The organism is Streptosporangium sp. NPDC051023, from assembly GCF_040689595.1.
Lineage (GTDB): Bacteria > Actinomycetota > Actinomycetes > Streptosporangiales > Streptosporangiaceae > Streptosporangium.
On the sequence record NZ_JBFBCE010000012.1, the window covers coordinates 57,672 to 115,342 of the forward strand.

Sequence of the window (57,671 nt, forward strand, 5' to 3'; positions counted from 1 at the left end):
CGCTTTCCTTGACGGGGCGTTCCCCGAGGGGCACCCCCTGCAGAAGGTCGTCGCCATCCCCAGGTCGCCCGAGTCGGGACGCCCGCCGATCTGGCTTCTCGGCTCCAGCGGCTTCAGCGCCCAGCTCGCCGGCATCCTCGGCCTGCCGTTCGCCTTCGCCCATCACTTCAGCGCGGCCAACACCCTTCCCGCCCTGGAGCTGTACCGGTCGTCCTTCCAGCCCTCCTCCGTGCTCGACCGGCCGTACGCGCTGATCGGGGTCTCCGCCGTCGCTGCGGACACCTCCGCGCGGGCCCTGCGCCTGGCCCGCCCCGGCGCGCTGTCCATGCTCAGGCTGCGCCGCGGTGCTCCCCAGCCGATCCCGACCCCCGAGGAGGCGGAGGCCTACCCGTACAGCGGGCTCGAGGAGGGCTTCGTCCAGGAGTACCTGTCCAACGTGGTCCTGGGAGACCCCGCCGAGGTCAGGGAAGGCCTCGACGCGCTGCGCAAGCGCACAGAGGCCGACGAGCTGATGATCACCACGCTGGTCCACGACCCCGCGGACAGGATCCGTTCCTACGAGCTGGTCGCCCAGGCGTACGGCCTTATCCCGAGCTCCTGACGGAACCCCGAGAACTCGGCGAACTCCGTTCGCTCCCTGGCCCTGAAGCGAATTTACCCAGGTCAGCCACACGAAGGATTCAGCGATCCGGCTCCCCCGGCTAGCGTCTGTGCCATGAGGCCCTTACGGCAACGGCACACGGGGGGAGCCGCGTGAACGACCTGCCGATCTGCCTGACCTGCGGCGTCCAGTACGCAGGCCCCCGCCAGGACTGCCCGATCTGTGAGGACGAGCGGCAGTACGTCGGCTGGCAGGGGCAGCGGTGGACGTCACTGGAGGAGCTGCGCGCGACGGGGCACAGACCGGTGGTCGCCGAGGAGGGACCAGGGGTCGTCGGTCTCGGCACCGACCCGGCGACGGCCATCGGCCAGCGCGCGCTGCTGGTCCGCGCCGCCGGAGGGAACGTGCTGTGGGACATGGTCACCCACTTCGACGACGACGTCGTCGAACGGATCCGGGCGCTCGGCGGGGTCAGGGCCATCGCGATCAGCCATCCGCACTTCTACGGGACGATGGTCGAGTGGGCGCACGCCTTCGACGCGCCGGTCTACATTCACGCGAAGGACCGCGAGTGGGTCGCGCGCCCCGACGACTCGATCGTGTTCTGGGAAGGCGAGACCCGTGAGATCGGGGACGGCCTGACCCTGATCAACGCGGGCGTGCACTTCGCCGGCGGACAGGTGCTGCACTGGCGCGACGGCTCCGAGGGCGAGGGCGCGTTGTTCTCCGGCGACATCCTGCAGGTGGTGCCCGACAGACGCTGGGTCGGCTTCATGTACAGCTACCCCAATCTGATCCCCGAGCGCCCCAGGACGATCCGCCGCGCCTTGTCGCTGCTGGCGCCGTACGGCTTCGACCGCGTCTACGGCGCCTGGTGGAAGCGGGTCGTGCACACCGACGGGGCCGCCGCCGTACGGCGCTCCGCGGAACGTCACCTCAGGTTCGCCCTGGACGAGGGCGACGATGCCGGGGAGAACTACCCGCCCGGCCCGGTGCCGGATCCGGTCGCGGGGCCGGGTCCGGGATCCCGCTCCGGCTCCTCGTAGTCGTAGTCGTAGTCGTAGTCGTCCACGTCGAGCGGCGCATGCTCCTCCGGCCAGTCGGCGGGTTCGATGAACTGGCGCACGGCGGTGCTGTCGAAGATCGAGGCGAAGGCACCGATCACCCCCTCTCCCAGCGGACGGAAGGCTTCGACCACGGCCTGGGTGTGCACGCCGACCTCCTGCAGCAGCTCCTCGACGAGGTGCGGCAGGGGCGGCGTCGGTAGCGCGAGCCGTGGCTTCGGCGGAGGTTGCTCCGGTGGTGCCCAGCGCATGGAGTCTTCACTGATGGCGAGCCACTCGTCGACGACTCCATCGATGGCGTCGAGCACGTGATCGGGATCGCTCGGCATGGCGTCTCCCCCCGTGTCCGGGATTCGATACCTCGACGGTACCGCGCCGAACCCGTGCGGGACAGGGCTTATGCCCCTACCGGAGCCACTCTCACCAGCGGATATGTCACCTCAGGACGGGATGAACCCCTGGAATAAGCCCTATGGAAAAGGGTAAGAGCCTTCCGCTGGCATCGTGGCGGGCCAGGCCGGGTCGTCCGCCGCAGTCGTCGTGCGAAGGGAAACGCCATGGCCAGACTGCGGGCGGGATCCGGCGTTCTGCGCCGTAAACCCATCGAGCACATCGAGGAGCCGGAGGGCGGCAAGAGCGAGCAGCTCACCCGCGTGCTCGGACTGTGGCAGCTGACCGCGATCGGGGTCGGCGGCATCATCGGGGCGGGCATCTTCACCCTCGCGGGCGCCGTCGCCAACGGCGTCGCCGGTCCCGCCGTCGTGATCTCGTTCCTGATCGCCGGAATCGCGAGCGCCGCGGCGGCGTTCTCCTACGCCGAGTTCGCCGGGCTCATCCCCAAGGCCGGGTCGGCCTACACCTACGGCTACGCGGTCCTGGGCGAGTTCGCGGGCTGGTTCATCGGCTGGGACCTGCTGCTGGAGTACACCGCGATCGTCGCGGTCGTGGCCATCGGCATCTCGGGCTACTTCTCGTTCCTGCTCGGCGACCTGGGCGTCCAGGTGCCCGCGTGGATGCTGGGGGCGCCGGGGACGGGCGAGGGGCACCGGGTCGACCTGTTCGCCGCCCTGCTGTGCCTGCTGATCGCCTACCTGCTGAACCTCGGCATGAAGAACGCGGCCAGGTTCGAGATGACGGTCGTCGGGCTGAAGGTCGCCGTGGTGCTGCTGGTCATCGTCGTCGGCTTCTTCCACATCAACACCGACAACTACACCCCCTTCTTCCCCTACGGCATCAGCGGCGCGTTCACCGGCGCGGCCACGGTGTTCTTCGCCGTCTTCGGCTACGACGCCATGAGCACGGCCGCCGAGGAGTCCAAGGACGCCCAGCGCCACATGCCGAAGGCGATCATCTACTCGCTCGGCATCTCGATGGTGCTGTACGTGCTGGCCTGCCTGGTGCTGACGGGCATGCAGAAGTACAGCGAGATCGACAAGGAGAGCGGGTTCTCCAGCGCGTTCAAGGCGGTCGGCCTGCAGGGCCTGGCGGACGTGATCGCGGTCGGGGCGATCGTCGGCATCCTCACCGTCATGTTCACGTTCATGCTCGGCGTGAGCCGCGTGTGGTTCTCGATGAGCCGTGACGGCCTGCTGCCCAAGTGGTTCGCCAAGACCCACCCCACCCGGCACGTGCCGACCCGGGTGACCTGGATCGTCGGCATCCTCTCCGCGTTCATCGCCGGGTTCCTGCCCATCGTGCAGGCGGCGGAGCTGACCAACATCGGCATCCTGCTCGCCTTCGTGGTCGTGTGCGCGGCGGTGATCGTGCTGCACTACCGGCGGCCCGACCTGCCGCGCACCTTCCGCTGCCCGGGGATGCCCGTGGTCCCGGCGGTCGGCATCGCCTTCTCGCTCTGGCTGATCACCTTCCTGCAGTGGGAGACGTGGGTACGTTTCGCGGTGTGGTTCGTGATCGGCCTGATCGTGTACTTCGGATACTCCTACCGGCACTCCGCCCTGGCCGGGAGCGAGCCCGCGGCGTACGGGGGCGGAGCGGCGGGCGACGGCTGAGAGCCACCCCCGCCGTCTCGACGAGCAGGCCGGGCGCCGCGTCCGCGAGTCCGCGGCTCACCCGAAGAAGAAGAGGGGCGTGGCCCGTGCCGGGCTCAGCGCACGAGCCTGTCGAGGCGGATCGGCAGGTCGCGGACCCGGACGCCGGTCGCGTGGTGCACCGCGTTCGCCACGGCGGCCGCGGTGCCGACGATGCCGATCTCCCCGATTCCCTTGGCCCCCATCGGATTGAGGTAAGGGTCGTCCTCCTCGACCCAGACCGCCTCGACGTCCCGCACGTCCGCGCAGGCCGCGACGTGATACTGGGCGAAGTCGTGGTTGAGGTAGTCGCCGAACTCATGGTCCATGACGCTCTCCTCGAGCAGCGCCATCGACAGGCCCATGGTCATGCCGCCGATGAACTGCGAGCGGGCGGTCTTCGGGTTGATGATCCGGCCCGCGGCGAACACGCCGAGCAGCCGCAGCACCCGGGTCTCCCCCGAGTCGGGGTCGACGCCGACCTCGGCGAACTGGGCGCCGAAGGCGTGCTGCGCGAAGCGCCGCTCAGCGCCGACCTCTCGCGTGGTGTCCGCGGCGGTTTCGAGGCCGCCCTGGGGCACCTCGCCGCCCCTCAGGTCCAGTTCCCCGACGAGTGCCTCGCAGGCCCTGACCACGGCCGTGCCCCACGAGGCCGTGCCCATCGAACCTCCGGCGAGCGAGGCGTCGGGCAGCGCGCTGTCGCCGATCTCCACGCGGACCCGCTCCGGCGAGGCGCGCAGCGTGTCGGCGGCGATCTGGGTCAGCACGGTCCTGGCGCCGGTGCCGATGTCGGCGGCGGCGATCCGTACGGTGAACGTGCCGTCGGGCTCGACGCGGGCGGTCGCCTGGGAGGGGCGGCGGTAGACCGGGTAGGTGGACGCCGCGACGCCGGTGCCGACCAGCAGGCCGTCCCTGAGCCTGATCCCCGGCGCCGGATCGCGTCCCGCCCAGCCGAACCTGCGCGCCCCCTCGCGCAGGCAGGCCACCAGGTTGCGCGAGCTGAACGGCAGGCCGCTCTCCGGGGCGGCGCCGGGCTCGTTGCGGATCCGCAGCTCGACCGGATCGATCCCGCAGGCGAAGGCCAGCTCGTCCAGCGCCGACTCCAGGGCGAACATGCCGGGGGCCTCCCCAGGCGCGCGCATCCAGGAGGGGGTCGGGACGTCGAGCCTGACCAGCCGGTGGGTGGTGCGCCGGTTGGGCGCGGCGTACATCATCCGGGTTGGCGTGGTGGTCTGCTCGGCGAACTCCCTGATCCTGGAGCTCTGCTCGAACGCGTCGTGGACGATCACGCTCAGCCGTCCCTCCACGTCCGCGCCGAGCCGTACCCGCTGGATCGTTGGGGTGCGGTAGCCGATCACCGCGAACATCTGCTGCCGGGTCACCGCGAGCTTGACGGGCCGCCCCGCGTGCTTGGCGGCGAGCGCGGCGAGCACGACCGGTGACAGGGGCGCCCCCTTCGACCCGAAGCCACCGCCCACGTGCGGGGAGATCACCCGGACGTTCGCGGGCGGCAGGCCGAACAGCGGCGCGATGATGTTGCGGACCGAGGGGGCGCCCTGGGTCGAGTCGTAGAGCGTCAGCCCGTCTCCGTCCCACACGGCGACCGTGGCGTGCGGCTCCATCGGATTGTTGTGCTCGGCGGGCGTGCTGTAGGTCTCGTCGACCACCACTTGGGCGTCGGCGAGCGCGGCGTCCGGATCGCCCTGTTCGGTGTCGGCGGGGTAGAACGGGTTGACCCGCTCCGGGCGGTACATCTCCGGGTGGTCGGCGCGCAACTCGACATCGTGCTCCTCGGCCTCGTACTCGACCCGCAGCAGCCTGGCCGCCTCCCTGGCGTTCTCCAGCGTCTCGGCGACCACGACCGCGATGTACTGGCCCCGGTAGGCGACCCTGCGTGACTGGAGCACCGACAGCTCGGCGTTCTCCGCGGGAGCCAGCCTGGGCGCGTTGCCGTGCCAGATGGCGGCGATCACGCCGGGAAGCTTGATCGCAGCATCGACGTCGACCGCGCGGATCTCGCCCCTGGCGACGGTTGCCTGCACCGGCACGGCGTACGCCAGATCGTCCGGGGAGTACTCGTAGGCGTACCTGGCCCGGCCCGTCACCTTCTCCAGGCCTTCGACCCGGTCCAACGCCGAGCCGACGTACGGCACGGCCGTGCTCGGCGCCGTGCTCGTCGCCGTGGTGGTCATGATGTCTCCACGAGGTCGATGAGAGTGCGTACCAGCACGTTGCGGGTCAGCGGGACCTTGAACGCGTTGTCCGCCAGCGGCCGCGCCGCGGCCAACTCGGCGTCCGCGGCCCTGGCGAACACTGCCTCCGTCGCGGCCGAGCCGCGCAGTGCCGCCTCGGCCGTCTCGGCCCGCCACGGCGCGTGGGCGACGCCGCCGAGCGCGATCCGGCAGTCGCGCACGACCCCGTCCGCCACGTCGAGGGCGGCGGCGACGGAGACGACGGCGAACGCGAACGACGCCCTGTCTCTGACCTTGCGGTAGCGCGACCTGGCCGCGAACGGCAGCGGCGGCACCTCGACCGCGGTGACCAGGTCCCCGGGGTCCAGCACGGTGTCACGGTCCGGCTCGTCGCCCGGCAGCCGGTGCAGCCCCGGCATGGGCACGGTGCGGGGGCCGTCGGCGCCCTCGACGTGGACGATCGCGCCGAGCGCGGTCAGGGCGACCGCCATGTCGGACGGGTGGGTGGCCACGCAGCTCTCCGAGTGGCCGATGATCGCCAGGTTGCGGTGGTCGCCCGCCCTGGCCGGGCATCCGGTGCCCGGCTGCCGCTTGTTACAGGGTTTCGTGACGTCCTGGAAGTAGGAGCAGCGGGTGCGCTGCAGCAGGTTGCCGCCGACGGTCGCCATGTTGCGGATCTGGCCGGAGGCTCCCGCGAGCACCGCCTGGGCGAGCATCGGGTGGCGGCGCCGTACGAGGGGGTCGGCGGCCAGGTCGCTGTTGCGCACGCCCGCGCCGATCAGCAGGGCGCCGTCCGCGCTCTCCTCGACCGCGCCGGAGGAGATCCTGCTGACGTCGACCAGGGTCTCAGGGACGGCTACGCCGAGGCGCATCAGGTCGACCAGGTTCGTGCCGCCCGCGAGGTACATGGTGTTGGGCCGCTCGGCGGACGCGGCGACCGCGGACGGCGCGTCCGCCGCCCGCAGGTAGGCGAAGGGTCTCACCGCGCCACCTCCCCGATGGCCGCGACGATGTTGACGTAGGCCCCGCAGCGGCACAGGTTGCCGCTCATGCGCTCGCGAATCTCGTCGTCGTCGAGCCTGATCCCGCCGCCGGGCGGAGCCCCGCGCCCTGTCCCTGCCCTGTCATCGCCCCTGTCACTGGCCCCGTCAGCGGCCCCGTCACCGGCCCTGCCGCCCGTGTCCCGGGTGACCGCGCTCGGCCATCCCGCCGCCGCCTCCGCCAGCATGCCGACCGCCGAGCAGAGCTGGCCGGGCGTGCAGTATCCGCACTGGAAGGCGTCGTGTTCGATGAACGCCGTCTGCAGCGGGTGCGGCCCGTCGTCGTCAGCCAGTCCCTCGACCGTGACGATCTCCCTGTCGTCCAGGGTCACCGTCAACGTCAGGCAGGACTTCACCCTCCGCCCGTCGACCAGCACCGTGCACGCCCCGCACTGCCCATGGTCGCAGCCCTTCTTCGCGCCGGTCAGGTCGAGCCGCTCCCGCAGCGTGTCCAGGAGCGTCTCACGGGTGTCCACGGTGAGCGGACAGCGATCCCCGTTGACCGAGACCCGGATGTCGACCGTGATCGGAGACGGCGCCGATGCCGTTGTCTCTGATCCTGTGATGTGCGCTTCAGGATTCACGGGCGCTCTCCTACCCACTCGTCCACCCCCTTATCTCCGGGTTGACCGACGAGCTTTTGACCATAGACCCAGCTAAATCCCCATATCCGCACGGATGTCTCCGGCCGCGCCGCCGTATGACGGCGCGGACCGCCACATGACGGCGCGGACCGCCACATGACGGCGCGGACCGCCACATGACGGCGCGGACCGCCACATGACGGCGCGGGCCGCCGGGGCGTGGGGGCGGGCGGGGACCGGGGCGGGCGGCGCGGATCCGGGGCTCAGCCCGCCGTCCACTCGGCCAGCGTCCGCTGCGCCACCGCGAAGGCGGCGTTGGCCGCGGGCACCCCGCAGTAGATCGCGGTCTGGAGCAGGACCTCCTTGATCTCATCGGGAGTGAGCCCGTTGCGCAGGGCCGCGCGGACGTGCATGGCCAGCTCGTCCAGGTGTCCGCCGGCGACGAGCGCGGTCAGCGTGACGCAGCTGCGGGCCCGGCGGTCGAGACCGGGCCGGTTCCAGATCTCATCCCAGGCGTAACGGGTGATGAGGTCCTGGAAGTCGCGGGTGAAGTCGGTGGTCGCGGCCACCGCGCGGTCGACGTGCGCGTCGCCGAGAACCTGCCGCCGGGTCCGCGTTCCCTCGGTCCCGCCGTCGTCGCGGAGGTGGCGGGTGATCGCGGCGGTGACCGTCCCGGGCCGCTCGACGTTCGCCAGGTGGGCCGCTCCCCGCACCACCGTGAGCAGCGCGCCCGGGATGCCCTCGGCCAGGGTGACGGCGTGGCTGACGGGTGTGGCGGGGTCGTCCGCGCCCGCGACGACGAGGGTCGGCGCGGTGATGGCCCCGAGCCCTCCGGTGAGGTCGTAGGCCGCGATGGCCTCACAGCAGGCGGCGTACGACTCGGGGTCGGTGCCGTACGGCATCCGCAGCACCCTGCTGATCGCCTCCGCCTCGCCCGCGTCGTGGCCCTCGGCGCCGGGGAGGTCCTTCGCCCGGTGAGAGGTGAACCAGCGGGCGGGCAGGACGTCGGCGAGCGGCTTCATGCCGTCCCGCCGTACAGCCTCGGCACGCTCGAGCCACGGCTCCGGCTCCCCGAAGCGGGCGGAGGTGCAGCACAGCACCAGATGGCTCACCCGCTCGGGAACCCGGGCGGCGACGGTGGCCGCGACCGCGCCGCCGAGGGAGATCCCGCCGATCGCGAACCTCTCCTCACCGGCCAGTTCCCCGATCAGACCGAGTACGGCGTCCGCGAGCAAGCCGACGGTCACCTCGGTCGCGGGCGCCGAGCCGCCATGGCCGGGCAGGTCGTAGCGGAGCACCCGCCACGAGGCGGCCAGCGCCTCGAGCTGCGGCTCCCAGACGTCCATCGTGGTGCCCAGGGAGGGCCCGAGCACGAGGAGCGGCGCCCAGGCGGGGCCGTCGAGACGGTGGCTGAGCTTCAAGACTGCTCCCGGTATGCGGTGAGGACGCGGTCGATGAGAGGCTGCGCCGCCCCCAGATAGTCGTTCGGGTCGAACATCTCCGCGGGGACCTCGCCCGCGAGCACCTCGTCGAGCGGCCCGTCCTGACCGGCCGCCCGGTCGAGCCTGTCCCTGCCGAGCAGGGCGGTGAGGCGTTCGGAGACGATCCGGCCGCCGGTGAGGTCCGTGTTGGCCCGCATCCGCTCGGGGAAGACCCGCAGCCCGCCGAGCAGTTCCGCGGCCGTCTCGGCCGCGCCCGCGGTCAGCCGCAGGCACTCGCGCACCGGGTGCCACTCGGCCTGCCACGCGCCCGCGGCCCGCTCGTGCTCCGCCAGCTGCGCTGAGGCCAGGAGCTGCGCGTACACCGGGACCTGGAGGGCGGCTGAGCGGACGAGCACCGCCAGCGCGGGGTTGCGCTTGTGCGGCATCGCGGAGGACCGCCCGCCCGAGGACTCGGCGACCTCGCCGACCTCGGTCTGCGCCAGCAGGATCACATCGAGGGCCACCTTGCCGAGGGCACCCGCGGTCTGGGCGAGGGCGGCTCCCAGCTCGGCGACGACCGACCGTTCCGCGTGCCAGGGCACCAGAGGCGCCCGCAGCCCCAGTTCTTCGGCGAACAGGCCGGCGAGCTCCGGGTCGCCGCCGAGCGCGGCCAGGGTTCCCGCGGCCCCGCCGAGCTGGGCGGGCAGGCGCAGGGCCCGAAGCCGGTCTCGCGCACCGAGCAGTCCGGCCAGCCACCCCGCGGCCTTCAGCCCGAAGGTCGTCGGCACGGCGTGCTGCCCAAGCGTCCTGGCCGCCATCAGGGTGTGGCGGTGGGTCTCCGCCAGCTCGGCGAGCGTGGCCATGGCCAGGCCGAGCCGGGAGACGGTGATCTCGACCGTCTCGCGGCAGACCAGCATGGCGGCGCTGTCGAGGATGTCCTGGCTGGTCGCTCCTCCGTGAACGTACCGCGCGGCCTCCGGCGCCACCTCGGCCACGGCCCGTCTCAGCTCGGCGACCAGCGGGACGACGGGGTTGGCCGCCTGCCTGGCCCGCAGGGCGAGGTCCGCGAGGTCGACGGTGACCGTACCGGCCACCTGCCCGATCACGCGGGCGGCGTCCTGCGGCACCGTTCCCGCCCGCGCCTGGGCGCGGGCCAGCGCCGCCTCCGCCTCCAGCATGGCGCGCAGCCACGCCTGGTCCGAGGTCGCCGCCTCGGCCGCTGTGCCGGCCCTGACGGGGGTGAGCAGCCCGGTGTCCTGGCCGCTTGTGAGGGGTCCCCGGCCGGGACCGCTGTCAGAATTCAAGGAAGACCGTCTCCTTCTCGCCCTGGAGCCTGATGTCGAACCGGTAGCCCTCGCCGTCGGGCTCGGCGATGAGGGTCGCCCTGCGCGCCGGGTCGAGGGCGTCGAGCAGCGGGTCGGGGCCGTCCTCCAGGTAGATGCGGGTGGCGACAGAGCGCAGCAGCCCCCTGGCGAAGACCAGCAGTGCGAAGTACGGCCCCGCGGGCCTGGCGGTGCGGAACCGGTAGGACCCGTCGGGCTCGGTGGGGCAGCGCCCGAATCCGGAGACGCCCTCGCCCGTGCGGTCCAGCGCGCCCCCGGTGCCGGTTTCGCCGAGCCACAGCTCGAGCAGGGCGTCCGGCACGGGCTCGCCCGCCCCGTCCAGCACGCGCCCCGTGATCGTGATCGCCCCCGGATGCCCCTCCCCGACCAGGTCGGGGCCGCCGGGATACGGCAGGGCGTAACCGAAGAACGGCCCGACGGTCTGGGACGGGGTCGGCCCGGCGGCCCGGGAGGGAACCGGGGCTGGGGCGGGGAAGAGGGTGGTCACGACTCCTCCGTCGGGGTATGGCCGAGCACGACGTCGAACCGGTAGCCAAGCGCCCATTCGGGCTCGGTGGTCTCCAGGTCGAAACGGGCGATGAGCCGCTCGCGGGCCGCGGGGTCGGGGATGGACTGGAAGATCGGGTCGTAGGGGAACAACGGGTCCCCCGGAAAGTACATCTGGGTGACGAGGCGCTGGGTGAACGCGGTGCCGAAGACGGAGAAGTGGATGTGCGCGGGACGCCAGGCGTTGTGGTGGTTACGCCAGGGGTAGGCGCCCGGCTTGATCGAGACGAACCGGTAGCGGCCCTGGTCGTCGGTCAGGCACCGTCCGGCGCCGGTGAAGTTCGGGTCGAGCGGCGCGGGGTGCTGGTCACGCTGGTGGGCGTAGCGCCCGGCCGCGTTCGCCTGCCAGATCTCCAGCAGGGTGCCGGGAACCGGGCGGCCGGCGGAGTCGAGGATCCTGCCGGTGACGATGATCCGCTCGCCGATCGGCTCGCCCACGTGGTGGCGGGTCAGGTCGGCGTCCAGCCCGCCGAGCTCGCCGTGCCCGAAGACCGGGCTGGTCAGCTCGACGGCGTCCGGGTCGGCGGTGAGCGCGACGGGTGGCCGGGACGGTGCCCGCAGGATGCTGCTGCGGTAGTCGGGGCTCAGGTAGGGAGGGTGGGTCATGATGTTCCTTCGAGGACGAGGGCCAGTCCCTGCCCGGCGCCGATGCCCGCGACCGCCTCGGCCGCGGTCCGCGCTGTTTTCGTCATTCGATCACCTCTCGCGCCTGTGGCGTCGTCTGGGCGGGGTCGGGGAGGTCACGCTCGTACGGCAGGCCGACGTAGTTCTCCGCCAGCGTGACCGCGGCGGCCTCTGAGGAGGTCACGTAGTCCAGGTGGGACATCTGCAGCCGCCGCGCGTACGCGTCGTCGGTCTCGAAGGTGTGCAGCAGCGTCGTCATCCACCAGGAGAAGTGCTGTGCCCGCCACACCCGTTTCAGGCAGGTCTCCGAGTAGGCGTCGAGCAGGTCGGCGGAGCCGGTGGCGTACCAGTGCGCCAGCGCCTCGGTCAGCACCCGGACGTCCGCGACCGCGAGGTTGAGCCCCTTGGCCCCGGTCGGGGGGACGATGTGCGCGGCGTCGCCCGCCAGGAACAGCCTGCCGTACCGCATGGGCTCGGCCACGAAGCTCCGCATGGGGGTCACCCCCTTTTCGACGATCTCCCCGGTGGCGAGGGTGAAGCCGGGCACCGTCTCGAGGCGGGCGCGCAGTTCCGCCCAGATCCGCTCGTCGGGCCAGTCCGCGATGTCCTCACCGGCGGGCACCTGCAGGTAGAAGCGGCTGATCTCCGGCGAGCGCATGCTGTGCAGGGCGAAGCCGCGCTCGGTCCAGGCGTAGATCAGCTCCTCGGCCGACGGCTCGACGCGGGCCAGAACGCCGAGCCACGCGAACGGGTACTCCCGCTCGTAGACGGTGAGGGCATCGCCGGGGATGGAGGCCCGGGACACACCGTGGAAGCCGTCGCAGCCCGCGATGACGTCGCAGTCCAGCCGCTCGCCACCGAAAGTGAGATGGGGCCGGTCGGTTCCGGCGTCGTTGACGGCCACGTCTCCGACCTCGAAACGGACGTCCCCGCCCGCGGCGAGGCGGGCGGCGATCAGGTCCTTGACCACCTCCTGCTGGCCGTAGACCGTGATGGCTCGGCCGGGGACCAGCCGCTCGAAGGCCACCCGGTGGCCCGCGCCGCCGTAGCGCAGCTCGATGCCCCGGTGGACGAGACCCTCCCGCGTGAGGCGGTCGCCGACCCCCGCGGCGACGAGGGTTTCGACCGTCCCCTGCTCCAGCACTCCCGCCCGCACCCGCCGCTCCACGTGGTCGCGGCTGCGACGTTCGAGGACCACCGAGTCGATGCCGCGCAGATGAAGCAGGTGGGAGAGCAGGAGCCCCGCGGGCCCGGCTCCGATGATCCCGACCTGAGTTCGCATGGGGAGAGCATGGTGGACCCGGCGGGGAAAACCGAGCCCCGCCTTCCACTGGACGGAAGACAGGGGGGAGGATTTTCCTTTGGGACTCGGTGGAGAGGGGTGGGCGATGGCCGGTGGCTCGCGGGAGCCAGGGCGCTCCGTGACGTCGAAGGCCCTGGCCATCCTGGGCGCCTTCGACGCCGACCATCCCCAGCTCAGCCTCACCGACATCGCCCGGCGTAGCGGAGTCGCCCTGACGACCGCGCATCGTCTGGTCGGGGAGCTGGAGTCCTGGCAGGCACTGAGCCGTACGGCCGACGGACGGCTGCGGATCGGCCTTCGGCTGTGGGAGCTCGGCCAGCTCGCACCGAGCAGGTTGCAGGACGTCGCCCATCCGTGGCTGCAGGAATTGTTCGCCGACACCGGAGAGAACGTCCACCTGGCCGTCCGGGACGGCCTCGAGGTGCTCTACGTCGACAAGGTGCACGGCAGGCGGGCCGTACAGCTCGTCTCCAGGACCGGCGGCCGCCTGCCCATGCATCCGACGGGGGTCGGCAAGGCCCTGCTGGCCCACGAGCCCGACTGGTTCCTGAGCTCCTACCTGGCGCGCAAGCTGGAGCGGCCGACCCCGCACACGATCATTGAGCCGGGGAGGCTCGCCCGCGAGCTGGCCTCGGTGCGCGCCCAGGGCTACGCGTTCACCTTCGAGGAGATGAGCCTGGGCGCCTGCTCGGCGGCGGCGCCGGTCGTCGTCGACGGCAGGGCGGTCGCCGCCGTCGGGGTCGTCCTGTCGTCCCGGCGGGCCAGGGAGCTTCAACGTCTGGTCGACCCGCTGCTGCGGGTCACCGCCCAGATCGCCCGTGCCTACGCCGAGTCACGAACGCTCTAGCGAAGGCGTCCGGCTGGACCACACGGCCATCGCGTCAGGCGCACGAGGTGGCGCCGGTCAGCTTGCCGAACTCCTCGCACATTCGTTTCTCGTCGAGATCTGTCTCCCCTCTCATGGCCCTGATCAGGTTGGAGCGCAGGTGCCGGCTGTATTCGGGATACCAGGTCTCCAGAGGGCGCGCCCTGGCCTTGTCGAGAGAGACCTTCGTCTGCTCGATGAAGAAATCCAGGTCCTTCTGAGAAAGCGGTCGGCCGCTGGAGTCACTCTCATCGGTACCGCAGCCCGGTCTCCTGCCGGTGTGCGCATAGGAGGGGTGCCACGGGGAGCCGTAGCCACCGCAGACGAACGTCTGCCCCACCCTTTCCGCGGAGGTCATCCAGACGACGAAGTCGGCCGCGGCGTCCCGCAGGGGGGAGCCGCCGGTGACGGCGAGATTCTGCCCGCCCAGCACTCCGGGCCACGGCAGGGCGACCACGCCGAGGTTGGTTCCCTCGTCACCCGGTCTCTTGAAGGCCGGCGCGTTGACGAGCTGGTGGTAGGCGTAGGACCAGTTGCGCAGGAAGACGGCTCCGCCCTCCCGGAAACGCTCCAGACTGCCCTTCTCGTTGTCTCCCTGGATATGGCCCGCTCTGTACTCCCCCACCAGGTGATTCAAGGCCGCGACGCAGTTGGCGTCCAACGTGATGTGATCGCCTCCCCCGGACCAGATGGCCTCGAGCGCGTTGACGCTGAGCCCCTCGTAGTCGTCGAACTGCCCGACGTAGGCCACGGCGCCGTCGTTCAGGGCGCCGCGCTTCTTCGGGGACGCCAGCACCTCCTGTCCCATCTTCACCGCCTCCTCGAACGTGCCAGGGGGGTTCTCGACGAGATCTTTCCGGTAGAACAACAGCGGGACGTTGGAGGCGAAGGGAAGCCCGTAACAGGTGGTGTGACCGCCGTCCGAGCGAACCGTGGTCTTCCACGCCTTCTCGTAGAGGTCCGCTTGGCGCACCTTCCGCAGTCCCGCCTCGGGGAACGGGGCGAGATAACCGTAGGAGATCAACGAGGCCATCCACGCGACATCGACGTTGACGACGTCGTACCTGTGGTCGCCCGTCTGGGCCGCCGCGGCGATCTCGCTGAACTGCTGGTCGGTGGTCCCCTCAAGCTCGACCAGCTGCACCGATATCCTCGCCGGCGGCGAACCGGGCAGGGCCAGGTTCGCCTGCCTGCTCCACGCTTCGGCGAAGTGGCGACGCTGGTCTCCCACGCTTATCTCCTCCCCCGTGAGTAGGAAGATCTCCTTGTGCGCCGGGAGGTCGCCGTAGCGTCTGCGGTCGTCCCATATCCGGGCTCCGCTCCCCAGCGCGGCCCCGCCCACCAGGATTCCCGCGGCGGCCAGCAACCGTCTTCGGGAGAGCGGGCCGTTCACGACGAGCTCCGGACACGCAGGGATCTCATCAGCTTGTCGATCACCGTGGCGTCGTCGTCCCGGGCTATCCCCTCTATGCACCGTTCTTTGAGCGGTCTCAGTTCGGGAGCGGTGCAGTCGTAGGGGCCGACGGGCAGGATGTACAGCTTCATGCCCATCTTCCGGAGCTCCGAGCGCAGATTCTCAGCCGTGAACGGGCCTCTGCTGTCGGCGTCTGTGATCAGAATGATGGTCTTCCCCTTCCTCTTCTCGTCATAGACGGCGTCGCGGGCGGCGCGAAAGATCTCCGAACTCCGCCCGTTCGCCTCAAGACGGTCGATCTCACCGGGGAACGTGTCACGGCCGACGGCGGCGGGTGGGTTTCCTCCGCCGTTTCTCGGAAACACCGACAATCCGAGGTGATCGTGGCCGCTGAGCCGGTCGTCGAGTTCGAGCGCCAGCCGTTTCGCCCGGTTCAGACTGGAGCCGCCCCGGCTGGTGTACTTGTTCATCGAACCGGAGACGTCGATCAGCACGACCGCGTCGACCGAGGTCCTGGCGCTGTAGTACTGGTCGACCTTCGCGTCGGGAGAGGGTTCCGGCGCCGCGGTCGTGGGAAACGCGCTCACCGGAAACTGGGAGGTCGACACCTTCGTGGCGTATTTCTCCCGCAGCCAGCCCAGGAACACGTCGATCGCGGCGTCGTGGTCGCGCCCGGCCCCTCCTGGCCATCGCACCCGAATGACGGGGATGTTCGTCTGCGAGACGTCCGGCAGTTCCACGGGAAAGAACGAGGGGGTCCGCGCGGTCATCCGGATGGCGGGACAGGGGCTGGATGAATTGTTCTCCGGGTTCCCGCTGATCGGTATCGCCTCGTTGTAGATGTTCACCGCGTACAGCGGTGCGATGACGGCCAGCTTGTTCACGGCGTCTTCGCCGACGCTCTTCGAATTGACCGAAACGCACATGGCCGCCAGCGACGATCTCAACGGGATCTTTCCCGAGGACGGGGTGACGGATTCCTCCGTCTTCTCGAGTTCTCTCGCGTTCTTTCCCTGATAAAGAGCGAAGGTGGCCAGCATGCCCGCGTGGGAGCTCTCCGGGAACGGCCGCACGACGGTCAGGCCCTTGCCCGTCACGCTCTCCACCAGTTGCCCGACCGGTTGCCTGCCGTTCCCTATCCCGTCGTTCTGAAGCTCCTCGACGGAATCCGCGGGAACGGCCAGCACCACGGGAGAGGTCCCGAGAGATCCCTCATCGGTCAGCAGCGCCCGCCCCGGCCGCTCGAGGATCCTCTTCACCTGGTCCGGGGAGTCGAGAACCAGCATGTCCGGCCGCGGGGAGGGGATGAGCCGGAAGCCGTGGGAGTTCTTCGCCGAGGAGGGATACCAACTGCTCGACAGATTCGCCTGGACCTTCTCCCAGCCGTCGAAGGAACTGACCACGACCGTGATCGCGCATGCTTTCGGGGATTCCTGCCCGAACTCCGCGGCGAGTGCCCGTATCAGGCCCTCCTCGTCAGGCATCGTGATCACGTTCAGGTCCTGGCGGCTCGCGCAGGCGTTCCCCGCGAGACGGACGCCGGTCGTCCACCATCCCGCGCCGAGGGCGACGGCGAGCAGCCCGAGGTAGGGCACCGCCCGGCGCAGCGGCCTCGCCACTACGGCCCATGCCGCCGAGACCAGCATGACGGCGACCGTGACCAGGAAGGCCAGCACGTATCCAACAATGATCACAATGAACAGGACGAACTGCAGTAAATCCGGAAGTTTCTCTATAGCAGCCACGAAAGCGCTGTGATATGTACGGGCCGCTTCGCCGATTTGATCTCTGAGACGATGGTGCGGACCAGTGGTATCTGGCATGCCGAAGGCCTTTAGGAGAAGACGGATCCCCGGTGAAGGTGATGTTTCCGTAGATACTATGTGGCACGGCAAGCCCCGTTAAAGGGAACTGCTGATTTCCGGATTACGGAGGACTGCATCCTCCTTGAAAGGGATCTCTCACCATAAAGCGACAAAAGCCCTCACAGAGGGCAGCCGTCAAAAAGGGGCTCGCTGAACCTTTCCCCGGAGACCGGCACGCCGCCCCATTTCTCAGTGCGGCGCAGGAGACGGCCCCCAGCGCCCGCCGACGATCCGCCTTGGCCCTGACCGCGCACCTGATCCGGACCGCCCGGGCGGGGAGCCGGGGAACGGAACCTCAGGGACGCGGGTCGTCCCCTGCGGCGAGGCGGAGCAGGAGCAGGGCGATGTCGTCGCTGCGGTGGCTGGTCTGCTGGGCGTGCCGGATCAGAGTGCTCGCCACCTCCTCGAGGGGGCCGTCGCCGGTGCGCGCCAGTTCGGCGCCGAGATCGGCCAGCGCGTCGTCGATGTCGACTCCGGGAGTCTCCACCAGGCCGTCGGTGTAGAGGGCCAGGACGGCGTCCGGCGGCAGCGGAAGTTCCGTGTGCGGGTACTCGACCGAGTGGTCGATGCCCAGCAGCAGGCCTCCGGGGACTTCGACCACGCGCACCTCGCCGTCCGGGTGGCGCAGCAGGGGCTGGGGATGGCCCGCGCGGGCCAGGCAGGCCAGGTTGCGGCGCAGGTCGAGGCGGAGGTAGACGCAGCTGGCGAACAGGCCCGGGTCCAGGTCGACCAGGAGATGGTTGGTCCTGGCCAGCACCTCGCCGGGGTCCGCGCCCGCGGTCGCGTACGCGCGGACCGCGGTGCGTACCTGTCCCATGAGGGCGGCGGCGGTGACATTGTGCCCCTGGACGTCGCCGACGACGGCGGCGACGGTGTCCTCGTCGAGCCTGATGACATCGTAGAAGTCGCCTCCGATGTCCATGCCCTCCGTGCCGGGCAGGTAGCGCGCGGCGGCGCTCAAGCCCGGCAGCCGGGGAAGGGCGTGCGGCAGCAGGCTCTCCTGCAGGGCGTGGGCGAGCTCCAGCTTGGCGTCGTACAGGCGCGCGCGTTCCAGCGCCTGAGCGATCAGGCCGCCGAGCGCGGTCAGCAGGGCGCGTTCCTCGACGGTGAAGCGGTGGCGCCTGGCGAAGGCGAGCACGCAGGTGCCGACGGACCTTCCCGAGGCGATCAGCGGCAGGAACGCCCACGAGGCCATCCCGTCGTCCTGGGCGATGTCCGCGCCGTAGACCTCGTCGAGTTCCTCCTGGGAGCTGAAGAAGCTGGGCACCCCGGTGACCATGGTCCGCACGCTCGGGGCCGGCGAGGTCAGCGACAGGCCGTCGTAGCGTTCCCTGAGGTAGGACGGGTAGCCGCGGTCGCCGACGACGCTCACCCTGTCGTCCTCCGCGACCATCAGGGCCATCCCGTCGCCGCCGAAGGCCGGCATGAGCCGGTTCGCGACCAGGTCGACCACGTCCTGCACGCTGGCGGCCTTGGTCAGCGTGCTGGCCAGGTGGAGGATGTGGTACAGGGCCCCGACCCTGGTGGGAAGCGTCAGGTCGGCGTCGGGGATGGAGGAGGGGTTCTCGGCCTCCGAGGCGGCGAGGGGCACGTCCTCCGCCTCGACCACGGCCGGGGTGACACGCATGGTGACACCGGTCGGCGCGGGGTACAGCTCGAAGGAGAGCCAGCGCTCAGGGGGGCGCAGCGCCACGAACGAGGTCGGCTGCTGGCTGATCATCGCCGCGCGGTAGCGGTCCTCGTAGACCGGGTCGTTGAGCCAGGGCACCAGGGTCCACAGGTAGGAGCCGGTCAGCCGCGCGGAGAGCACGCCGATCAGCTGGGCCGCCCTCGGGGTGACGAAGGTGACGCGGCCGCTGACGTCCAGGCCGCACACCCCTTCCGGCAGGCGCCCCGCCACCGCCGCGATCACCTCGGCGGGCTGCATGGTGGGGGCGGGCAGCACACGTGGCTCCAGGCCCGGGCGCAGCCTGCGCCCCTCCCGGTCCGCCTCCTCGAGCCCCTTGGCCATCTCCTCGGCGGCGGCCGTGAGGCGGTCACGCTCGATCGGGGACAGGTCGCACGCGTGTGAGCCCGCCCACAGGGCGAAGATCGCGCCGTACACGGTCTCGCCGCTGATCAGCGGCAGCGCGGCCAGCGCGAACTCGTAGGGCATGACGAGCGCCGCTCCCGGGTACGCGCGGGCCATCTCCTTCTCGTCGCCGACCCAGACCAGCCGTTCCTCCCGTATCGCGTCGGTCACCGGAATGGGCGTGGCCAGACTCATCTTTTCCCAGGGCTTGATGAAATCGCGGGGCGCGCCCTTCATCACCGCCAGTTCCAGGACCTGCGCGCCCGGTGCCAGCAGGTAGACCGCACCCAGGTGGGCGCCCACGTCCTCCAGGACCCTGGTGAGGTCTTCCGCCAGCATGTCGAGGCCGTTCCTGCGGGAACGGCCGTCGAGGAAAGCGGAGGATTCCGCCACCGTCAGCGCCTCGCCCCCGGCACGCGGCCGGGCTCCTCTACGCCCCCCATGGCCCCTGCCGCACCAGACGTCCCCGTCGTCGCGCGCCTGGGCGCCCGCCCCCGGTGGGCGGACCGGATGGGGGGCTGCGCCGTCCCTCGACACGCCTTACTGCACATATTTGGACGATACTCCCCTTGACCAGTGGGTTTGGGGGACACGCACCCCTGACTCTGTGTCCCGTTCGCGAAATTTGCGCTCTTATGGGGACGGTCTGATGAGGAGATGGGCACGCCGACGGCATGCCACGCCCCGTCCAGGGAGCCGGATGGCCCGCCGAACCCGGTCCCGTCCGCGGGACGCGCTTCTCCAGCCCCACAGGTATCGTCAGAAAGGAACCACGGCACGAAAATCGCAAGATCGCAATTCCTTGCCGGACGTGTCGTCCGGTGGGACGTTTGAGAGCAGCCTTGCCGTCGAGCCCAGGGGGTGCCTTCCGGCCATGGACGATCGCGTCAACGACCACACCGGCCACACAGGTCCCGATGACCTGCCGAAGCTCCCCTTCGACCGGGAAACCCCGCTCGACGTCCCGCAGATGTACCGGACGCTGCAGAACAGTGAGCCGGTGACCCGTGTCCGCACCCCGACGGGCGACGTCGCCTGGCTGGTCTCCGGCTACGAGGAGGCCAGGCAGGCCTTCGCCGACCGGCGGCTCGGCCGCTCGTCCCCCGATCCTGAGCGGGCGGCCAGGATCTCCAACTCGGCCCTGTTCGGCGGCCCGATGGGAAACGTCGAGACGGAGAAGGCCCAGCACGAGCGGATGCGCCGGTTGCTCACGCCCGCCTTCTCCGCCCGCAGGATGAGCGCCCTCGGGCCGCATGTCCAGGAGCTGGTCGACGGGCTGCTCGACCGGTTGGCCGGGCAGCCGCGCCCGGCGGACCTGAGGGAAGGGCTCTCCCTGCCGCTGCCCGTGCTGGTGATCTGCGAGTTGCTCGGCGTGCCGTACGGCGACCGCGAGCACTTCAGGAGACTGGCCGACGCGATGACGGACCTGGAGGACCGGGAGCGGGCCGGGGCCGCGATAGCCGAGCTGGGCAAGTACACCAAGGAGATCATTCTTTCCAAGCGGGCGCACCCGGCCGACGACGTGTTCTCCGACCTGGCGACCATGGACGCGCCCGACGCGGAGATCGCCGCGCTCGCCGCCGGGCTGCTGTTCGCGGGGCACGAGACGACCGTCAACCGGATCGACTACGGCGTGCTGTTGCTGCTGGCCAATCCGGAACAGCGCGACGCCCTGATCGCCGACCCGTCGCTGGCGGACACGGCGGTCGAGGAGATCCTGCGGATGGCGGCACCGGGCAACCACGGCATGCCCCGCTATGCCCACGAGGACGTGACCGTCGGCGGTGTGACGATCAAACGCGGCGAGGCGGTGGTCATCAGCACGACGGCGGCCAACCGCGACGAGCGGGCCTTCGCCGACCCCGACCGCTTCGACATCGCCCGGGAGCTCGACGACCCGCACCTCTCCTTCGGCTACGCGGCCCGTTACTGCATCGGGGCGAGCCTGGCCAGGATCGAGCTGCGCTCGGTGTTCGGCACGCTGTTCCAGCGTTTCCCCACACTGGCCCTCGCCGTTCCCGTCGAGGAGCTGATCGAGCGCGAGAACTCACTCACCGGAGGTTTCGAGTGCATCCCGATCACCTGGTAGCCGGGGAACGTCCGGCCCCACGGCCCTCAGGGGTCCTCAGGGCCCTTCGCGGGACACCTGCGGTGAACCTCGTCCAGCCGCTCGGTCAGCCCGCTGCGGTCGAGGTGCTCAAGCAGCGGCACCGCGACCCTGCGGCTGGTGCCCAGGGCCTGCCTGGCCTGGCTGACCGTGAAGGGCTGGGGCAGCCCGGCCAGCAGCCGCGCGGCCCTGAGGTCCGTACCGGGAAGCAGCACGATCCCGTCAGCGACCCGCAGCAGCATCCCCGACCGTACGGCCGCCGCCAGCTCCCTCGGCCCCAGTCCCAGCTCCGCCAGGCGCCCCGCCTCCGGGGCCAGGAACGGGCGGGCCGACAGCTCGGCGTGCAGCCGCTGAAGCGCGCGGGCGACCGCCGCGGGCAGGCCTGTCTGCGGCCCGCTCACGACGCGCCCGCCCGCCACGGCCAGCGGCGGCCGTACGAGCGCGGTGACCAGCCGCCGTTCCGGCAGGTTCAGCTCGTGACGGGCCGCCTCGACCGGCATGCCGGGTTCCAGCGGATGCGCGACCGCGTACCGCGCGACCACCTCGGCCAGCCGCTCCCCGAGCCGTGACCAGTGCGCGGGATCGGCGTGCCAGTCCCCGCACACGGGCCCGGTTTCGGGGAGGCATCCCATGGCCAGCAGGTCGGCCTCGCGCAGCAACCGGTGCGTGCCCAGCAGCGAGGCCGCGTCGGGCACGGCCTGCGCCAGCTCCGCCGCCCGCTCGCGCGCCGCTCCCCTGCGGCGCAGCGGGGGCGGCCGTAGGTCGAGCACGATCGCTCCGGCGAGCACCCGCACCTCGCCTCTCTCCCTGCCGGGGTCGCGCAGCAGCAGCACGTCGCCCACGTGCAGCGGCAGCGGCCTGGCCAGGCGGAGCCGTACGAGACGGGGGCCGAGCGGCCTGACCGCGCACACCACGGCCGCGGAGCCGATGTGGGCGGTCACCGTGCCCGGCAGGGCGGTCTCGGGCTCGTCCTCCCCTGCCCGGCCCGGGAGGCCGCCCCCGGCATGGCCGTGCGCCCCCACGGGCGAAAGGCGCACGTCGACGAGGTCGACCGGCGTCCACGCGCCGGGGGTGACGAGCGCCTGGCCCCGCTCGGGGACGTCTCCCGCGCGGAGGTTGACCGCCACCCTGGCCACGCCGGTCACCGAGGTCACAGGCTCCTTCAGGCACTCCAGCGCCCGCACCCGCACAGACCCGCCGCCGAGCGCCAGCTCGTCCCCGACGGCGATCCGGCCCGCGGGAAGTGTCCCGGTCACGACCGTGCCGCTGCCGCGCACGCTGAACGCCCTGTCGATCCAGAGCCGCACCGGCGCCCCGGGGGCGGGCGCGGGCAGCCCGGAGACCAGCCGGTCCAGCGCCCGCCGCAACTCACCGACGCCCTGCCCCGTGTGCCCGCTCACCGCCAGCGCCTCAGCCCCGGCCAGGCTTCCCGTGGCCAGGCGGGCCAGGGCCTGCTCGGTCACCTCCCCGGGGTCGGCGAGGTCGGCGCGGGTCACCACGAGCAGGCCGTGCCGTACTCCGAGGGCCTCGAGTGCGACCAGGTGTTCCTCCGACTGCGGCATCCAGCCCTCGTCCGCCGCCACGACGAACATGACAGCGGGCACCGGACCGGCCCCGGCCAGCATCGTGCCCAGGAACCGCTCGTGCCCGGGAACGTCGACGAAGGCCAGCCGCTCACCGGAGGGAAGCGTCGTCCAGGCGTAGCCCAGCTCGATCGTCAGCCCCCTGCGCCGCTCCTCGGCCAACTGGTCGGGCTCCATCCCGGTGAGCGCGCGCACCAGTGTTGACTTGCCGTGGTCGACGTGGCCCGCCGTGGCGACGACGTGCATCAGCCACCCGCCCCGAGGACAGCGCGTGTCACGTCGGCGTCCCTCTCCCGGGGGACGGCCCGCAGGTCGAGCAGGAGCCGGCCGCCCTCGATCCGGCCTGCGACGGGCGGCTCGCCGGTCCGCAGCGGTACGGCGAGCCGTTCCGGCAGGCTCACCGCCGCGCTCGGCAGCGGCACGCCCGGGGCTCCGCCTCCGCCGACGGCGGCCTCGCTCGGCACCGCGACGGCGTCGATCCCCGCCGAAGAAAGCTCCGCGGCGATCGCCTCCGCGCGGTCGAGCAGCGCCACGGGATCAGCGCGCAGCGCCTGGCGGACCGGGGGCTCGGGACCGCGCAGCGTCGCCTCGAGCGCGGCCAGCGTCAGCTTGCCGACCCGCAACGCGCGGGCCAGCGGATGCCGTCCGCACCGCTCGACCAGGTCACGGCGGCCGAGCAGCAGGCCTGCCTGTGGCCCGCCGAGCAGCTTGTCCGCGCTGGCGGTGACCAGGTCAGCTCCTGCCGTCAATGTGCTCGCCGCGTCCGGCTCTTCAGGCAGCAACGGCTCCCGTTCGAGCAGCCCCGAACCGATGTCGGCGACGACGGGCACACCGAGCCCGGTAAGCGCGGCGACGTCGACGGAGCCGGTGAACCCCTCGACCCGGAAGTTCGACGGGTGCACTTTGAGCACGAAACCCGTCCGCTCCCCCACGGCCCGCGCGTAGTCCGCGTAGGTGGTGCGGTTGGTCGTGCCCACCTCACGGAGCCTCGCGCCGGTCGAGACAAGCAGGTCGGGGATACGGAAGCCGTCCCCGATCTCCACCATTTCGCCCCTGCTGATCACGATCTCCCGGTCAGCGGCCAGCGCGGTCGCGGCCAGCACGAGTGCGGCGGCATTGTTGTTGACCACGTGCGCGTCCTCCGCGGCGGGCACGGCCCGCGCGAGCGCGTCGAGGACGCCGCGGCCCCTGCGGGCCCTGACCCCGGCGGCCAGGTCGAACTCGACGTCGGTGTAGCCGGAGGCTGCGACCGCCGCCTCCGTCGCCGCCGCGGACAGGGGCGCCCTGCCGAGGTTGGTGTGGACGAGCACGCCGGTCATGTTGATCACGGGGCGCAGGCTCGCCGCGTACGGCGGAAGCACGGCGAGAGCCTCGTCCGCGACCTCCTCAGGGTCGATCCCGCCCTGCCGCGCCCGCAGCTGGGCCTGCGCCACCGCGTCCTTGACGAGCGACCGCCCCAGCCTCAGGGCCGCTGCCACCAGCCGTGGGTCGGCGAGCACCACGTCGGTGCGGGGCACGCGTCTGCGTGAGTCCATTCCTCGAAAATAGAGCGGAGGGGACGAGAATCCGAACCCGCCGGGCCGACGACCTCGACCTCGGCCTCGTCATCGTCAGAGGTCGATGACGCTCCACCTCGCAGCCAGAGGAACGCAGGAGGCGGCGGACACCGTCATGCGGGGCGAGCAGGCAGACCATGCAGCCGAAGTATAGGGAAATGCGAGGTCCTCATCTTCGACAATTGATGGTCATCTTGGGGTGATCACTCCAGAGCTTCCGACGGACGACCAAGGAGTTCACCCGCAATGAAAATCCGCAGATTCCACGCCGCGGCCATACTCGCGACGGCACTGGGCACCGCCATCCTGACCGGCGCCGCGCCCGCGGTCGCCGCACCCCAGACCGGCGCGCACGTCTCCGATGAGGTCTGGGTGGTCAGGTACGGCCCCTACCCCACCCTGGAACAGTGCCAGGCGCAGCGGGATCTCATCGCGCAGAACGGCGATCCGACCACCCCCTGCACAGGCTCCCCCTCGGTGGGCTACGGCTTCCGGGTGTACATCCGCTGAGAGGCCGGGCAGTCCCGAGAGCGAGCCGCCTCTTTACTCCTTGGCGGTTTTCTGCGGCGCCATCCACGCCGCGTCATGAGGATCGGCGATGCAGATTTTGGATCTCTTGTCTGACAGGTGCGTGAGGAGACAGCTTTCCGCCCCTCACACACCTGTCGAATCAGCTTCGAACGAAGCCGTTCACGACCATCGGCAGCGACGCGTCCACACCCGCCATGTTCAGCACACCGGGGTCTGCCGGATCACCGATCGAGTGGCCTGCGGCGGTCATCGCAGCGACCACGACACGGGCGCCTGGGTTGATGAAAGAGCGGTAGCCGGCCAGGGCCTGGCTGGCGTGCCGGCGGCCCGCCCACGTCTCCCCATCGGTCAACACCACGATGCCGTCCACGGTGAGGCGCTCGCGGGCCGCCCACTGGAAGGGCAGCGACAGGTCGGTGCCGCCTCCTGAGGGCTGCCATGAGGCGATCTCCCGCAGGTTGGTGCGGGACGTCACCTTCGACGTGTGGACGGCCGTATCGACATCGATGACGTGGACGTTGCCGCGCTCAATGCGGGCGAGCATGATCGCCATGGCGCAGCCGACCTCGTAAGGAGTGCCGAGCGGTGACCCGCCTGACATAACCGACGACCAGCTCATCGACCCGGAGGAGTCGACGGCGACGAGGAGTCGCTTGCCGGACGGCTCGACCGCGCCGAACGACAGTTCGTAGGTCTCCTCCAACGCGTCGAGGATCGCCGGGACCGGCTGCCACGTCTGGACGTCAGCACGCGGGTTCGGCTGGGAGCGGCCTGAGGCATAAACGCGCATGGCGAGCCAGGCGTCCATGGGATGGATGCGTGCCTTGAGAAGTACCTCACGGTTGGTGAGGCGTGCGACTGCTCGGGCGGTGGCGTCGCCCATGGGCTTGAGGGTACCAATCCTCGTCATACGGGCAAGGTTGCGGATGAGCGCCGTCATGCCGACCGTGTCGACCAAGGCGTCCCACACAGCGGGCTCTCGCAGCATGACGTCCGGCAGGAACTCCCACGGCACCCGAGCCTCAGTGACAACCCGAACCGCCTCGGTCGGCGTGGTGACGGCCTTCGCGGTGAGGAACCGGTCGATGGCAGGCAGCTCATCGCGGGCCTCATCGTCGGAGACGTTCCCGGCGATCCACCCGAACAGGACCCGGTGCTGGGCGGTCGTGCCTTTAGGGTGCGCGATGCGCAGGGCGTCTCGCAGGGAGAACGCCTCACCTTGCGGAGTCCGCCGCTGCATGGCCTTGCACGCCTTGAACGCAACGGTGTCGGGCTCGTCCCGGAGGAACCAGGAGGCGAGGGCTGTGCGCAAAGCGCGACCCACGACCAGGCTCGAACCGTTGCGAGACGCCTTGCCGCCGAGGTTCTTGAGGTAGCCGACGAACATCGCCAGGTGGTCCGTGGTTCGGACGACCTGCGGGACCGCGGCCTTGACCGCCTGCCGGGTCTGCTGGTCACCGCGGGCGAACGCGGCGGCGAGAGCGAAGATGGCCGGGCGGGGCTTGGGGGCGCGCGGCGGGCGGGCGGTGGAGATGTCCACGATCAGGCCGACAACCCGCGGACCATCCTCGGCGATCGCCTGGAACAGCACGTCGGCGTTCTCTGCCGTCAGCTGGTCCTGGCTCACGTAGTAGGTGCCGCCACATGTTCCAAGCAGTATGAAGTCCTCGATGCGCTCCCAAATGTCCTTACTGAAGACATAGCCGCCGGCGTTGTTGCGGACCTGGTCAGTGCGGCCGGGGATGCGCTGCGTCTGCGGCGTCGTGATCGCGGAGATCCCGGCGAGGGGGTCACGGGCCATGCTGCTCTCCTTCGTTCGACCCGCCCGGAGGCGGATATGCGAAAAGGGGAGCGGATGTGGTGATGTTCGCCGAGTTTAAACAGACGCTCTACCGCTGAGCTACGCCCACCGTGTAGGGCGGGCGGCAGGATTCGAACCTGCGATCTTCTATTCCCGATAACCGGCTGACTTCGACCCGCTCCCCTGCTCGTCAGCCCTGTCGGCGGTGCGGATATGGAGGCTCCGACCGGCGTTTAGGTGTCCTGGGCCGCTAGACGATGGGCCGATGTGGCCGGCCCAGCAGGATTCGAACCTGCGTCACCCGCGTGGAAGGCGATAACCGATCAAGATTCGACCCGCACCACCGACAGGACTGACGAACGATCAGGTCTGGAGTCGGCACGGATATGGGGATGCCCACCGGCCTTTTAGGTGCTCTACCAGCTGAGCTACACAGACCCGAAGTCTGTGACGGGACTCGAACCCGCGGCCACCCCATTAACAGTGGATAACCGATGATGCTTCGACCCGCGCCAACACCAGACCTGACCAGGTCATCGGGCCGGAAGAAGGTGCGGATGTGGGAGTGGGCACCGGCAGCATCTGTTTCGAAGAGATAACCGATGTCCTTCGGCCCACACCATCTCCAGGTCCGATGAACTGGGTGCAACGCTACAGAGCTCGCTGTCTGGAAACATCTCAATTTCCAGGGACGCCGAGAAATGTCAGGCGATCGCTTCGAGCGAATACCTGACACTTCTGAGCCGAGACCCGTATTTCGACTGTAGGGTGCCGCTCGTGGACAACCTTGAAAGCCTCGTCATCGCCAGGCGGCTACGCGTCCCTATCGGTGCCCCTGCCGGCTCCACGCCGGGCTGGGGAGAGGTGGCCGCCCGCCAACTCGACGCCGCGTTGTTGAGTGTTGGCTTCAAGTGCTCGGCGGCCCTGCTTGACCGCCTGTCGAGGCTGCGCGGAGAGACCGTGGTGGACCTCGGCGTACGAATCCTGGCTGCCGTCCGCAGTCTGGTGGGCGATCACGTCCAGCACAATGCCTACTTCATCGACTTTCCCAAGAACGTGCCCGACACGCTGGAGTTCTGGGTCGGCTTGTTGCGTGAGGTCCTGCTGGATCCGGTCGCTGCCGCGCGTGTCCAGCCGCCGGTGCTCAATCTGCTGGCTCTGCCGGGCTATGGCCGCTACCAGCACACTTACGCTGACCTGCTGACCGCTCACGACGAGCTGATCCCGCTGGCCGGGGATCGGGTGACGGTGCTGGAGCTGGGCGCAAGCCTGGAGGTGGAGGCGCGGGAGCTGTACTTCTCACTGGCGGGCTCGGAGGTGCCGCTGGCCGTTGAGGACTTGGCGGCGCTGCGGTTGCTGGCGTCGTTCTGCACCGACCAGCCGGAGCACGTCCCCGTGCGGGAGAACCGGGCCATCGTCAACGAGGTACGGCTGGCCGCCGATCAACCGCTGCTGGTTGACACGGTGACCGATGTGCTGCGGCTCGCCTGTGGCTGCTCCGGTGGCGATGTCACGCTGGCCACCCCCACCAGGTTCCGTTCGTTCCGCCGTGCCGAACGCCGTGCCCTTTTGCAGGCCCTGGACGCTGTCGCCTCCCCGGCCAAGCTTGGCGATGTGCCACGCTACCGGGAGCAGTGGAAGCGACTCGGTGAGCGGCTGCACCCTCACGAGTATCCGCACCTGCCGCGGGCCGTCCAGGTCTTCGAGGTGGCCAGGGGCGCACGTAAGGCTGCCAGCTTCGACAGCCGCGTTGAGGCTGCCCTGTCGACGGGCCGAAGCGACGACGCGGTGGAGCTGCTGGAGAAGGCGCCGGGTGCGCTGCTACGCCGCCTGGACCATTTGCTGCGGACCGGCGCATCCACCTCGTCAGTGCTGGACGCTGCGGAAAGAGCCGCAGCGGGCGCCTCTGGCCGTGTGCTGCTGTCCCTGCGTGAGCACCTGCAGAACCGGCTCGCCCCCGCCGCCGGCCGTGTGTTCGTCAACCGGCACGGCAAGGCGTGGGCGGCAGGCGACTCCCGTTCGCCGCTTGAGAAGGAAGTCCTGTCGCGGGCCCTGACCATCCTGGACGAGGAGATCACCTGCCGCCTGCCCGACCCCGGCGAGCTGATCGTCGATCCCGACGTGCTTGATGTCGCCCTGCCGTTGTCCGGCAAGGCTGTCTCGCCTGGGCTGGGCATGCTGCCCCGAGGCTCCCTGTCGGCGGTGGACGGCGAGCTGCTGCGCTTCTTCGTCCACTGGCGTCAGGTTGAGCAGCGCACCGACTACGACCTGTCCGCGCTCATGCTGGATGCCTCCTACGACAACGCGACGCACGTTTCCTGGACGAACTACTCCAACGGCTTCGCTGAATACTCCGGCGACCTCACTGAGGCGCCGGCACCACATGGCGCGTCGGAGTTCATCAACATCCGCCTCGCCGCGGCGACCCAGCCAATCATCATTCCGCAGGTCAACATCTTCGCCGGTGAGCGCTTCGACGAGGCCGCTGAGGCGTTCTTCGGCTACATGACCAGGGATGCCGCGCAGGAGGGGCGCCCGTTCGAGCCGCGCACCGTGCGCATGAAGTCCGACCTGCGCGGGTCGGGTCAGGTCGCCCTGCCGCTCGTCTTCCTCCGCGGTGAGGACGGCGGATGGCGGGTGAAATGGCTGCACCTCTATCTGAAGGGGCACCCCGGCTTCAACCAGGTGGAAGGCAACCGGGTCACGACCGCCCTACTGGTGCGTTCGATCGTGGAGCGCGACTACCTGCGGGTGCGCTACCTGGCCGACCTACTGCGCGCGAAGGAGTCTTCTGGCGGGCACGCCACCTACATCGGGCTGGAGGCTCCGGCCGATCTGCCGCCGGGGGCGCGGGTGTACACGCCGGGGACACTGCATGAGCTGATCCCTGCCTGATAGTGTGAAGAACGCGAGGCCATGGAAGGGCTTCCTTCTCACCTCTTTGGAAGTCTCTAGCCTTTCCGCTTTCCTCGCATTCCGGTCGTGAGGCCATTCAAGGGCTTCCTTCTCACTGGTTCGAATCCAGGCAGGCCCCATGGGCCTACCGGCATCTAGTCCTCGGGCTTTCCTCACGACCGGTCAGAACGCCTCTGGCGATCGCCTTGCGCCCCCGGTCTCACCGCCGGGCGGGGACCGACGCGGGCTCCCCTGCATCGAGGCGGCGGCGCTGGGGGACCACGGTGTACTTCGGGTCGGCGGCCGACGCCTTGCCCGCCTCCAGAACGCCGAAGCGGGTGCACAGCGCGCCTGCGGTGAGGGCGACCCCGGACAGGCCGGTCAGGACGCGGCTGCGCCCGGCCACCGCGGCGAGCAGGCCTCCGCCGACCGTCAGGGCCCGGGCGGCCCGCATCCTACGCCCCGCCTTGCCCAGCCGGTACGGCTCACCGACCAGGCCGAGCCGCCGCTCCATCACCACGCCCGCCACCGTCTCTGCGACGGCTCCCAGCACGGCGGCGGCCCTGGCGGGAGCCGCCTGCGCGCGGGGCGTCGTCAGCATGCCCGCGGCGCCCGCGCTGGCCAGCGCGCTCCCGGCGAACAGGAACGGCAACTCCCTGTGCGCCTCATGCCAGGCGGGCACGGCGGTGTCCGCGAGCAGGACGGCGGTGTAGGTGGACATCAGCGGGCCGGTGAGCGCGGTGACCACGGCCGCGGCGTCACCGGCGGCGGGCAGGAGAGCCGCGACCGCGGGGACGCGCAGGATCGCGGTCGCCCTGGAGGCGGGCAGCACGGGTCCGAGCGCGGACGCGGCGGCCAGCGCGGTCAGCCCGCCGTGTACGGCCAGCAGCCACGACCCCATGCTCATCGGGGAGGTCGGCTTGAACACGCGCATCATGTTGAGGAACCGCTCGGGCCTGCCCAGCTCGGCGACCAGGAACGCCGCGCCCGTGGTCGCCCCGAGCGCGGCGGTGACCCTGGCGGTCAGGGCGAGACGGGCGTTCCCCCCGGCCCCGGCGGCGAGCGCCATCGCGGAGGCGGCTCCGGACAGGCCACCGAGGTAGAGGTAGACCGGCATGTGGGGTTCGTGCCAGACGGGAGATTTGATGATCGGTTGCCCGTAGTAGGACCTGAACTCGGCCTCGGGGACCATCGCCTCCTCGCCGCGCCTCACCGGCCCCTCCTCGTGCTCAGGAAGGACACCGCGACGGCTCCGGCCAGGGACAGCGCCGCGCCTGCGGCCCACCGCCACATCGCGGGCAGGTCTCTGGTCGTGACGACCGGGTCGGGGGGCAGGCCGTACACCTCCGGTTCGTCGAGCAGCAGGAAGAACGCCCCGTCCCCGCCGACGCCGTCCTCAGGGCTGGCGCCGTACAGGCGGGCCTGCGGCCTGCCCTCCCCGCGCAGCCGCTCGACGCGTTCCTCGGCTCTGGCCCGTAGTTCGTCCAGGGGCCCGAACTGGATGGAATCGGTCGGGCACGCCTTGGCGCACGCGGGTTCGAGGCCGCCGAGCTGGCGGTCGTAGCACATCGTGCACTTGAACGCCCTGCCGTCGCGTTCCCGCCGGTCGATCACCCCGTACGGGCAGGCGGGCACGCAGTATCCGCAGCCGTTGCAGACGTCCGCCTGCACGACCACCGTGCCGAACTCGGTGCGGAACAGCGCTCCGGTCGGGCAGACGTCCAGGCATGCCGCGTGCGTGCAGTGCTTGCACACGTCGGACGACATCAGCCAGCCCTCGATGCCCTCCTGGCCGTCCGCGGGCTCACCGGCGCGCTCTCCGGGGCCCGGCGGCTCCTCCTGCCGCCGTACCACGCGGGACTGCTCGATGAAGGCCACGTGGCGCCAGGTGTCGGCCCCCAGGGCGCCGGTGTTGTCGTACGAGGTCGCCCTGAAGACGAACCCGTCGTCGGGCACGTCGTTCCACTCTTTGCAGGCCACCTCGCACGCCTTGCAACCGATGCAGACGCTCGTGTCGGTGAAGAACCCCATCCGCTCAGCCATCGCGGTACTCCTGGATCAGTTCGAGCAGTGCCCTGCCCGTGGGACGCCTGCCGGGCCGCAGGTAACAGGTGACGGCCTTGCTCTCCTGGATGTAGACGTTCGGGTCGAGCACGATGGGCAGCAGGTCGTTGGCGGCGTCGCCGGTCACCAGGCCACCGCTGCCCCAGCCCCAGTGGTAGGGCAGCCCGACCTGGTGGACCGTACGGCCTTGCAGGCGGAGCGGGCGGACCCGCTCGGTGACCAGAACGCGGGCCTCGATCGCGGTGCGGGTCGTCACGATGGTCGCCCAGCCCCCGTTGACCAGCCCGAGCTGCTCCGCGAGCTGTGGCGAGACCTCGCAGAACAGCTCGGGCTGCAGCTCGGCCAGGTAGGCGAGCGGCCTGCTCATGGCGCCCGCCGTGTGATGCTCGGTGAGCCGGTAGGTCGTGAGCACGTACGGGAAGCGCGGCGACCCCGGCGGGTTGTACGGCGTCTCGGCGCGGTGGTAGATCCGACGCGCCGGGTTGGCCCGCTGGCCGTACAGCGGGTTGCGCAGCGGCGACTCGTGGGGCTCGTAGTGGGCGGGCAGCGGCCCGTCGGCCAGGCCCGCGGGGGCGAACAGCCAGCCCTTGCCGTCGGCCTGCATGATGAACGGGTCGGTCCCGGCCAGCGCCGCTTCGGCCAGGGCGCCGTCGGGCGGCAGGTAGTCCGGCGGCTTGTCCTTCTCGAAGTCGGGCACGTCGTGCCCGGTCCACTCGCCCTTCTCCGCGTCCCACCAGACATAGGCCTTGCGCTCGCTCCAGGGGCGGCCCTCCGGGTCGGCCGAGGCCCGGTTGTAGAGGGTGCGCCGGTTGGCGGGCCACGCCCAGCCCCATTCGGGGGCGACCCAGCTCTGCTCACGTCCCGGCTTGCGCCTGGCCGCCTGGTTGACCTCGTCGGCGTAGACGCCGCAGTAGATCCAGCAGCCGCACCGAGTTGAGCCGTCGGGCTTGAGCTCGGTGTAGGCCGACAGCGCCCGCCCTTCGGGGCCGGTGCCGTTGATCTCGCGCAGCACGGCCTCCGCTGAGGGTTCTGCGTGCTCCCCCTCCTCCGGGTAGTCCCAGGTCAGCTCGTGCAGCGGGCGGTCGATCTCGTCGTCGGACAGGCGCGCCCTGAGGCGTTTGCCGAGGTGGTAGTAGAACGACAGCTCGCTGCGGCAGTCGCCGGGCGGGTCGAGCGCCTTGTGCCGCCACTGCAGCAGCCGCTGGGTGTTGGTGAAGGTGCCCTCCTTCTCCACGTGGCTCGCGGCGGGCATGAAGAACACCTCGGTCGCGATGTCCTCCGTGCGCATCTCCCCGGTCTCCAGCTCGGGGCCGTCCTTCCAGAACGTGGCCGTCTCGACCAGGGTCAGGTCGCGCACCACCAGCCAGTCGAGGTTGGCCAGCCCGAGGCGCTGCGCCTTGCCGCCAGAGGAGCCGACGGCGGGGTTCTCCCCGACCACGAAGTAGCCCTTCACGGTGCCGTCGATCTGGCCCATCACGGTCGTGTAGTGGCCGTGGTCGCCGGTGATGCGGGGCAGGTGGCCGAAGCAGAAGTCGTTGTCCTCCGTCGCCGCCTCGCCCCACCACGCCTTGAGCAAGCTCACCATGTAGGAGCGCTTCCCGCCCCAGAAGCCCGTGTCCGCGCCCGCGTGGGCCAGGTAGCCGTCCAGGTCCTCGTGCCGGTGGGCGTGCGGCATCGGCAGGTAGCCCGGCAGGATGTTGAACAGCGTCGGGATGTCGGTCGAGCCCTGGATGCTGGCGTGGCCGCGCAGCGCCAGGATGCCGCCGCCGGGGCGGCCCATGTTGCCCAGCAGCAGTTGCAGGATCGCGGCCGTGCGGATGTACTGCGCGCCGACGGTGTGCTGGGTCCAGCCGACCGAGTACACCCACGCGGTGGTGTGCTCCCGTCCCGAGTTGGCCGTGACCGCCTCGGCCAGCTCTGCGAAGCCGTCCCGCGGGATGCCGCACACCTCCTCGACCAGTTCCGGGGTGTAGCGCGCGAAGTGCCGCTTGAGGATCTGGTAGACGCAGCGCGGGTGGCGCAGCGTCGGATCCGCCGACGGCCTGGCCTGCGCCTGCGCGCCGCCAGAGCCGTACTGCTCGGCCCCCGCCGCCTCCGCGTGGCGCGCGCCGCCTTCCAGCTGCTCCCCGCCCTCCAGCTGCTCGCTGCGCTGACCGGCGGCGGCCTCCTCGCTCACGCCCTCGTAGGCCCAGGTGGACGGGTCGTACCTACGCGTCTCGGGGTCGAATCCGGAGAACAGCCCGTCGAGATCCTCGGTGTCCCTGAACTCGCCGGAGACGATCGTCGAGGCGTTGGTGTAGGCCAGCACGTACTCGCGGAAGTCGAGCTCGTTGACCAGCACGTGGTTGATCAGCGCGCCGAGCAGGACGATGTCACTGCCGGCGCGGATCGGCAGGTGCCGGTCGGCGATCGCGCTGGTGCGGGTGAAGCGCGGGTCGACGTGGAACACCTTCGCCCCCGCCGCTTTGGCCTCGACCACCCACTGGAACCCCACCGGATGGCATTCGGCCATGTTCGAGCCCTGGATGACGATGCAGTCCGCGTTCGCGAGGTCCTGCTGGAAGTCCGTCGCGCCGCCGCGCCCGAAGCTGGTCCCCAGACCGGGGACGGTCGAGGAGTGTCAAATACGCGCCTGGTTCTCGACCTGGATCGCGCCGAGGGCGGTGTAGAGCTTCTTCATCAGGTAGTTCTCTTCGTTGTCCAGCGTCGCCCCGCCCAGGCTGGCGATGCCCATCGTGCGCCGGACGACCTTGCCGTCCTCCTCCTGCTGCCAGGTCTCCCGCCGGGTGCGGAGCACCCGGTCGGCGATCATGTCCATCGCGGTCTCGAGGTCGAGCCTCTCCCACTGGGTGCCGTGGGGCCGCCGGTAGAGCACGTGCGTCTGCCTGCCGGGATGGGTGACCAGCTGCTTGCTCGCCGACCCCTTCGGGCAGAGCCTGCCCCGGGAGATGGGCGAGTCCGGGTCACCCTCGATCTGGGTGACTCGGCCGTCCTTGACGTAGACGAGCTGGCCGCATCCGACCGCGCAGTAGGGGCAGACCGATCGGGCGACGCTGTCGGCCTCCTCGGTCCTGGGCCTCAGCGCGTCCGTGCGCGCGGAACGGGCGGCCTCGGCCCTGGCGTTGCCTCCCCTGAGCTGCCGGAGAACCGGCCAGCGGGAGATCCATCCCCCCTGTGCCATGTTGCGGGTCTTACCCGGCGGTATATGCCCTAATCATCCTGGAAGGAGCGGTCTCCGGTCAGCGGCGGCGGACGCCGTAGACGACCCGCCCCGAGTCGCCGCTGCCGTTGAACTCCCACGGCAGCCGCAGGGTCCACAGCACCCGGTCGGCATCGGCCTCCTCGACCGGCAGGATCATCTGGGTTCCGCTGAGCTTCCTGCGCAGCGCCCTGTCGTAGGCCCGGCCGTCCAGGACGTCGACCTTGCCCCCCGCGGCCTTGACCGCCTCCAGCACCAGGCCGCGGGAGCGCCGGTACCGTTCGGCCCACCAGCTGTCCGGGGCGGGCAGCGGCAGCGGGAAGAACGAGGAGACGACCTCGTCGACCCAGGCGAGGTACCTGATCTCCAGGTCGCTGCCCGGCTGGAGGTCGTCGAGCTCCCGCAGCCTGGTCCACGCCCGCTCCTGGTACTGGCGGCGGGTCTCGACGTCCAGCCTGATCGGGGTTTGCGTGTCTCGTGCCATCTCGTCCAGGCCGTGGTAGATCCCCGGGTCGAGCTCGGCGACCGCGAACATCGCGACGAGGATGTCGTACATCCGCTCCGCCCTCGGGGACCGCCATCGGCCCTCGCCGGGCCCCCTGGGGTCGCCGAGCCCGGGGAAGCCGATGACGGGCAGCGGCGGGACGACTCCCTCGCCGGGCGTTCCCGCGAACATCCGCGCGAAGTGCTCGCGCTGGGACTCTGCGATGGCGTCCGGCAGCCGCAGGCAGGCCACGTGCAGCCCGATCCACAGTCCTTCGGCCGTGGCCGGTACCTCGTCCGGCTCGCCCAGGTAGACGACGGTGTCCTGGTACAGGCGGTCGAACTCATCCCGCAACCGCACGGTGAGGTCGGCGGACACGTCCCGCTCCCCGGCCGTCCTGGCCGCCGCCGCGCCGGGGATCCCGCCGAGCGTCTCGCCCCCGGCCTCGCCGGACGCCTCGCGAGGCTCATCCCCTCGGCTGTGCTCCCCCGCCTGACGGGCCCGGGTCTCCTGACGGATCAGGGGCTCAGGACGAGCCTGGGTCTCCAGATTGGCCCGGGGTTCCGGATGGGTGAGGGTCTCCGGATGGGTCAGGGTCTCCGGATGGGTCAGGGTCTCCGGGTGGGTCAGGGCGAGCAGCAGGCCGACGAGTCCCAGCACGAGACGGCTCTCCTCCCCCCGTGCCTGCTGCGGGCCTTCGCGGTGGAGCAGGATGAGCAGCTGTCCCGCGAGGTCGCCGAGCGCGCTCCACAGCGGGACGCGCAGCGGGCTCGCCGGGTCGGCGAGCTCGGCGGCGACCGCCTGGTGCAGCCCTCGCCCCGGCACCCTGTGGACGGTGCGGAACCGGCCGATCAGCCCCTGTCCCCTCAGGTAGAGGTCGGTCGGCGTCTGCGCGGCCCGCTGGTCCAGATGGGTGTCCAGCCGCGTGACGACGGCGCGCAGCCGGTCGCGCAGCGGTCCGGCGAACGGCGCGGGCCGCCCGTCCAGGCCGAGCAGGGGTTCGAGCAGATCGTCGAGCGTTTGCATGGTGTCGTCCTGTCGAAGGTCAGTGATCACCGGTGAACGGCTCCCACTCCGGCTTGCCGAACGGGTCACCCGGGTCCATCGCGGCGGTGAACACCGAACCGGGGTAGTCGGCCAGATCGGTGAGCTTGCGGGCCGACAGGTACCGGGGATAGCCGACGTTGATCCGCAACCGTCCCAGGTAGTCGAGGGTGACGTGGTAGCGCACGTGCGCGTCCTTGCGAGGCGCGGACATCCTGAACAGCGGGGAGAGGCGGCCGTACCCGTCGGACCAGAGGAACTCCCAGGTCGCCGCGCCGTGCTCCTGAGCGGGCTGCGGCAGCCAGGCGGGGGCGATCGCCCCGGTGAACACCCTGCCGTCCCCTCCGCTCTCCAGGAGGTAGGAGCGCAGGTGGCGCCTGGTGTCCTCGCCGGGGGCCAGAATCGGGAAGAGCTCGACGGTCGCCCTGTCGTCCAGCGCGTCCGGCGTCCTCCTGACGTGGATGGCGGCGGGCAGCCCGGTGGCCTCGAGATGGTTCCCCCCGCGACCGCCGTTCAGCGCCATCCCGACGTCGCCGACGTCGCCGTCGACGAGGTAGATCGGGCTTCCTCCATGGCACAGGTGAATGACCGGCTCAAGCTCCTGGTTGATCTCGATCTGGAAGCGGATCCTCCCCCAGTCGACGTTGGCGCGGGTGAGCCTGTCCTCCTTGCTGTCGAAGGTGAAACGGCCCCACTCAATGGACTCGCCGTGGTCGCCGCCCAGCTCGCGGTGGATGTGGATGTCCTCCTTCATCGGCCGCCACGCCGTACGGACGGACAGTCGTCCCGTGCGGTCGGCGATGTCGAGCTGGTCTCCCGCGTTGAGCAGCATCCCGACCCGTGTGTCCGCGTTCTGCAGGGAGAAGTCGCACGGAAGGCTCTGGAACAGGTTGTCCACGGCGATGCCGACCACATTCTGGCCCGCCCTCAGCCGCTCGCGGCCGTCGACGTGACGCTCCGCGTCGGCCCCCCAGCCCGGGACCTCCTCGCTCTCGATGTCGGCGTACCGGCTGAAGCTGTGCGCCCAGCAGGCTCCGATGGAGGTGGCCTGCTTGGCGTAGCGGCGCTCGACGACCAGGCGGGGGGTGGGGACGCCGTCGGCGCCGCCCGCGCCGTCCGCGCCGTTCATGGTCAGCTCGCGCAACCGCCTGGCCACGATGCGCTCGACCAGGGGCATCGTGCTGGTCTTGCCGGACAGCGCGACGATGTCGATGGGCTCGTCCGGCTCCCTGCGGCGCTGCGCGCTGAACGTGGTGAGCGCGATGTCGACCGCCGCCGTGATGACGGGGGTCGCCAGGTGCTCGAACTGCTCGGGGAGCAGGGTGACCACGGTGTGCCCGAGCCGGTCGACCAGCGCGGCGGGCGGCCGCGACCGGCCGTCGATGTTGTTGAGCACCTCCTGCAGCTTGGTCTTGGGCAGGGTGTACTCCCTGCCCGCGCCCAGGAGCTTCTTGGCCTGCTCCGCCTCCTGCCACAGCCTGAAGAACGCCCGGCCGGGCACGGCGCGCCCGGCCGCGGCCCCCAACGCCGGGCTGTGCGTGGGCAGCAGGTCCCGCAGCCCCACCCAGACAAGGTCAGGTCTCGGCCCGGGATCGGGATTGGCGATGAAGGCGGGGGCGATCGGGCGCGGGGTGCCGTCGGCGCCGACGTGGGACGCCGGCCAGTGCCGCAGCCACGCGTCCTCGCCGTTTCCCACGCCGCCCCTCGCGTCCTCCGCTCCCAACGCCATCAGCGCGTCCGCGATCTCCGCCTTCAGCCAGTGGAAGACCCGCAGGGTCAACAGGTCGCCGCCGAGCTGCGGATGACCGGTCGAGCCCCGTACCTCGGGACGGATCACGTAGTGACGGCCGAAGAACTCCTCCGCGACGTCCCCCGCGGGAACCTGCCGGTCGAGCAGGTGCAGCGCGAACAGGGCGACGTCCGTCGTCCCACCGCCGATGTCGATGACCAGCATGTTCTGCCGCCAGGCCGGGCGGCCCGGCCGTACTCGCCTCGACCTGGCGCGGAACGGCTCGACGCCGGTGTCGGACTCGCCGCCGAAGTCCCGCATGACGAAGAAGAGCGCCGCGGCGACGGCCTCGTCGAACGTCGTGGTCACCTTGGTCATCCTGAGGCTCGACTGCGCCATCTTCTCCAGCGCGCGGCGCCCGGACGGCGGCAGCGTGGTCGGGTAGGTCAGCACGAGGTGGTTCAGCCCGCGGATTCCCCACTCGGCGGACCGTTTCTCGTTACCGTACTCGATGGTCTTGTCCACCAGGTCGTTGTAGGCGTGCATCAGCAACGTGTCGGTCGTCACCGGCGTCTCGCCGTCCCCCGGCAGGTCGGGCAGGTCACGTCGCCGGGAGAAGGCCCGTTTGAGACCGGGGTAGCCGCGCAGTACCCGGTCGGCCCCGTCGCCGAGCACCGCGCGCAGCGGAGAGCCCTCGAGCACCTTGATCTCGCTGGAGATCTCGGGCGAGTCACCGTCGAAGACGACCTGGTGCAGGTACAGCGAGCCGAGCGCGGGGGTGCCGAAGGCGTCGGCGTAGCAGCTGTCGAGGCTCATCGCGTACGCCGTGCCCAGCTTCTCGTCCATCCGGGAGATCGCCACGTCGAGCTCCTTGCAGAGCACGTCGCGGTAGCGGACCGGCGGGACCGGCAGGTAGTTGACCCCGGGCTGGAGCACCTCGAGGCCCTCCTCCTTGACGGTGACCTGGACGGAGTCACCGGTGCCTGAGAAGCCGAGCAGCGAGTTGAGGCGGGTGGTGAGCCCCTGCACGATGTCGTGGCGGACCCGCGGCCAGTCGGCGCCGTGCGATCCGGCGGGGCCGTCGAGCAGCAGGCGGTTGAACCCCTCGAGCAGCACGTCGAACTGTTGCTCGTCCATCTCGACGCGTTTTCCGCCCGTCCTGTCGTACAGGGTGACGGTCGAGGAGGAGGTGCCGAAGTCGATCGCCGCGTGCCCGAAGAAGCTCTCGTGCCGCCGTGGTTCGCCGATCGGAGCGACCTGCCGCGCGGAGTCCCGGTTGGTGCCCGTCCCCTTGGTGGGACGCGTACCCGGCGGCATGAACCGGAGTTCGAGGGGAAACTCCTGGGGGCTCGATCCGGCCTCGCTGAGCCACCAGGCGACCCTGACGACCCGTTCGCCGCCGAGCCCGAGATCGCCCGCCGGGATCGAGGGACCCTGGACGAGCAGGTAGCGTCCCGGCACCGGGCGCGGACGCCAGCCGGGCAGCGTGTACAGCTCGGCGATCCGCGACGCCACACCATCGCCCGGCGGGTGCGGCGTCGGCCCCTGGACATCTACCGCCTGCGCGACCCCGTCCGGTTCGACGAACACGTCGGGCAGGCGGTACTCCCCGTTCACCTCGAAGATCACAAAAATGCCGGTGGCGGTCTCGTCGCTGCCCTCGGCGTCGTTGGGCCCGGCGAACAGCAGGCGCACGGTCATCGGGTCTTCCCTCCGGGCTCCTCGCCCCACTCGTCGAGCAGGTCACGGATCGGGCCGCCCGAGAGGGTGGCGCGCCTGCTCTCCTGCGCCCCGCGGTGGGTGAGGCGCCTGACGCTCTCCTCCGCCGGTACGGCGTTGCGGAGTTCCTGCAACTCGACGCGGAGCTCCCGGCCCAGACCGACCGCGTCGGCCAGCAGGTGCCGCCGCACGTAGTGGTTGACCGCCGCGACGATGTCCCCGCGCACCCTGAAGATGTTCATCTGGTGGGTGACGACCCTGGCCCCCGCGTCCCCGGCGATGTTCTGACGCCCGTTGTGCCAGGGCAGCGCCTGCGCGGTCCGCAGCGGAAACCGCTCCGCGATCTGCGCCGTCTCCGCCTGCGACACGGGGACGGGCACGGGCAGCAGGCCCGCCGCCGCGCCGGGTAGCCAGTCCATCGCGACCAGGCTGAGCAGGTTGTACCAGCGTGCCTCGCCGCCGTCCCCCGGGTCGAGCGCGGCGAGCAGCCGCTCGACGGGGACCTGCAGCTCGGGGTCCTGAAGCTGCTCACGCACGTGGGCCAGCTCCCGGTGGCGCCGCTCCGCCCAGGACGCGACGGCGTCCAAGTAGATCTCCCTGGCCGCGCCGACGGCCCTGACACAGGTGGGCTCGAACCTGCCGAAGAGCCGCTCCGTGGTGTCGGGAGCGACGGCATCGGCCTCGGTCGGCATCCGGCGCGCGATTCCAAACCCGGAGCGTGGCCCGGCCTCCCTCTGGCTTCTGCCGAGCGGCGGGCCGATCCGGCCGTCGTCCCTGACCCTCTCCCGGTACTGCTGCCACTCCCGCCAGGTGAACACGTCGTAGGTCGCGCCGGCCCGCGCGAGGTCAAGGACGGCGGATCCGTCCCCCGGGGTGATGTGCGTGCCCTCGGCCGAGAGACGTTCCGGGTCGGCCAGCAGCCCAAGGGACCTGACCGTGTGGGAGGTCTCCTCCTCGATCAGCCTGAACAGCGCGGTCAGCGAGCCCGTACCCCGTGTGTCGCCGGGAACGCCGCCGAAGGCCGGGCGCAGCATCCGGTCGAGCGTGCGCAGCGCGACCAGCAGGTCGGCGGCGATCGGCACGACCGCCTCGTGTTTGAGAAACACGCCGTAGGTCCGCACGTGCCGCTCCAGCATGGCGCGCAGCCCGGCGATGCCGCCGTCACGCCCGAACTCCCCGAGCGCCGCGGTGTACGCGTGCCCGGGATCGGTCAGGGACAGGTCGGCGGCGATCCGCTTCCACCGCTCCGCCTGGGCCCCGGCCGCCCCCAGCGACTTCGTGATCTTCTCCCCCTCCTCGCCGCCGCTCTCGTACGGCAGGCCCTGGGTGGCGATCGCGACGAGCGAGGAGGTGAAGGCGACCCGGTCCTCTCTGCGCCCGTTGAGCGTCGTCGCCATCCGGTGCAGGGAGGACAGGTCACGGGAGGAGTCGACCAGGTCGGCCGCGCCCGTGTGCAGGGAGTCGGGCGGCTGGAGCAGGTCGAAGCAGTTGGCCGCGACCAGGATCGACTCGCTGAGCGCGCCCTTGCCCCTGCGGTTGCGTTCCAGCAGCGAGTAGAACTGCCGCGCGTCGTCGCGCTCCGCCCGGTGCGCGGGCAACACGATCACGATGGCGTCGATCTCGTCCAGTTCCCTGACGCTGAGGTACTCGTCGCGGACCGCGGTCGCGCCGAGCCCCGGCAGGTCGCACAGCTCCGCCGCGGAACCGTCGCCGGGCAGCGGCCCCGCCCAGTCCCCCTCCGCGACGGAAACCTGGCAGATCACCCTGCGGATCAGGGTGAAGGTGACCCGCAGCGTCTGCGCCGTCAGCAGGTCGCGGGGGGAGACCGGGAATCCCTGCGCGGTGCGCGGGAAGCTTCGGGGCAGGTCCCTGATGTCCTCGATGTCGAGCGCCTCTTTGAGCATCTCCACCTCGACGGGCAGGACCAGCCCCGAGTGGCCCCCCAGCACGAAGTCCCCGGCGAGTTTGAGCGCGTCGCGGATCCGGGTCAGCTCCAAGGTGATCCCGAGGAGCCGGGAGTTCTCCATCGCCGCCCAGTCCAGGGTGGTCTCCGCCCACCTGTTCAGGGCGTCCCAGCCGTCCCTGACGGGGTTGTAGCCGGTGAGCGCGGAGACGTCCCTGCCGCCCCCGGCCCGCTGCACGGTCCTGACCAGCTCGTTCATGATGTAGTCGACGGCGTCGGCCAGCTCGTCACGGGTGAGGTACTCGATCCTGGCGGCACGCAGCCGTGTCGGCTCCCCCGGCGCGGCCCGCTCGACGCGCAGCACCGTCACATTCCCCGTGGTCGGCGACCCCGAGGTCGGCAGCAGTCCCGGCCTGCCGAGCAGCGTGCCGAGCAACATGGACTTGCCCGCGCTGTACTCCCCGACGATCCCGACGGAAACAGGCTTCGCGCAGCGTTCCCTCAGCTTCGCGGCAAGCCTGGCGGCCTGGTCGTGCGCCTGCCGTACGGCTGTCGCGTCCGGAATCTCCTCCTGGCCGAGCGCGGTCATCGCCCGGTCGGCCAGCACGCGGAAGCGGGCGATCGCCGCCAGATGGTCGGTGGCGGAAGAGGAGGCCGATCCGCCCTGCCCGGCGTGGAAATCGGTCAACGAGACTCCTCAGGAGGTTGGTTGGGATATACGCGCGTCCCCCGAACACTCCGGCCGGAGGAGTTACGGATGCCGTCACGTCCTCGGTCGTAGGTGTCCCGCGTGTTCAGCCGGTCGAGGTCGTACCTCATGTCGATCTTGGCGATGTGGGCGTCGCGCAGCCGCTGCGTCTCGTAGGCCTGGCTATAGGCCTGCTCACGCAGCCGCCGCTCGTAGACGGTCGGCCCGCCGAGGAGCTTGACGCTGAGCGGCAGCAGGTCGAGCAGCAGGATGGTGATCCGCAGCACCCACGGCAGGGCGACGACGACGGGGCTGCCGCTGTTGTCGATGAAGTCGTGGAGCGCCTGCTCCTGGGCGACCCAGCCCGTGTTCCTGCGCACGTCGACGCGTTCGGCCTCCCGGCTCGCGCGCTCGTCGCCCTGGTACTGCTTGAAGTCCCTGCTGACCGAGTCACGGGCCAGGTCGCACCTGCCCTGGGCGGCGACGTACTCCCGCTGGGCCTTGTTGTAATCAGCCTCCAGCTTGGTCGCTATCGGACCGAACCCGATGGTGCCGCTGAGCCCCTCCCCCTTCTTGCCCAGGGACTCGTCCTGCTTCTTCTTCAGCGCGGCGTTTCGCGTGCTCTCCTTGCTCTTGGCGGTGGCGCAGAGCTCGGCCCGGTCGTACTTGGCGTCGAGCTGCTTGCGCTTGTCCTCGTCCGCGGCCTTGAACTTGGCGTCGAGCCGGTCGGTACGCGCGGTCTGGGTGAAGGCGAGCTGGTCGCGGACCTCCGATTGGAAGATGAGCAGCGTCACCGCCTCGGCGATGATGAAGGACACGCCGAGGGCGAGGATCCCGCGCATCACGTAGGTCAGCCAGCCGGGCTTCCTGCTCCTGGTCGCCGGGTCGAGCAGCCCGGTCCCGTCAGTGCCCGACAGCACCTTGCCGTAGCTGGGCTCGGCGACGATCGAGCGGTCGATCCAGAAGATGAGAACGCCCCAGACGGCCGCGAAGGGAAGGATCGCCGGGGAGAACCCTCCGCTGATCACGGAGGCGAAGACCGCGAACATCGTCGTGGCGACGAACGAGACCAGGCAGACGAAGATGCCGATCGTCGAGTAGCGGTACAGCTCGCTGCGGTTCGGGATGAGGGCGGGGTCGGCGCCCGCGCACCACAGGAAGGGGCGCGAGACGAACGGCACCCGGTATCCGGCGACGCCGCTGAACTCGGTGTCGAGCGGGGACGGGGCGTACACCTCGGCCGGGGACGGCCTGCTCACCGGGCCAGGCCGGGGCGCGCGCCTGAACCTGAGCCTTTCCCGCAGCCCGGACAGGGCAGCGGAGAACGGCTCGTACAGAGCGCCGATCCCGCGGGGACGCGCGGGTTCCGGATCCCAGTCGTCGACGCCGGTGCGGCGCTCGCCGAACCCCCCGGGTTCGTCGTGAACGGCCTCGTCACGGATGGTGGAGTAGGTGGCCGTCGGATCGTTGGCGGCCCACTCGCTGTAGTAGGCGCCGGGGCCACCGCCCTGCGGCGCCGCGGAGCCGTTCCCCGGGTCACCGCCGTCACGGGCGGAGCCGCCGTTCAGGCCGCCGCCCGGCCCGTTTTCCTGTGTCCAGGAGCCGTCCTGGTCGCGCCCGAACGAACGGGTACGGCCCGCGTCGTTGCCCGGCGTTCCCGTCCGTGTCTCCGTCCCTGCCGGGTCTTCGCCCGACGTCCCCGTTCCGCCGGGACCGTCAACCGAGGGCGCGGCGCGGCCGATGAAGGCCCGATACGAGCGTGTCCCGTCGGGCCCTCCGGGGAGGGGCGGAGGCGGCCCGCCGGCCTCCTCCGCCTCCCGCACGGGCACGGTCTCCTCGGGTGAGGACCAGATACCGTCATACGAGGGCGGAGCGCCATCACGCGGAGGCGGGGCACCCTCGTCCGTAGGCCCGGCGCCGTCACGCGAGGGCGGAGCGTCCCCGTCCGAGGGCACGGCGCCGTCCCGCCCGTTCCTGGGATACGGTCTGGTCTGGCCGTTTCGCGGGGGCGGGGACCAGGTGAAGTCACTTCCCGGGGCGGCGTAGTCGCGGAACTGATTGTCTTCCGTCATCGACTCAGCAGCACCTCAGGTCCACCGTCACCGCGTGTCTCATCCAACGTCGTGTTTTCCGGCATCTTTCTCCCGATCGACTCCGCCGAACACCGCTCCAGCGGCTGGCCCCCGCCTCAACCCCCCGGCCCCCCGGCCCCCCGAAACCAGCTCCGAACCGTCTGGCCACCGCCCCCCGTGAGCCACACTCGCTCCTGCGCGGACCCCGCCCGGTGCCGGTGCTGAACAATGCGATATGCCCGCCGATCGAATGCATATATATGAGGGTTTGTCTTTCGATCCACGCTTATTCTAAACGAGGGATCTCGGCGAAGGGTTCCGGGACACGCACCAAGAAAACCTTTCAGCAAAAGCCGCAAAACCCCCTCTTTCCGGCACTCTACTACTCAAGGGACAAAAGCGCGCGGAGTGCGGCCCGCGCGGCCGAGGTGAGCTCCGAGCGGGCCGTACGAGGTCACCCCCGCCCACGGAGGCCCAGTCGCAGCACAGGCGACCCGTCACGCTTAATGAGAGCTTGCGCACTTCGCAGCGCCCAGCCTTATCCCGAAGGCAATGCATGCCACCATGATTGCCGAAAAGGCCCTACAGGCTACCCGGTCAGGACCGCGCATGACATGAGCCAGGCAGGATTCATTGAATTGACATCCACCAATGGCCTTTACGATGTAGATTTTGTTAAGTGCCCGCCACGCGGCGGGCCCGGCTCGCCGCCCGGCGGATTAGGGCGGGCCGCCGGGGGGAGGCACGGAAGTGATCCGGGTCGGAGACGGGAGCCCCGCCCCCGCCTCCGGACGGCCTTCACCCTTCCTTTGGAGACTTCGATGACCGAACACATGACGGCACCGGGCGATCTGGGCCGCAGGGTGGCCAGACGGCGCGAGGAACTGGGCCTGAGCCGCGAGCGGCTGGCCGCCCTGGCCGGGATCGACTCCGGATATCTCGCGTACCTGGAGGAGACGGCCGCCTCCCCCACGGTGGAGACCATAAGACGGCTGGCCGCCGCCCTGGAGACCGGAGTGGAGGAGTTGCTCGGCGGGACGGTCGACCTGCCGCCGGGGCGCGGCCTCCGCCGCACCCATCCCCGCCTGGAGAAACTGGAGACCGACGAGTGCCTGCGGCTCATCTCCCCGGGCGGCGTCGGCAGGGTGGCCTTCGACGAGCCGGGCGGACCGGCGATCCTGCCGGTCAACTACATGATGCACGAGGGCGCGCTGGTCTTCCGCGCCTCTTTCGGCGGCACGCTGGACGAGAACCTCCGCACGGGCGTCCGGGGCGTCGAGTTCAAGATCGCGTTCGAGGTCGACCGGATCGACGACGCCAACCGTGAAGGCTGGAGCGTGCTGGTGCGCGGCGGCGCGCACCACGTCACGGCCGACGAGCGGGCCGCGGCCGTCGCCTCCGGGGTCGTCCCGTGGGCGGGCGGCGACCGCGACCTGTACATCAAGATCGTCCCAGTGGAGATCACCGGGCGCCGGATCAGGAACGCCTCTTGAGCCCGGAGGAGGCTCCGTTCCCCGGGGGGACCATGATCCCCCGGGAGATGGACGCCTGGGTGGTCGCCCGCCCGGGGCCGATGGCGTCCCGCCCCCTGGACCGGGTCCGGCTGCCGGTCCCGGTACCGGGTCCCGGCGAGGTGCTGGTCGAGGTCGAGGCATGTGCTGTCTGCCGTACCGACCTGCACCTCGCGGAGGGCGACCTGCCGCCGCGCCGTCCCGGGACCGTGCCCGGTCACGAGGTCGTCGGGCGGGTGGTCGCGCGTGGCCGGGACGCGGAACGGCTCCCGCCCGGCGCCCGGGTCGGGGTGGCCTGGCTCCGCTCGACCTGCGGGCGCTGCCGCTACTGTCTCAGGGGCGCGGAGAACCTCTGCCCGCTGTCCACCTACACCGGCTGGGACGCGGACGGCGGCTACGCCGAATACCTCACCGCCCCGCAGGACTACGTCCACCCGCTGCCGGAGGAAGCGCCCGCGGAGAAGCTGGCCCCGCTGCTGTGCGCCGGGATCATCGGTTACCGGGCCCTGCTCCGCTGCGACCTGCCTCAGCGGGGCCGTCTCGGCATCTACGGCTTCGGCGCCTCGGCCCACCTGACCGCCCAGCTCGCCATCGCGCAGGGCGCGGCCGTGCACGTCATGACCCGCTCGGCGCGGGCCCGTGAGCTGGCTCTGCGTCTCGGGGCCGCCTCCGCTGGAGACGCGGCGCAGGCCCCGCCGGAACCGCTGGATGCCGCGATCCTGTTCGCCCCGGCCGGGGAACTGGTGCCGGTCGCCCTGGAGGCCCTGGACCGGGGCGGCACGCTCGCCGTCGCGGGCATCCATCTCAGCGACATCCCGTCACTGGACTACCAGCGCCACCTGTTCCAGGAGCGGACGCTGCGCAGCGTCACCGCGAACACCCGCGCCGACGCCCGCGCGTACCTGGACCTCGCCTCGGCCCATCCCCCGGAGGTCACGACGGTCCCCTATCCCTTCGACGCCGCGGACCGTGCGCTGGGCGACCTGGCCGCCGACCGCGTCGAGGGCGCCGCCGTGCTGCTGTGGTGATCCCGCCACGGTCCCGGAATCCGCGGGAAACGCGAAGGGGAACGACAAAAAGGTACGGCGGGCGGCCATGCCCGCCCGCCGTACCCGGTATTCGGTTATCTAGAGGATCCGGCTAGTGCCTAGAGGCGCTGCCAGAGAGCCGGGACGTTCGGCGGGTCCCAGCCGGGCAGGGAGGTGTGGCTCTGGAGGCAGCGGTACCTGACGCCGCTGTAGGTGACGATGTCACCGGCGTTGTACTGCTTCCACTCCTTCCAGTCCGTGCCGCCCTGGTCACTGTTGACGGTGAGGGTGAAGGTCGCCGCGTGGCTGACCGAGGCGCCCGCGCCGTTGAGGGTGATCGTGTAGGTGCCCGCCGGGGTGGTCGACGAGGTGGCGATCGAGACCGAGGAGGACTGGCCCGAGTTGATGGTGGGCGAGCCGAAGCTCACGGTGGTGCCCGTGGGGGCGCCGCTGGCGGTCAGCGAGACGCTCTGCGCGTTACCGGAGGTGACCGTGGTGGACAGGGTCGCGTTGGTCGACCCACCGGGCTGAACGGTCGCCGACGACGGGTTGACGGCGACCGAGAAGTCGTCCTGGCCCGGGTTGTCGGTGGTGACGGTGAGGGTGAAGGTCGTCGCGTGGCTGATCGAGGCGCCCGCACCGTTGATGTTGATCGTGTACCGGCCCGCCGGGGTGCTCGCCGAGGTGGCGATCGAGACCGAGGAGGACTGGCCCGAGGTGATGGTGGCCGGGCTGAAGCTCACGGTGGTGCCCGTGGGGGCGCCGGTGGCGGTCAGCGCGATGCTCTGCGCGTTACCGATGGTCGTGGTGTTCACGGTGGTCGTGGTGGACGCGCCCACCTTGACGCTCGCCGCGGACGGGTTCGCCGTGATCGTGAAGTCGTTCTGGTTCTGGGTGCAGGTGGGCTCGTTGGAGCCGGCCGGGACGCTGACGGCGGTCCAGGCGGCCTTGACCGCGTTGAACTCGACGCAGCTGTTCGGGAACTGGGTCTTGGCAGCGGCCAGCGTCTGGGCGCGAGCCTGGGCGTGGGTCCGGCTGCTGGAGGTCCGCAGCTGCAGCGAGGCCAGGTAGATCGCGCCGGCCTTCTGGATGCCGATGCCGGTCAGGCTGGACGGGCCGGAGCAGACCGGGCTGGTCGGCTTGCCGCCACCGGGGTTGGTGCCCTCGGCGACCAGGTAGAACCAGTGGTTCTGCGGGCCGGCCGCGGCGTGCACCTCGGTGTTGGGGATCGAGGAGCTGTAGCAGTTCGGGTCGCCGCTGTGCTGCGAGGGCTGGTACATGTAGCGGATCGGGCCCTGGCCGACCAGGTTGACCTCTTCGCCGACGGTGTAGTCCGGCGGGTCGTTGGGGTTGTTGGCGTAGGCCTCGAGCAGGGCGCCGAAGATGTCACCGGTGGACTCGTTGAGGCCGCCGTCCTCGTTGCCGCCGCCGCCCCCGCCACCGGAACCGGCGAACTGGTAGATGGCGTGGCCGTACTCGTGGCCCACGACGTCCATCGGGGTGGCCTGCTGGTTGTTGGCCTGGTTGTGGCCGAAGTTGGTGTAGGAGCCGTTCCAGAACGCGTTGACGTCGTTCAGGCCGACGCGCGCCGGGTAACCGCCACCACGGCCGTTGATGCCGTTGTAGTTGAACCACTCCTTGAGCATGTCCCATTCCTTCTGTGCCGCGTAGTACGCGTCGACACAGGCGGTCTCAAGGTTGGTTCCCTGGCCGTTGCCCCAGGAGTCGGTGCTCTTGGTGTACGGCGAGCCGTTCTGGCCACCACACGCCAGGCCGCTGCGGGTGCCGTCCCGCATCGTGAACCCGGAGCTGGTGGTGATGTTGACCTGGCCGTTGTAGAAGCCCTGGCCGGTGCCCATCTTGACCGCGTCCCACTTGCTCAGGATCGAGCCGTTCAGCGCGTCGACGTAGACGTGCTGGACGCTCGGGGCGGTCTTGGAGCTGCCGCTGACGACCACTTCCCAGGCCATGCGGGGCGCGCCCGCCTCCGGCAGCGCGTGCACGACCAGCTTGGGCGTGCTGACGCTGTCGACCTTGGCCAGCAGGGTACGGGCCTTGCTGGCGGCCTTCGCCGCGGACACCGTGGTCTTGGTGTCCAGCGTCAGCTCGGTCTTCTGCGCGGTGTCGACGGTCGCGACCTTCAGCCCCGCGCCGTCGGTGGAGACCACGACCCCGCCGCCGTAGACCGGCACACCGCGGTAGGTGCGGTTGTAGGTGAAGAACTGCATGCTGCCGACCGAGGTCGTCTTCTCCAAGGAGAAGACGTCGTCCTCGCCCTTGGCCAGGTTGTCGGCCTCGGCGGCGAGGGCCTTGTCCGCGAGCGCGGCGCCGCGCTTACGCCCCTCGGAGCTCGGCGGGGTGAGGCCGAACGGGTCCGACGTTATGGTGCGGGCACCGGCGTTGGCCGGCGCCGCGGTGGCACTCGTGGCGCTCACGATCGACGTAGTGGTCATGGCTGCGATCGCCAGCATGGCGACCGCGCCCAGTTTGACCTTGGGATTCACGCGGGGTGACTCCTCTCGGTGTCCCTTGGGGGGTTAGAGGGATGCAAGGAGCCCTGACACTTGGGCTGGACCAAAGCTGACACCGAGGGGGCATGGCGGAGTACCCCACGAAATTCCATAACTTCGCCATATAGCGGGTTGTGGGTGCGAAAACGCTATCGGGGGGCGTCATTCTTCCACCCCGGCACCGGCGCCCGCGACGGCCTCCGGCGCGAAACCCCGCCATGAGCCCGCCGAAACCCGGGGGCGGCCGCGACGGGAGCGCAGGCCTGCCGCCGCCGCGCGGAAGGGGACGCGCAGGGACAGATTTTTCCACTAAACTAGTAGGGAATATCAAACGCGTCTCATGATGCGGGACACAAGATCACCCAAGGCGCCCCGGGCCACACCTTAAATCCCCATTTAACCAGCAGGTTTTCCTATATTGTGGGAATATGGAGAAGAACGGCAGTCCGGTCGGCACGCAGGCCGTACAGCGGGCCATGAGCGTGCTCGCCTGTTTCAGGGACGGCGGCCCCATGCTGAGCGCCTCCGACCTGGCCCGCAGGACGGAGCTGTCCACGTCCACCGCGCACCGGCTGGCTCGCGCCCTGGTCTCCATGGGATTCCTTGAGCAGGACGCGCGGACCTCCAGATACCGCCTCGGGCCCTCGATGACGGAGCTGGGTCAGCTCTCCTTCCACCAGCGGGGCCTGCACCGGGTTGCGCCCGAGCTGGGCCAGCTCGCCCGCGCCACCTCCGCGACCGTGGACCTGGCGATCCGCAACGGCCGGTATGCGGTGATCCTGATCGGCGGCTCGGTCGACCCGGAGAGCGGGACCGGCCTGCGCAGGCCGCTGCACTCGACCGCGCTCGGGAAGGTCCTGCTCGCGTGGGCCCCTCCCGGCGAGGAGGACCTCGCCGCACTCGGCCCCCTGCGGGCGCAGACGGAACGGACCATCGTCGACCCCTGTGACCTGCGGGCCGAGATAGAGCGGGTGCGCAAGACCGGCTACGCCCTCAACGACGGCGAGTCCTCCCACGGGATCAGGACCCTCGCGGTGCCGGTCCTGGACCGGGCGGAGCAGGTCCGCTACGCGCTGGCCGTCCGGTCGACGCCCGAGGTCATCACCGACGCGCGGATCGGCTGGTTCGCCATGCACGCGCGGGCCTGCGCCAGGGCGCTCGAGGTGCTGCTGCTGTCCCCCGAGGAGCGCAGGGTCACCGACTTCGGCTGACGGCCCTTCCCTCCGGATCTCTCAGAGGCCTCTCCCGCCGTCGCGGGGCCGCCCACCGTGGGAGGCGCCTCGCCGAGGAGCGTGACCTGGCCGGTCGTGTTTCCCGCGACGACCCGCAGGACCGCCTTCGCCCGGCCGACGCCCGCGGGGGTGAAGCGTACGGATATCAGGCAGGTCCCCTTGGGGGGCAACGGGTGTCCCGCGCACGTGTCCCCGACGACGGCGAACCGCGGGTCGGAGACCGACGAGGCGACGGACGCGATGCTCCTCGGGCACGTGTTGCTCACCTGTACCTGTCTCACGGCCGAGACCGCGACACCGGAGAAGCCGAGCTGTCCGGGCGCGACGTTCGCGCATCCGACGGTCCGCGGGCGCTCTTTGATCATCTGGATGACCGGGGGCACGACGTAGACGGCGCCCGCCCCGGCAGCCACCGCCCCAAGGATCGCAAGGCCGGTCTTGATCGCCAGCGCCCTGGCCGCCAGGCCCGTCACCGTCCCGGCGAGCCCCGGGGGCCCGGCCCCGGTTCCGCCCGCGCCCGCCGCGGCGTGGACGCCCCTGGCCGCCGCGCCCGGGCCGCCGGAGATCACGGACGCGGGCGGAGCGGTCATCGCGGCCTGCGCGCGCGTGGTGATCGCCGCCCCGGCGGAGTCTCCGAGCTCCCGCCACAGCAGCGCGGCGGCGGCGAGCGCGGCCGCGGCACCCGTCGCGCCCTTGGCGAGCATGTGGACGCCCCGCTCGTGGGTGAAGTACGCGACGGCCCGTTCGTCCCCGGCCCTCTCCGCGGCGGCGAGCCCCGCGTCGAGCAGCTCACGCCAGGCGCCCCAGCGCAGCGCCCCGGCCATGGCGGGAGCGGCGGCGCGGGCGAGCCGTACGGCGAGGTCGGGCCTGCTCTCCGTCATGACGGTCGTGAGCCCGGTGAGCAGGCCTGCATGGGCGGAGAGCGCAGACGCGCTCGTGCCCGGCGCGCGGGCCCACCCGGTAACGCGGGCGGTGAGAGCTTCGAGGGCTTCGGCGCCGGGCGCCGCCTCCGCGGGCAGCAGGCCGCCGACACCCGGCGCGAGCCGGTAGCGGCGCCCGCCGGAGGAGGGTTCCTCGGTGAGCAGGCCGAGCCGTACCAGCCGCCCGGCCGCCTCGGCCGCGCCCTCGGTACCGGCGACCTCGGCGAGGAGGCCCTCCGACACCGGCGCGGACGGCAGGGCCGCGAAGAGAGCGAGCACGTCCCGCTCCGCCCGTCCGAGCCGGGCGTAAAGGAAGGGCACCGCGGAGCCGAACACCGGGCCGTCCCCGAGCCGGCCCTCGGGGGTCATGGAGGCGGCTGCGGCGCGGATCAGCTCCAGCGGCCCGCCTCCCGTCGTCTCCCACAGCGAGGTCGCCGCGGGGATCTCCTCCCGCTGCAACGGCCGGCCGAGCTCGCGGGCGAGCAGGCCGAAGGCCGCCCGCCTGCCGAGGCCGCCCAGCTCGACCGTCCTGTCCGCCGGGCTCTGCCCGCTCGCCGAGGTGAAGACCAGGGCGATGCCCGGCCCGGTCTCGAGGAACTCGCGTAGCCGGCCGGGCGGGCAGTCCAGATCGTCCACCAGCAGCACCGCGGAGATCCCGCCGAGCAGCTCGCGAAGGCGCGTCCGGCTCGGCGCGTAGCCGGATCCGTCGAACCACGCCTCGAACAGGTCCTGGAGCACGTCGTCCAGCTCGCGCCCCGCCCCCCTGATATGGACAACGGGCTCGCCCCGGTCGGCCACATCGTGAGCCAGGCGGCGCAGCAGGGTGCTCTTGCCGATCCCGTCCGGCCCGCGGATCTGCACCGGCTCGCCTGGAGCGATCATCAGCCCGAGCGCGGCCCGCTCCTCCTCACGCCCGATCGGCTCGTCTCCGAGTGGGGGAAGCGGGGGAAGGACGAGCCGCCGGGCCGGAGACGGAAGCGCCTTCGCCGCGGAGACGGACAAGCCCTGCTCCGTGCTGACGATGACGTGCCGGTCGCCCACGACGAACCGGTTCCGGGGATGTGACATGGATCCTCGCCTCTCGTCGGAACCCCCGAGATCAGCGGCAGTCATCCGGCGCATCGGGTCCTCCCCAAGCGCTGTATGGCTAGATGTTACCCAAAGACCCGTTATCGTTACAGGGAGTTGTCCCGATCGGGCCAACTCCCCGCGGACGCGGCCACGGCAGGCCGCGCCGTGTGAGAACCGGAGTCAGCCCTCGCCCGCCGACGGGAGCACGGTGTTGACCGAGGAGAGTACGGCCGGCACGGACGCGGAGATGGACGCCACCGGATGACGGCCGAGGACATGTGAGGAAGAGCATGTAAGGAGGCCACCGGGGGACGGACCGGCCACGGGGCGGAGATCGTGCGGGTGGCGTGCTACTCCTGACGTACGAGCGCCCTCACTCGAGGGTACGACCGCCTTCAGTCTCCGGGGTGATGAAAAACGGGCGCGGGCCGAGGAGCCTTGAGTCCGGTGACTCGATCGGAGTCCCGTCCCCGGCGCGCGTCCGAAAGCCTCCGGGGAAGACTCGGAGATCAGGGGGCGGTCATGAACCACGCGGTCAGAATGACCCGATGGCTGGGCAACGCGATCCTCTCGCTCGCGCTCGTCCTTCTTGTCACCTCATGCGCCGCCCGGGGGCCGGGGGCCGTCGCACACCATCCGGGCGCGGCCTCGGGCAGCCCGAGCGCGTCGGCCGCCGGGGCGCACGGCCTTCACGGCAAGGTGGCCGCTCCCCCGCCCGCGGCGCCGCTGCGCGCCTCGGAGCGGTTCGTCAGCCTGACGCTGCCCGAGCCGTACGAACCGAAGGCCCCGTCGGGGGGAACGGACGAGTACCGCTGCTTCCTGCTCGATCCCGGGCTGGCCGAGCGCTCCTTCCTCACCGGCAACCAGTTCCTGCCGCAGAACACCGACCTCGTGCACCACGCGATCCTCTACCGGCTCGGCCCGCAGGAGGCGAAGGCGGCCCAGGACCTCGACGCCCGCACACCGGGTGAGGGGTGGACGTGCTTCGGCGACACGGGCATCGAGGGCGGCGCCTGGGTCGGCCACTGGGCGCCGGGGGCCAACGAGACGCTGCTCACCCAGAAGGTCGGCTACCCGATGCCCGCGGGCAGCAAGCTGGTCATGCAGGTGCACTACAACCTCCTCGCCACCGAGGGCAAGCCGGGCGGCACCGACCGGTCGGGGATCCGGCTGCGGTTCGCCGACGGCGGGACGAAGCTCACGCCGCTGGAGACCGGGCAACTGGCCGCGCCCATCGAGCTGCCCTGCACCGCCGAGGAGTCCGGGCCGCTGTGCGACCGCGCGGCCGCGGTCGACGACGTCGCCCACCGGTTCGGGGAGCAGGCGAGGCAGGGCGTGAAGGGCCTCGGCCAGTACTGCGGCAAGGCGAAGCCCCCGGTCGCCGGATCCACCCAGCACTGCGACTACCCGATGGGGGTGCCCGGCACCGTGTACGCCGTCGCCGGGCACATGCACCTGCTCGGGCGCTCGATCAAGATGGAGCTCAACCCGGGCACACCCGGGGCGCGCACCCTGCTCGACATCCCCTCGTACAACTTCGACGAGCAGGCCATCCGCCCGCTGGCCACGCCGGTCGCCCTCAAGGCGGGTGACACCCTCCGGGTGACCTGCACGCACGACGCGGGCCTTCGCAAGCTGCTGCCCGCGCTGCGCGACCTGCCGCCGCGCTACGTCGTCTGGGGCGAGGGGACCAGCGACGAGATGTGCCTTGGGCTGCTCGTCTGGTCACCCGGCCGGGGAGCTGCCGCGGGCGGGAACGGCTGACGGGCGGGCGGCGCCGTACGGGGCGGGTCGAGTCCCGCGCGGCCTACGAGGACCGTCCGGCACCGCTCGCCGGACCCGCTACCGGAACGCCGAGCCGGGCGTCTGCCTGATCCAGCCGGGTGGCTTCCGGCCCGTCGCCGCCTCGTACGCCGCGCCGACCTCCCCGGGGGCGTTCAGGTAGGCGATGCGCAGGCCGTTCGCGGCGGCACCGGTGATCTCCTGGCCGTGCTCCCGCAGTTTTTCCCCCAGGACGAGGGTCTCGACCCAGGGCGCGACGGCCTCGCCCCACCGGGCTGTTCCCGCGAGGGTGAACCCGTACACGCTGAGGCTCTGCGCGTAGCCCTGCAAACCGGTCTCCGGGTCGAGCGCGAACAGCGCCCGGTGAAGGGCCACGGCCTCCTCGCCGACCGACACTGCGTCCGCCCAGCGTTCCGCCTCCCCCAGGCACTTGCCGTGGTTGCCGACCGCGACGGCCAAGCCCGGCAGGAAGGCCTCCCGGTCGAGGGCGGCCAGCTCACGCCACAGGCCGACGGCCTCCCCGCTCGCCGCGACCGCCTCGGCCCGCCGCCCCAGCTCCGCGAGCCTAACGGTGTGGGTGTTCAGCAAGTCGGCCAGGAGCGGCAGGTGGGTCTCCCGGTCGAGGGCGGTCAGCTCCCGGCGCAGACCGGCGAGTTCCTCACCCGCCACGACCGCCTCCGCGAGCCGTCCCGCCGCGGCCAGACGGTTCAGTTGGTTGCCCAGCGAACCCGCGAAGACGAGCAGGTAGCCGTCCCGGTTGAGCGTGGCCAGCCCCCGCCACAGGCCGACGGCCTCCCCGCCCGTCACGACCGCCTCCGCGAGCCGCCCGGCTCTCTCCAACTGGAGAGCGTGGTTGTTCAGCGTCTTGGCCAGGTCGAGCAGGTAGGGGTCCGGGCTATGCGCGGCCAGTCCTCGCCAGAGGACGGCGGCCTCCTCGCTCGTCACCGCGGCCTCGGCGGCCCGTCCCGCCGCCGCCTGGCACCTGGCGTGGGTGTTCAACGACCTTGCCAGGCCCGGCAGATGGGTGTCCCTGTCGGCCTCGGCCAGCATCCGGTAGACGAAGACGGACTCCTCGCTCGCCACGACCGCGTCGGCGGGCCGTCTCACCTCGGCCAGATAGGTGGCGTGGTTGTTCAACAGATCGGCCAGGCCGGACAGGTGGGCGCGCGGGGCACGGCTCGCCAGCTCCCGCTTGAGGCCAACGGCCTCCTCACTCGCCGCGACCGCCTCTGCCGGCCGCCCCACCTCCATAAGGCACGCGGCGTGGTTGGCCGCGGAACCGGCCAGGCCCGGCAGGTGGGAGTCGCGGTCGACGCCGATCAGCTCCCGGTGCAGGCGGACGGCCTGCTCGATGATCGGCAGCGCATCGGCCCACCGTTCCACTCTCACCAGGCAGAAGACGAGGTTGTTCAACGAGACCGCCAGCTCGGGAAGCCATCTGTCGGGATCCGCGTCGGCGAGCCCGCGATACACGCGTTCCTGGAGCTCGATGACGCCCAGCGTCAGGCCGGCGAGGCTGAGGGAGGATCGCGGCAGGGAGCCGGAGACACGGTCGAACTGCTCAGTGAGGTGGTCCGGCGACTGTTCGCCCAGTTCCAGCAGGCCGCCGACCAGGGGGTCTGGCCGTTCGACGACCGGCGCCGCGAGCTGGGCCGCGGTGGCGTACGGCTCAGCGCAAGTCGCGACCAGGCGCCGGATCTGGCCGTCCAGGCTCGGGGTGAAGGCGGGCCGTACCGCCGCCCGCGCCATGACGATCAGCAGGGTGCGCGCGTCGAAGACATCCGTCGCCAGGGAGGCGATCGACGGCAGCAGCGTGTCCTGCTCGACCAGGATCTGGCCCGCGAGCCGTTCGGCCAGCCGGTCCGGCTGGATCGCGGCCACCTGGACTCCGGCCGCGCGATCGTGCTCGGCGGGAGGGTAGAGGGCGGCGAGCCAGGCGGCGACGTCGCGGGCGTGGGCGTCACCCGCCAGCCGTCCGACGGCCAGGGCCCGGTCCGGGTCGCAGGGGCCGAGCAGGATCGCCGCGGCCAGGGCCCGCCACAGGGCCTTCTCGGCCTCGGCGTGCTGTTCGTCGGGATCGAGGCGGGCCGACAGGACCCCCGGCTGCAACAGCCTTCGCCGGTGCGCGACCCGCAGCAGGTAGTCGCGCTCGTGCCCGGCGAGCTCGGCCTCCGGGTCGGTCACGGTCGAGGGATCGCCGCCGACGGCCGCGCGGAGCAGGGCGTTGAGGGCGGCCATGTGCACGGTCAGCGCGTTTCCGTACCGTTCGTCGGCCAGGTCGGGCGGTGTCCGGCACAGCCGCAGGGCGAGGCCCGGCCAGTCAGCCGCGGGAAGCTCGGGGAAGCCGGGCAGGAGTTCGGCGAAGCGATTCACCGCGCCGGCGAACTCCTGCCCGCGGAGGTCGGCGGTTCCCGCCAGCGGAGCCAGTTCGACCGTCTCCGCGACACACCGGGGGTGTTCGCGTGCCAACCGGTGGCGCAGGGTGTCCCACCAGGCGCCCGCCGCCCTGGCCAGCAACAGCACCCTGACCGGCCGTCGCGGCGGGGTCGAGAGCAGGGATTCGAGGAGCAGGGCGACACGCTGCGGGCCCGACTCGGCGTAGTCGGCGACGATCAGCACCGGACAGGTGCCCTCGGCCAGACGCGCCAGGATCTCCGGGGTCAGGGCGCGCTCGCCGACGGCGTAACCTGCGTCCTCACCGGGCAGGTGCTGCGGGGAGTCCAGGAACCCGCCGACCCACGAGGCGGGGGTGAGGTGGAGGAACCGGTGCGCCAGGCGGGTCTTGCCCTGGCCGCCCTCACCGGTGATCAGCTTCACCGAGACCGGGCGGGGGTCGTCACGCCAGATCGCCAGTTCCTCGAGCAGAGCCTCGCGGCCGTGGAAGGCGATGACCTGGCGGGACGCCCCGAGCAGCGAGCCCGGGGTCACCGCGGGCGTTTCGGCCCGTTCGGCGCGGAACAGGCCGCGCAACTCGACCGGCTCGGCGGTCGGATGGCCGGTGAGGGCGGCGAAGACGGGATCGTCCAGCAGCGCGGTCACCGGTTCCGCGACGAGCCTGCGGGAGCCGTAGGCCGGCGGGTCCTCGATGATCACGCCGGTGAGCAGCGGGCCGCAGAACAGCGCGGCGCCGGACATGCCGACCCAGTGGCCCGCCTCGGGGGCGGCGCTGTGCACGGCGGCGTTGATCCGCCTGGCCAGGTGGCCCGCGCCGGGATTGACGGTGCCCGTGGCGTGATCGGTGTCGCGCAGGCCGCCGGGTCCCCACATGGCGAGGGGGAACCC

35 protein-coding genes (2 of these 35 cut by a window edge) are annotated in these 57,671 nt (G+C 71.1%); 11 read left to right on the forward strand and 24 right to left on the reverse strand.

What is annotated here, in order from left to right:
• Both AB0395_RS10585 and AB0395_RS10590 read left to right on the forward strand, forming a co-directional pair.
• Positions 1–601 carry the 3' portion of an LLM class flavin-dependent oxidoreductase gene (locus tag AB0395_RS10585; RefSeq protein WP_366279018.1) on the forward strand. It extends 455 nt beyond the left edge of the window, so the window shows 601 of its 1,056 coding nt (coding positions 456–1,056); its start codon lies off the left edge, out of view; its stop codon occupies positions 599–601.
• Positions 602–753: 152 nt separating this feature from the next.
• The gene (locus tag AB0395_RS10590) at positions 754–1,647 is read left to right on the forward strand and encodes an MBL fold metallo-hydrolase (protein ID WP_366279020.1); all 894 of its coding nucleotides are present in this window, start codon (positions 754–756) and stop codon (positions 1,645–1,647) included.
• Here AB0395_RS10590 and AB0395_RS10595 read toward each other — a convergent pair.
• Positions 1,578–1,994, reverse strand: coding sequence for a hypothetical protein (locus tag AB0395_RS10595; RefSeq protein ID WP_366279021.1), 417 nt, complete (start codon positions 1,992–1,994; stop codon positions 1,578–1,580). The two genes, AB0395_RS10590 and AB0395_RS10595, sit on opposite strands and share 70 nt — an antisense overlap.
• Before the next feature lie 228 nt (positions 1,995–2,222).
• On the opposite strand from AB0395_RS10595, the gene AB0395_RS10600 reads away from it, so the two are divergent.
• Entirely contained in the window at positions 2,223–3,674 is a 1,452-nt protein-coding gene (locus AB0395_RS10600) for an amino acid permease (RefSeq protein ID WP_366279023.1), read from the forward strand.
• A gap of 95 nt (positions 3,675–3,769) precedes the next feature.
• Here AB0395_RS10600 and AB0395_RS10605 read toward each other — a convergent pair whose 3' ends face one another.
• The 8 genes from AB0395_RS10605 to pobA all read right to left on the reverse strand — a co-directional run bounded on the left by AB0395_RS10605 (position 3,770) and on the right by pobA (position 12,724).
• Complete coding sequence (locus AB0395_RS10605) at positions 3,770–5,884, reverse strand: xanthine dehydrogenase family protein molybdopterin-binding subunit (RefSeq protein WP_366279025.1); 2,115 nt, start codon at positions 5,882–5,884, stop codon at positions 3,770–3,772.
• Positions 5,881–6,867: a xanthine dehydrogenase family protein subunit M gene (locus tag AB0395_RS10610; protein ID WP_366279026.1), complete on the reverse strand. Its 987-nt coding sequence runs from the start codon at positions 6,865–6,867 to the stop codon at positions 5,881–5,883. Before AB0395_RS10610 ends, AB0395_RS10605 begins: the two co-directional genes overlap by 4 nt.
• Positions 6,864–7,451, reverse strand: coding sequence for a 2Fe-2S iron-sulfur cluster-binding protein (locus tag AB0395_RS10615; RefSeq protein WP_366279195.1), 588 nt, complete (start codon positions 7,449–7,451; stop codon positions 6,864–6,866). Before AB0395_RS10615 ends, AB0395_RS10610 begins: the two co-directional genes overlap by 4 nt.
• A 320-nt stretch (positions 7,452–7,771) precedes the next feature.
• Complete coding sequence (pcaC, locus tag AB0395_RS10620) at positions 7,772–8,929, reverse strand: 4-carboxymuconolactone decarboxylase (protein ID WP_366279028.1); 1,158 nt, start codon at positions 8,927–8,929, stop codon at positions 7,772–7,774.
• Complete coding sequence (gene pcaB, locus AB0395_RS10625) at positions 8,926–10,233, reverse strand: 3-carboxy-cis,cis-muconate cycloisomerase (RefSeq protein ID WP_366279031.1); 1,308 nt, start codon at positions 10,231–10,233, stop codon at positions 8,926–8,928. Before pcaB ends, pcaC begins: the two co-directional genes overlap by 4 nt.
• On the reverse strand, positions 10,223–10,759 hold the full coding sequence (gene pcaG, locus AB0395_RS10630) for a protocatechuate 3,4-dioxygenase subunit alpha (RefSeq protein WP_366279033.1): 537 nt from the start codon (positions 10,757–10,759) through the stop codon (positions 10,223–10,225). Before pcaG ends, pcaB begins: the two co-directional genes overlap by 11 nt.
• Positions 10,756–11,424, reverse strand: coding sequence for a protocatechuate 3,4-dioxygenase subunit beta (gene pcaH, locus AB0395_RS10635; protein WP_366279036.1), 669 nt, complete (start codon positions 11,422–11,424; stop codon positions 10,756–10,758). The genes pcaG and pcaH overlap by 4 nt, the downstream gene beginning before the upstream one ends.
• 82 nt (positions 11,425–11,506) lie before the next feature.
• The gene (pobA, locus tag AB0395_RS10640) at positions 11,507–12,724 is read right to left on the reverse strand and encodes a 4-hydroxybenzoate 3-monooxygenase (RefSeq protein WP_366279037.1); all 1,218 of its coding nucleotides are present in this window, start codon (positions 12,722–12,724) and stop codon (positions 11,507–11,509) included.
• Positions 12,725–12,803: 79 nt separating this feature from the next.
• On the opposite strand from pobA, the gene AB0395_RS10645 reads away from it, so the two are divergent.
• Positions 12,804–13,592, forward strand: a complete 789-nt coding sequence (locus AB0395_RS10645) for an IclR family transcriptional regulator (protein WP_366279040.1) — start codon at positions 12,804–12,806, stop codon at positions 13,590–13,592.
• Positions 13,593–13,626: 34 nt separating this feature from the next.
• Here AB0395_RS10645 and AB0395_RS10650 read toward each other — a convergent pair whose 3' ends face one another.
• The 3 genes from AB0395_RS10650 to AB0395_RS10660 form a co-directional block, all read right to left on the reverse strand.
• A complete protein-coding gene (locus AB0395_RS10650; protein ID WP_366279042.1) occupies positions 13,627–15,003 on the reverse strand; it encodes an extracellular solute-binding protein in 1,377 nt (458 codons plus the stop codon).
• Positions 15,000–16,718 carry a hypothetical protein gene (locus tag AB0395_RS10655; RefSeq protein WP_366279044.1) on the reverse strand — a complete coding sequence of 573 codons (1,719 nt, stop codon included), beginning with the start codon at positions 16,716–16,718 and terminating at the stop codon, positions 15,000–15,002. Before AB0395_RS10655 ends, AB0395_RS10650 begins: the two co-directional genes overlap by 4 nt.
• 466 nt (positions 16,719–17,184) lie before the next feature.
• Positions 17,185–19,353 (reverse strand): SpoIIE family protein phosphatase, encoded by a 2,169-nt coding sequence (locus AB0395_RS10660; protein WP_366279046.1) that lies wholly within the window; start codon positions 19,351–19,353, stop codon positions 17,185–17,187.
• A 481-nt stretch (positions 19,354–19,834) separates the two neighbouring features.
• Between AB0395_RS10660 and AB0395_RS10665 the strand changes: the two genes are divergently transcribed.
• Positions 19,835–21,049 (forward strand): cytochrome P450, encoded by a 1,215-nt coding sequence (locus tag AB0395_RS10665; protein WP_366279047.1) that lies wholly within the window; start codon positions 19,835–19,837, stop codon positions 21,047–21,049.
• A gap of 26 nt (positions 21,050–21,075) precedes the next feature.
• On the opposite strand, the gene AB0395_RS10670 is transcribed toward AB0395_RS10665, so the two are convergent.
• Entirely contained in the window at positions 21,076–22,896 is a 1,821-nt protein-coding gene (locus AB0395_RS10670) for a SelB C-terminal domain-containing protein (protein WP_366279049.1), read from the reverse strand.
• A complete protein-coding gene (gene selA / locus AB0395_RS10675) occupies positions 22,896–24,185 on the reverse strand; it encodes an L-seryl-tRNA(Sec) selenium transferase (RefSeq protein WP_366279052.1) in 1,290 nt (429 codons plus the stop codon). The genes AB0395_RS10670 and selA overlap by 1 nt, the downstream gene beginning before the upstream one ends.
• A gap of 267 nt (positions 24,186–24,452) precedes the next feature.
• Between selA and AB0395_RS10680 the strand changes: the two genes are divergently transcribed.
• On the forward strand, positions 24,453–24,716 hold the full coding sequence (locus AB0395_RS10680; protein ID WP_366279054.1) for a hypothetical protein: 264 nt from the start codon (positions 24,453–24,455) through the stop codon (positions 24,714–24,716).
• 160 nt (positions 24,717–24,876) lie between these two features.
• Here AB0395_RS10680 and AB0395_RS10685 read toward each other — a convergent pair whose 3' ends face one another.
• The gene (locus AB0395_RS10685) at positions 24,877–26,538 is read right to left on the reverse strand and encodes a TROVE domain-containing protein (RefSeq protein WP_366279056.1); all 1,662 of its coding nucleotides are present in this window, start codon (positions 26,536–26,538) and stop codon (positions 24,877–24,879) included.
• Between the two features lie 777 nt (positions 26,539–27,315).
• Here AB0395_RS10685 and AB0395_RS10690 point away from each other — a divergent pair.
• Positions 27,316–29,433, forward strand: a complete 2,118-nt coding sequence (locus tag AB0395_RS10690) for a hypothetical protein (RefSeq protein ID WP_366279058.1) — start codon at positions 27,316–27,318, stop codon at positions 29,431–29,433.
• A gap of 220 nt (positions 29,434–29,653) precedes the next feature.
• Here the strand turns inward: AB0395_RS10690 and nrfD are convergent, their stop codons facing one another.
• The 7 genes from nrfD to AB0395_RS10725 are packed head-to-tail and all read right to left on the reverse strand — an operon-like array spanning position 29,654 to position 44,335.
• Complete coding sequence (gene nrfD, locus AB0395_RS10695) at positions 29,654–30,646, reverse strand: NrfD/PsrC family molybdoenzyme membrane anchor subunit (protein ID WP_366279060.1); 993 nt, start codon at positions 30,644–30,646, stop codon at positions 29,654–29,656.
• On the reverse strand, positions 30,643–31,476 hold the full coding sequence (locus tag AB0395_RS10700) for a 4Fe-4S dicluster domain-containing protein (RefSeq protein ID WP_366279063.1): 834 nt from the start codon (positions 31,474–31,476) through the stop codon (positions 30,643–30,645). The genes nrfD and AB0395_RS10700 overlap by 4 nt, the downstream gene beginning before the upstream one ends.
• Entirely contained in the window at positions 31,469–34,678 is a 3,210-nt protein-coding gene (fdh, locus tag AB0395_RS10705) for a formate dehydrogenase (RefSeq protein WP_366279065.1), read from the reverse strand. Before fdh ends, AB0395_RS10700 begins: the two co-directional genes overlap by 8 nt.
• 58 nt (positions 34,679–34,736) lie before the next feature.
• Positions 34,737–36,206: a hypothetical protein gene (locus tag AB0395_RS10710; RefSeq protein ID WP_366279067.1), complete on the reverse strand. Its 1,470-nt coding sequence runs from the start codon at positions 36,204–36,206 to the stop codon at positions 34,737–34,739.
• 19 nt (positions 36,207–36,225) lie between these two features.
• Complete coding sequence (locus AB0395_RS10715; protein ID WP_366279069.1) at positions 36,226–39,654, reverse strand: hypothetical protein; 3,429 nt, start codon at positions 39,652–39,654, stop codon at positions 36,226–36,228.
• A complete protein-coding gene (locus AB0395_RS10720; protein WP_366279071.1) occupies positions 39,651–42,263 on the reverse strand; it encodes a hypothetical protein in 2,613 nt (870 codons plus the stop codon). Before AB0395_RS10720 ends, AB0395_RS10715 begins: the two co-directional genes overlap by 4 nt.
• Positions 42,260–44,335, reverse strand: coding sequence for a DUF4407 domain-containing protein (locus AB0395_RS10725; RefSeq protein ID WP_366279073.1), 2,076 nt, complete (start codon positions 44,333–44,335; stop codon positions 42,260–42,262). The genes AB0395_RS10720 and AB0395_RS10725 overlap by 4 nt, the downstream gene beginning before the upstream one ends.
• An 821-nt stretch (positions 44,336–45,156) precedes the next feature.
• Here AB0395_RS10725 and AB0395_RS10730 point away from each other — a divergent pair.
• Both AB0395_RS10730 and AB0395_RS10735 read left to right on the forward strand, forming a co-directional pair.
• Positions 45,157–45,828, forward strand: a complete 672-nt coding sequence (locus tag AB0395_RS10730) for a pyridoxamine 5'-phosphate oxidase family protein (RefSeq protein ID WP_366279075.1) — start codon at positions 45,157–45,159, stop codon at positions 45,826–45,828.
• Entirely contained in the window at positions 45,825–46,874 is a 1,050-nt protein-coding gene (locus AB0395_RS10735; protein WP_366279077.1) for a zinc-binding alcohol dehydrogenase family protein, read from the forward strand. The genes AB0395_RS10730 and AB0395_RS10735 overlap by 4 nt, the downstream gene beginning before the upstream one ends.
• Before the next feature lie 119 nt (positions 46,875–46,993).
• Here AB0395_RS10735 and AB0395_RS10740 read toward each other — a convergent pair whose 3' ends face one another.
• Positions 46,994–49,378 carry a M4 family metallopeptidase gene (locus tag AB0395_RS10740; RefSeq protein WP_366279079.1) on the reverse strand — a complete coding sequence of 795 codons (2,385 nt, stop codon included), beginning with the start codon at positions 49,376–49,378 and terminating at the stop codon, positions 46,994–46,996.
• Positions 49,379–49,812: 434 nt separating this feature from the next.
• Between AB0395_RS10740 and AB0395_RS10745 the strand changes: the two genes are divergently transcribed.
• Together AB0395_RS10745 and AB0395_RS10750 are read left to right on the forward strand one after the other, a co-directional pair.
• Positions 49,813–50,595: an IclR family transcriptional regulator gene (locus AB0395_RS10745; RefSeq protein ID WP_366279082.1), complete on the forward strand. Its 783-nt coding sequence runs from the start codon at positions 49,813–49,815 to the stop codon at positions 50,593–50,595.
• A gap of 2,534 nt (positions 50,596–53,129) precedes the next feature.
• Complete coding sequence (locus tag AB0395_RS10750; protein ID WP_366279084.1) at positions 53,130–54,371, forward strand: monooxygenase; 1,242 nt, start codon at positions 53,130–53,132, stop codon at positions 54,369–54,371.
• 78 nt (positions 54,372–54,449) lie between these two features.
• Here the strand turns inward: AB0395_RS10750 and AB0395_RS10755 are convergent, their stop codons facing one another.
• A protein-coding gene (locus tag AB0395_RS10755) for a hypothetical protein (protein ID WP_366279087.1) crosses the window boundary here: on the reverse strand, positions 54,450–57,671 show its 3' portion. It continues 366 nt past the right edge of the window; only the last 3,222 of its 3,588 coding nucleotides appear in the window; the start codon falls outside the window, past its right edge; it ends in the stop codon at positions 54,450–54,452.

Bases quoted from the DNA above. Each gene is read 5' to 3' on its own strand.
- AB0395_RS10710 (WP_366279067.1), bottom strand. From the start codon at position 36,206: ATGCAAACGCTCGACGATCTGCTCGAACCCCTGCTCGGCCTGGACGGG.
- AB0395_RS10725 (WP_366279073.1), bottom strand. From the start codon at position 44,335: ATGACGGAAGACAATCAGTTCCGCGACTACGCCGCCCCGGGAAGTGAC.
- AB0395_RS10665 (WP_366279047.1), top strand. From the start codon at position 19,835: ATGGACGATCGCGTCAACGACCACACCGGCCACACAGGTCCCGATGAC.
- pobA (WP_366279037.1), bottom strand. From the start codon at position 12,724: ATGCGAACTCAGGTCGGGATCATCGGAGCCGGGCCCGCGGGGCTCCTG.
- AB0395_RS10600 (WP_366279023.1), top strand. From the start codon at position 2,223: ATGGCCAGACTGCGGGCGGGATCCGGCGTTCTGCGCCGTAAACCCATC.
- AB0395_RS10605 (WP_366279025.1), bottom strand. From the start codon at position 5,884: ATGACCACCACGGCGACGAGCACGGCGCCGAGCACGGCCGTGCCGTAC.
- selA (WP_366279052.1), bottom strand. From the start codon at position 24,185: ATGGACTCACGCAGACGCGTGCCCCGCACCGACGTGGTGCTCGCCGAC.
- AB0395_RS10685 (WP_366279056.1), bottom strand. From the start codon at position 26,538: ATGGCCCGTGACCCCCTCGCCGGGATCTCCGCGATCACGACGCCGCAG.
- AB0395_RS10680 (WP_366279054.1), top strand. From the start codon at position 24,453: ATGAAAATCCGCAGATTCCACGCCGCGGCCATACTCGCGACGGCACTG.
- AB0395_RS10715 (WP_366279069.1), bottom strand. From the start codon at position 39,654: ATGACCGTGCGCCTGCTGTTCGCCGGGCCCAACGACGCCGAGGGCAGC.
- pcaH (WP_366279036.1), bottom strand. From the start codon at position 11,424: ATGACCCACCCTCCCTACCTGAGCCCCGACTACCGCAGCAGCATCCTG.
- AB0395_RS10595 (WP_366279021.1), bottom strand. From the start codon at position 1,994: ATGCCGAGCGATCCCGATCACGTGCTCGACGCCATCGATGGAGTCGTC.
- AB0395_RS10730 (WP_366279075.1), top strand. From the start codon at position 45,157: ATGACCGAACACATGACGGCACCGGGCGATCTGGGCCGCAGGGTGGCC.
- AB0395_RS10750 (WP_366279084.1), top strand. From the start codon at position 53,130: ATGAACCACGCGGTCAGAATGACCCGATGGCTGGGCAACGCGATCCTC.
- AB0395_RS10670 (WP_366279049.1), bottom strand. From the start codon at position 22,896: ATGCACGTCGTCGCCACGGCGGGCCACGTCGACCACGGCAAGTCAACA.
- AB0395_RS10745 (WP_366279082.1), top strand. From the start codon at position 49,813: ATGGAGAAGAACGGCAGTCCGGTCGGCACGCAGGCCGTACAGCGGGCC.
- AB0395_RS10700 (WP_366279063.1), bottom strand. From the start codon at position 31,476: ATGGCTGAGCGGATGGGGTTCTTCACCGACACGAGCGTCTGCATCGGT.